Consider the following 43,931-nt stretch of genomic DNA (forward strand, 5'->3'; position numbering starts at 1 on the left):
AGCAACGTAAGTTGATCCAAGAACAGATCATGCTGCTCAGTAATCAAATAGCGGTGTTAATGGATAAAAAAATGCGCGATGCCCAAGAGTCGGCGGGATAGTGCCATAGCCATTCCTTGAAATTGATCCTTAGCTTCGCTGGAGCAGATGACTGGATGGGGTATGCTAAATGCTAAATAGGAAAACTAAACACCAATCGCCAGATATTTAACCCGTCACCAGTACGATAACTGAGCCCTATACGGTCAACCCCGAGTAAATCGCCACCCAAGGGTTTTGAGAACGCGAGCGTAGCACCCACTTCATAGCTGCCAGAGACTAAAGTATCTTCCTCGGCATTACTGCTAAAGTTCAGCTCATTAAAATACCAATAACCTATGGCAAAAATCCTCGGTTGGACCTGTATATTCCACCATTGCCAGCGCGGTGAGAGTCCAATATCGACGCCACTTTGCAACACCGCAAATTGATCCGTTAATGTACCAATCCGCTCACTGTAGCCCGCAAAGTGTAAGCGAGACACCCAAACACTCTCTTCACCCGCAAACGTAAAATCGTACAGACTACTCACGCCAGAGGCGAAGATCGCCACATTATCATTGGTATCGAAGTTAGTGCCGAACCCGAGGTCAAAATAGGCTTCCATGCGGGTATTCTCACTCCCCTGCCAATGATGCTCCACACCGGGTGTCACCGTCATAGTGCCCACCGAAGAAGGTAATTCTCCTTCGGTTAAGTCCCTGGCTAAGTAGTCAAAAAAACCGAAGGATAAAGGAATACGCAGCCAAGTCCGGCTGTCTTTCTCTTTTTGTAAATCAAAGGTTAAAGGGATACTGACAACGGTCGCATTCTGTTCTGCGGCGCGATAAACCCCAGTGCCGAGGTAGCTGCCAAAGGCATAAGCGGAATTGGGATTGTTCTTAGCATCGATGGGAGAATCAACGGATATTACTGCCAAAGGATCCGTCGATGATTGGCTCGATGTGAGGGGGGCAGCAGAAACATCCTGTGCCCACGTAACCATAGAAGCAATACCGCCGATACACAGCGTAGGCACAGATAAAACCGTGAATAATAGTCGACTGAAAAAATAGCTCAATTTGTTCTAACAGTCCTGATGTGCAGCACTTAAACGGTAGACTTTTCAGCTTAGAGGCGACTCATCTTCGTCCATAAAATGGTGTTCAGACATCATATGCCCAAGCTCGGTAGACTTAGTTTTTAAATAAGCTTCATTATAGCGATTTTTACCGACCTGTAATGGAACTCGCTCAACCACTTCAATGCCAAGATCCTTCATCGCTTTGACTTTACGAGGATTATTAGTCATCAAACGCACATGCTTCACACCGATCTGTTCAAGCATAGGCTTAATCATATCGTATTTGCGCATGTCCGCAGGGAAACCTAACTGTTCGTTGGCTTCGACCGTATTAGCCCCTTTATCCTGCAACTCGTAGGCGCGGATCTTATTTAATAAACCAATACCTCGCCCCTCTTGGCGCAGATACAGAATAAAACCACTGCCCGTTTCGGCAATATTTTGCATCGCGGTCTGTAACTGAAAACCACAGTCACAACGCAGGCTAAATAGGGCATCACCGGTTAAACATTCTGAATGGATACGGCCTAATACCGGCTCATCCGCACTGAGAGTTCCAAACGTGAGTGCAACATGCTCTTTGCCAGTTTCTGTATCTTCAAAACCATGCATGGCAAACACACCCCAAGGAGTGGGTAACTTTGACGTCGCGACATATTTTATCGACATGACTTAACCTTAACGACAACTCTCATTCCATGAGACGAGGGAACATCCATAAAAACAAAACCGTAATTAGGCACTTAGCCAATAAAGCGCCCTATTCTAAAGCGTTTTACACCATCAAGAAAACTGTTGTGATTGAATCAACTCCAACTAGAATGCTTGGTACTCAATCGCAATATTGACGCATCCCAGCGGCTTTTAGTCTATTTGGGGCCGCAAACACAGCATCGATATACGAAGCTATGCTGCCAAGCCCTTAATGCTCAGCTGCGCCGAGTAAACCTTGATTCAGGTTAAAACTTTGCAGGTGCGTAACCTGTCACTTCAGTCAGTCCCATTTCACGCCCCAAAGCCGTCATGGGGTGAACCACGACTAAACCTTTAACTGACTTTTTCAGTTGGCCCATATCGGCTTGCTCGGCTTTCGTCAACGCACGGTGAAAGGGCAAATGTTGGATATCGGCCCCCTGCTTATTTAACAGGCGCGTCTGCTGACCCTTCACACTGCTAATTTGCTTAGTGACCGCGGCGATTTCGCGTTTAAACTGGGCAACAATTGCATCATCGCCCCTTTGCTCTGCCGCAGCAAGTTTACGACGAAATTTATCTAATTTATCGTTTAGCTGCTGCAGCTCTTGCTTTAAATTCATTCTCTTACCTTAATTTACCTAAGTTAGCCACAGTAATATCTTTGCCTGTTAGTGCTAGCATCTGTGTCAAGGTTTGGGATTATAACAGCAAGTTGTCGATCCTCGTTACCGCTTTTATAACAAACGTATTTTCTGATTACTGCTACCACGGAAAGCCAAACTTGGGTCCGCTAAGCTTTGCTCGAATTTTCCATCCACCAGCACATCGATATATTCAAGTACGGCTTTTTGTAACTCGGTCAGCTCATCAAGTACGTAACCCGTCCACAGCCAGATATCTTTATCGGGGCAGGCTATTTTTACTCGCTTAACCAGCGCTAAAATGGTCTCGACATTTGCTGGCAGTAGAGGATCGCCGCCAGAGAGTGACAAACCACGGCGCACAATGCGTGTATCCTTAAGATCGGCAATAATTCTATCTTCCATTGCTTGATCAAACAGATGCCCAGAGCGCACATCCCAAGTGCTTTGATTATAGCAACCACGGCACTGGTGCTCACAACCCGAGACAAACAAGGTTGCACGAGTTCCGGGGCCGTTGACCACATCGATGGGATAATATTGGTGATAATTCATAATGTCAGTTCCCGATGAACCGCCCGATCCTAAGTCGGCTAAAACATGCGGCGCAGCAAGGTGTACCCGCTGCGCCTCAAGCTCAGTGTACTAGATGAAATGAGCCAAAAGTGTTACAAATGCTTGATCCTGCGCTTCACTTCCTCTTGCTTACCCTGGTTAAAGGGTCTTGCATCGGGACTGCCTAAATAACCGCAGACGCGACGGGTCACCGACACTCGACTCGGTTCGTGGTTACCACATTTAGGACAGGTAAAGCCTTTACTCGTACAACTAAACTCCCCCGTAAAACCACAATCATAGCATTCATCTATCGGCGTATTTGTGCCGTAATAAGGCACGCGGCTATAGCTGTAATCCCAGACGTTTTCCAGCGCTTCGAGGTTATGCTGCATATTGGGATATTCGCCATAGCAAATAAAGCCGCCGTTAGCGATGGCGGGATAAGGTTGTTCAAAATCAATCTTATCAAAGGGGTTTACATGCTTTTCGACGTCCAAATGGAAGCTGTTGGTGTAATATCCCTTATCCGTGACGCCGGCGACGACACCAAATTGTTTCGCATCGAGTTTACAGAAACGACTACACAGGCTCTCACTTGGCGTGCTGTATAAGCTAAACCCATATCCTGTTTCGGCCTTCCACTCCTCTGTTGCCGCTTTTAAATGGGCCACGATTGCCACGGCTTTGTCACGTAGTGCTGCATTATCAAATACGTGGTGTTCTGTGCCATAGAGTGCATTCATGGTTTCATGCAATCCTATATAGCCTAATGAGATAGACGCGCGGCCATTTTTAAAGATTTGAGAGACATCATCATCGGCGCGCAAGCGCACACCACAGGCGCCTTCCATATAGAGGATTGGTGCCACACGGGCTTTAACGCCGTTCAAACGTTCAATACGGGTATCCAGAGCCCTGCGGGCAAGGGCTAAACGATCATCGAGGATGCGGTAAAATTCGACTTCACTCCCCTCGGCCTCTAGGGCAATGCGTGGCAGGTTAAGGCTCACCACCCCGAGGTTATTGCGCCCTTCATGCACGAGTTCGCCATTTTCCTCATAGGTGCCTAAAAAGCTACGGCATCCCATGGGCGTTTTAAATGAGCCAGTGACCTTTTCAACCTGCTCGTAGTTTAAAATGTCGGGATACATCCGCATGCTCGCGCATTTCAAGGCCATTTGTTTGACATCGTAGTTGCAATCGCCCGCCTTATGGTTAATGCCATCTCGAATGGCAAACACCAATTTGGGGAAGACCGCGGTTTTACGATTTTTTCCTAGGCCGGCCATGCGCACCTTGAGCATGGATTGCTGGATCAGGCGTGACTCCCACGAAGTACCTAAACCAAAACCAAAGGTGACGAAGGGTGTTTGACCATTGGCAGTGTGTAAGGTATTGACCTCATACTCGAGTGACTGGAAGGCATCGTGGCATTCTTTCTCGGTTTGCGCCGTGGCAAAGGCTTTGGCATCTTTAATCTGCCAGTTCAATGCAACTTGATAGTGTTTGTCATAGCTCTTTGCCACGAAGGGCGCTAATACTTCATCGATTCGATTGATGGTTGTTCCGCCATAGATATGGCTGGCCACTTGGGCGATGATCTGTGCGGTGACAGCGGTTGCCGTTGAGATCGACTTGGGTGTTTCTATCTCGGCATTACCCATTTTAAAACCGTGGGTTAGCATACCAGCCAGATCAATCAGCATGCAGTTAAACATAGGGAAGAATGGCGAATAATCTAAATCGTGGTAGTGGATTTCCCCTGCTTCATGGGCGGCCACGACATCCTTTGGCAAAATATGGCTCTTGGCATAATGTTTAGCCACAATCCCCGCGAGTAAATCCCGCTGGGTCGGGATAACTTTCGAGTCTTTATTGGCATTTTCATTTAACAGCGCGGCATTGCTCTGCTCAACCAGACCACGAATTTCTAAATTCAGTTTACTGGTGGCTTCGCGGCAAATATCCCTATCATGGCGATACTCAATATACACCCGAGCCAATGACTTATAGGGTCCCTCCATCAGCAGATTTTCAACGGCATCTTGCAAATGGTGAATATCGACTTCGGCTAAAGATGCCACCCGTTGACTGACGCAAGCGGCCACTGTGGCGGCATAGTCGGCATCCTCTATCCCAACTGAGTTTGCAGCGGCGATAACCGCATCTCTTATCCTTGTCTCATCAAAAGGCGTGCGGCAACCATCCCGCTTAATCACGACTGGCATTGTTCAGTTCCTCTCCATCTCGACTAAAATTAACACTATATATAGTGATTAAATAATCAGTAAGCACAATATATAGAGCATTAGGCGATATCGGTATTGAAACTTCCATGATCCAGATCATGATTTAGAAAATGGAATAAAAGAACAAAGAAGAACTGCAGCAAAGCCCTATGATCTGCAAGTAGAGCCTTGACCTGAGTGAAAAAGCAGGCTAGTTAACGCTTTGCCAAGGCTAAATAACTACTCAACTGCCCAAGGGCCGACTGCTGAGATCCCATAGACGAGGCCACTTGCATGGTGGATTTAAGTCCCTGCCACTGCTGCTTTTGCGTGTCAGTCATGGGAGGATTTGAGTTGATATAATCCGTTAATTGCCCAAACACTTTGGCCGCTTTTTGGGCTAAAAGAGGGGACTGAGCATCACCCATATTCGTTAGTACATGCTTAGCATCGACTAAGGTGTTGATCAATGGGTTGTTAGGAGACGTTTCACTCAGTGACTTAAGCTCATCATCTATGAAGTTTTGCAGAGATTGAGTGCTCGTCTTATCTGTAGTAAGTGGGTTAATCCCATTTTGCGATAAACGTTCGACCTGCCTCTCCGAGAGGATACCATCCTTCTGTAAACGAGAGACTAACGCAGGAATATCCGCGACACTGAATTGACCGTTGGCAAAAAAATCCTTCGACATCGCTTGGATTTTTTGTGCCCGCTGCGCCCGTGATGACAGTGCAATCGCATCGGTCCCAGTAGATTCCGTCTGAGTCGAGCCTTTCTGGGATGACGTCTTCTCGGTGCTAGGATCCGCCTTGGCCATGCTCGCTTTTTGGCTATTGAGGCCGTAGGCATCGGCAATGCTGCTGTTGCTGCGATTAAGATTTGAGGTATTTAAAATAGAACTCATGTCAAATATTCGGCGTCTAAAACTGCGTGACGTTTTAAAGCAAAAAATAAGCCAATTATTTGAAAACTCAAATCCTTGAGTTCAAGCAACACAGTTCCAGCCCATCCACATACATCAGTCCTTCCATATCGCAGCCTCAATCAAATGAGCCACTTTCGCAACGGCGGCTTCACCTGCAGCAATCGCCTCATCGGCACGGTGAAACTCCATAGTGCCAATATTAGCCACCTCAGGCACAATACAAATATCCGGTGGATCGCCCATTAAACGGGCCCGTTTATGCCTTTGCTCTAAAATGCCCATGGACTGGGACATCACGGCGATCATGCCTGGATTGGATTTAGTCCCTAGGGAAAATTTATCGGTCAAACTGCTGACATATTCACGGCCACGGGCAAATAAATCCATAAAACCCGTTTCTTGTCTAGGGGATAAATCAGATTCTTCAGTTACCTTTTGGCTGATCATATTGACAGGCAATACTTGCAATCGCCCCGAATGATATCCGTTTAAATCGACAGCAATAACGATATCCACTCCCATAGCACGGCTAACAGACACAGGAACAGGATTCACTACTGCGCCATCAACTAACCAGCGATCTCCCTGACGCACTGGCGCTAAAATTCCCGGCATAGAACAAGACGCCCTGACAGCTTGACGCAAATCACCGTGGCGGAACCAAATCTCTTGGCCAGAATACAAATCCGTAGCGACCGCCGCAAAAGGTCGATTAAGTTGTTCGATCATCACGTCTCCGATGCGAGACTGCAGCACATCAAACACTTTCTCGCCGCCAATCAATCCCCCCTTACGCCAACGAATGTCCATTAAACCAAGAACATCCCAGCTAGAAAAACTACGTACCCACTCTTCAAGTTCAGGCAAATGATCGTGGGCATAGGCCGCCCCGACTAGAGCACCAACGGAACAACCCGCCACTTTATCGGGCTTAATGCCCATCGCAGCCAACCCATTTAACACCCCTATATGTGCCCAACCCTTTGCAGCGCCACTGCCTAAGGCGATACCAATCGTTGGTGCAGCTCCCTTGACCATAAAATGTTCCCCCTTAATAGACTCGGTCACAGAATAACCTAAAATCTCAACATTTCGACTATAGAGAGTGAAATAGATGGAATTAAGTGGTTGTAACATCAATGTAAATAAATACTGAAACCTAACATTATCTGTCCTATTTTTGACAGCAACTTGGCACTAATGCCGAGATAATTACCGATGTGGATAGCTGAGAACAGCCGTTTAAGGCTATAATCTGCCCTTACTAAGATTTAGGGGATATACCTTTGCAATTTACCGATTTTTCTCTGGACCAGCGTCTGTTACAAAGCTTAAAGCATATGGGGATCACTGCCCCCACCGCCATCCAGGAACAAGCACTGCCTATCGCATTGGCAGGTAAAGATTTAATGGCGTCATCAAAAACAGGCTCGGGTAAAACCCTCGCGTTTTTGTTGCCAGCATTGCAAAGAGTCATATCTACCCGTGCACTGACCAAACGCGATCCTAGAGTATTGATTTTATTACCAACCCGCGAGCTAGCCCACCAGGTTTATAGCCAACTTCGTTTGCTCGTTGCCAATACTCAATACAAAGCCATTAGCGTTCTGGGGGGGGAAAACTTTAACGATCAAGCTAAAGCGCTCGCCAAAGAACCACACTTTATCGTGGCAACACCGGGCCGGATTGCAGATCATTTAGAACAAAAGCATTTATTCCTCAATGGACTAGAACTGCTCATCCTCGATGAAGCCGACCGTATGCTGGATTTAGGTTTTGCCCCGCAACTGAAAGCCATCAACGAAGCTGCGGATCATAAACGCCGTCAAACCTTAATGTTCTCGGCAACGTTAGATCACAGTGAAATCAATGATATCGCTGCAACTTTGTTGAAAAATCCTGCCCATATAGCCATAGGCGCCGCCCATAGTGAGCATAACGATATTCATCAGCGTATTTTCCTCTGTGATCACTTAGATCATAAAGAAGCCCTATTAACGCGTTTGCTGCAAGATGAGCAGCATAAACAAGTCATTATCTTTACTGCGACGCGTCCTGATACCGAGCGATTAGCGGCAAAGCTCTCGGCTCAAGGGTTTGCAACGGCTGCGCTCAGTGGCGAGTTAAAGCAAACAGCCCGCAATCAGATCATGGATCAATTTGCCCGTGGGCTGCAGCAAGTTTTAGTCACTACCGATGTGGCATCCCGAGGATTGGACTTGCTTAACGTGTCATTAGTCATTAACTTCGACATGCCAAAGTTTGCTGAAGAATACGTTCATCGTATTGGTCGCACCGGTCGTGCTGGAGCCAAAGGCGATGCGATATCACTCGTAGGGCCAAAGGATTGGGATAACTTCAAGAAAGTCCAAGTTTTTCTCAGAAAAACATTTGAAATCAGTGTTATTCCTGGATTAGAAGCAAAATTTAGCGGCCTTAAAGATAAGTCCAAACAGGCACCCGCGAAGCGAATCGCTAAAGCAACCCCAGCAAAAGGCAACGTCAAGGTTAAAGCGGCTAAAGCCGCACCATCACGTGATAAACGCTTTATTACTGGCGTCGATGTAGGCGATGCGCCAATGCGTAGAAAGCCCGCGGCCCCCTTGCTACAAGACAATGATACTGAAGAAGTTTAATTTTTAAATTGGCGTTGATGGTAACTGAGTACTAAGGCTTATTACCATCAACTTGAAACTGGCTGGGATCCATGTCGTAAGCTCTCTGAGCCGCATTCCAGCTACAATAGCGCAGTTATTGATATTTTGAAGGTGTAACATGAGAGTTTGTGGTGTTGAGTTAAAAGGTGGCGAAGCCATTATCAGTTTATTAAGTTATGAGGGCGAAACCTTCAATGTGCCTGAGTGCCGTAAGGTGTCCTTCAGTGTTTCGCAATCGGCAACCGCAGAGGCGATCCGTGACTTTCATTTTGCTTTCCATAAGTTAATGCAAGACTACAAAGTCGATGAGATAGTGATTATTGAGCGTGAACAGAAAGGTAAGTTAGCAGGTTCTGCGACGAGTTTTAAATTAGAAGCCGCCATTCAGTTAGGTGACCTACCTGTGACTTTGCTATCACCAGTGACGATCAAAGAACAAAATAAACGCAACCCGCCCCAAGTCGATTTTGACAGCTTAGATCTTAAGCGTGTGCAACAGGGTGCCTTTGAGGCGGCTTTCGCACAGCAAAATCGTCGTATTTTTGGTAAAGCCTAATACCCAGACTATTGGCTCCGAAGCGATTCGGAGCCAAATTCCTATGCCATTATTAAAATATTTAAGCGGCTATAGCCCCGATATCCAGCAACAGGTACGACAGCATCTAGATGCAGGAACCTTGCCCGCACTCCTCCTACGCCGTCATCCTGAAATCCATGATATTCGCAGTGATAAAGCACTTTATGACTATACCCAAGGGATAAAAAACCGCTTCTTGCGTCAATCCTCACCTTTGTCAAAAGTGATCTTCGACGACAAAATTAGCATTAGTCATCATGCACTTGGCTTACATTCCTATGTATCACGGGTACAAGGGAACAAAATTAAAGCTAAGAATGAAATTCGTATATCTTCCAGATTAAAACGCGTCCCCGAGCCTTTACTTCGAATGGTCGTAGTACATGAATTAGCCCATCTTAAAGAAAAAGATCATAATAAGGCTTTCTATAATCTGTGTACTTATATGGAGCCAGATTACCATCAGTTCGAATTTGATTTGCGCTTATTACTCACCTGCATAGATACAAATACATCACCTTACACAACCTAATCATAGTTTTTTCCTCTGCATCTCATTTTTATACCATCCGATATTGACTGATAATAATTTTCATTTAGAATAAATTCGTGTTATCAGCCATTGTCAGGTCGTATGAAAAAGCCGAATATTGATAAAAAGCTTGAAAAGTGGTGTAAAAAACAAGCAAAAAAACTGCAAAAGCAACAGGCTAAATCGACTGAAATATCGACTTCGATGAAATTCATGTCACCCGTGTCTAACGCCACGGCGAATTTAAATCCAAATACTCGATTGCAAAGTAAAAAAGCTCAACGTAAATATTTAAGTCAACTATTATCCGACCACCTCACTAAACAGCACATTAAGCATCTCGACAAGCCTGCACTTAAAAAGCAATTAAAACTCGCTAAAGCCCAGTTTATTGCCGCTAATGATGCAAGTTTCCTGTCATCGGCCGTCATTAAACGTTTATCCCCCTCACCGACGGGCCGCAGTTTTGCACTGCGTCCCTATAAAAAATCCCCCTGTAGTGGCTGTCCAGCTTTAAAAGGACGACTATGCAAATGTGCCTTAAAGGCAATGCAAAAGCGCCAAGCGAGTTAAAACAGCGTATCGCATAACTGCCTTTAGTTTTAACAAAAAATAAACAAAGCAATAAAAAATGCCGATGAAAATAAATTTCATCGGCATTTTTTAATTCATCTAATCGGTTTTGAAAAATCGCCGATTGAGTAAATTAATTAACCCAAATTCATTAAAGCTTGGCGACTTTTAACCGTATTAGCAAAGCTATTCAATTCTTGATTTGCTAATTGACTCGACATCGGAATATCGGCCTTCATCGGATCGACAGGCTTGCCATTAACATGGAATTCATAATGTAGATGGGGACCCGTCGAACGCCCAGTATTACCTGATAAAGCAATGACTTGACCGCGAGTTACCCGTTGTCCTTTACGCACCAAAGCCTTAGAAAGGTGCAGGTATCGGGTGCGATACTTACCACCGTGTTCTATGACTATATATTTACCCGCAAACTGATGGTCTGTGACTAAACTCACGACACCATCACCTGGCGCAATGACCTTAGTGCCAATAGGCACCGAAAAGTCAGCACCATTATGGGGAGAAATACGGCCAGTAATCGGATGCTTGCGATGGGAGTTAAAACGAGAGCTCATTCGTGGCTGTTTAGTCAATGGAATACGCTGGAATGCACGCACTAAACTTCGGCCTTTGGCATCATAATAACTACCATCGGTATGTTGGAATGCGCTAATTTCAGAACGACCCGTTTTAATACTCACGCCTAATATTTGGCTGCTACCCGTCGCTTCACCTTCAACATATTGATCATTTACCAAAACAGAGAATTTGTCTCCTGCATGTAGATCCCGTGCAAAATTCACTTTCTCTTTGAGTAAATCTTCAATACGCTGAATATCGGCGGCTGCTAATCCCATTTTTTGAGCAGAAACGTAAAATGAACCTTTAATATCTCCAGTCACAATACGATTTTGCCAAACACCTTCCACATTCACTTCTTCAACGTTAAAGCTGCCGTCTTCATAACGAGTAAATACCACTTGGCGTGCTGCGTTGAAGTAAAGTTCTAATTTTTGCAGTTGGCCTTCATTATCCAGCCAAAACTGCATACGGTTACCGGGTAATAAGGTATCGAGGGCGAGTACGTTTAAGTCTGCCTCCAATACTTTATACATAGTCTGCTGATCGACGCCCGCCTTAGAAAATAAACTACTTAAAGTATCACCTGAAGCAATAATACGCTCGAAATCAGGGCTGTTGTCTATTATGGGATCTTGCTCAAGGGGTGCTGATACCGGAGGTAAAATATTGTCAAGATCGAGGGTAACGGGAATTCGCTGTGCGGTCGGCACAACGTGATTAGCATTGGGCATTAGCATGGCTGCGCCAATCAACAAACCACCCACTAAAAGAATATTCTTGTGGGTGGGCGATAAATTCTGCAAACGGGTTTGCGAAAAATAGTTAAATGTGGGTTTGCCTGTCTGCAACGCTTTCACCTTTTGTTATCGTTATGGCGTTATATTTTTGAATCAGTCCCTTTGGGGGAAGCCCTAATTTTGTCAACTTATCTCAAAAAATCGATTATGACAAACGCTATTTCACAGTTTTGCGGCACTATTTACTAAAAATATGCGCCAGTTTGCATTTTAAACCTGTTACATGATCTATATCTCTATATATAAATACTGAAACGAACTTAAATTTATCTTTTAAAACATATTGTTATGAAATTATTTTCACAATAAACCCTGACTAAGGCAAAACGATTGCAATTTCACTCCCATGGGAGGTTTTTAGGATATCAATACGGGTATTTATCTGCTCTTTCATCTCAGAAACGTGGGAGATCAGCCCTATCATGCGGCCAGAGGATTGCAGATCCATCAAGGTCCGAATGGCAAGTTCTAATGAGTCCTGATCAAGGCTGCCAAAACCTTCATCGATAAACAGGGTATCGAGCTTAATTCCTCCCGCATAGGCTTGCACTACATCGGATAACCCTAGCGCCATAGATAATGCCGCCATAAAGCTTTCGCCGCCGCTTAGGGTCGCCACCGGACGCACTTTTGAGGTGTAGGCATCTTCCACTTCTAACTCGAGCCCAGACGCTTTGTTGCCCTTTGCCCTATCTTCCTTGCGGAGCAAACGATAACGCCCTTTACTCATCAGATGTAACCTATGGCTCGCTTCGAGCAACACATCGTCTAGCAGTACGCTCAATACAAAACGTTGCAGACTGATTTTATTGCCGGTTTTTCCATTAGCCACATCGGCAAGTGTGCCGATAACCGCATATTCATCCTCTAAGGCCTTAGCCTTCGTATCTGCGATACTCAATTGGGTTTGGGTTTGCGTCAGTAATACTGTGCGAGTGTGAAGTAGCTGCCATGCCTGCTCTGCCACTTGCAATGCTTGCTGCGCAGACTCAAGCTCGGCAGCAAGCTTAATGCTATCGGGCGGCACTTTATCTTTAAGCTTAAGAGCTAACTGTTCGCACTGGGCCTTAGTCAACGCACTCTGTTGCTGATAAGTTTCAATCTCGTTTGCCAATGCATGCAGTTGCGTTTCATCTAGCATGGCCTCAAATAGGGCCTGTTGATCGACAAAACCAGCATCGACAAGTTGCTGATTGAGTTGCTGCTGGGCGCGGGTTTGTTGGGCTAATGCCACCTCTGCGGCATTTTCGGCCCCATTAAGCGCCGCTTTTGCCGCAACAAAGGTTTGCCCGGCCTGTTGCTGATGCTCTCTCACGCTCGCAATCTGTTGTTTTATTTGGCTAAGAGTTTGCTGGTTTTGCACTATTGCAGCGGTTAATGCTTCAAGTGTTGCAAGCGCAGATGGCACGCTTTGCTGCATTTGCGCTAACTGCCCCTGCAATAAATCCACTTTAGATTGCAGTACATTGTATTGTGTTTGTCCTTGCTCCAGTGTTTGTTGCAACTGGGTTTCCTGCGCGTGCAACAAGACAATTTCTTGCTGTAGCTGCTGCAAATCTTGATGAGCTTGCTCGGCTTGTCTGAGTGCGAAAGTGTATTGCGACAAGCTATGCGCATGTTCATCTAGTGACATATCAACCGCGGTGCCCAAGTGGGCCGCGAGATCCTGCGCTTGCTGCTGCAAGGTTTCTAACTGAGTCTGTAATCCGCGATATTCCGCTCTGGCTTTGCTCAGGACTTCTTGGGCCGTCGTTTCAGCGTCTTGGGCCAATTGCAGCGCTTCATCACTTGGGAGCGGTTCTTGGCTCTGTGCTGGCTGTGGATGGGTTTGGCTGCCACAGACAGGACAAGGTTCATCTTGCTGTAATTGCCGCGCTAAAATGGCTGCCTGTCCTTGGTGCCAAGTCATTAATAGGGCTTTATGCGCAACCTGCGCTTGCTGATGCTGGGCATTGAGTTGTTGCCCCTGCACTTTCGCCTCGGCAAGTTTTGCCTGTGTCGACGATACTCTTGCCGCCACTTGATGCCATTGCTGATAAGTCAGCAATAACTGTTGTTGCTGCTGGTGCGCCTGTTGCAATGAGAGGCGAGTGTCGCTGTGGGCTTGCAATGGTGGTAAAGCCGATTCCAGTTCACGCCGTTTTTGAATGACTGCGGTTAACTCATTTTTACTGTTCTGAAGCTGTGCTTTAGCCCTAACTAACTGCGCTTGCTCTTGCTCTAGGGTTTTATTGAGTCTATCCAGTTCCCTAAGTTGTGGCCCCAGCGCATTCAATTGCTGTTTGGTTTGTTCCTGTTCCAGTAGCGACGCTTCCAACACAGGCAAATCTTGCGCTTTGAACTCGACATCATCAAAGGCTTGCTTGGCCTGAGTCAGTGCCGTTTGCGCATGACTAAAGGCGAGACTAGCGGCTTTTGCTTCTTGTTCACGGGCTAAAAACACCTCAACCATAGGCGCTAAGCGCTGCGCTTGTTTGGCTAAGTTCAGCTTTTGGGTTTGCGCGACTATGCTTTCTTGCTGCGCCTCAAGTGCTGCAGCGGTTTGAGTTAAGGTATCAAACTGCACAAATTCAGCCAGTAGATGCTGGGCGGCATCGCTGGCTTTAATCACTAATTGTTGCTGCTGTAATGCCTGTTCCTTGGCACTCTTAGCGAGCGCCAGTTCAGGCGTGAGCTTGGCTAATTCACTGCTAAGCTCGTCATCGGATGCTAGGCCCGCACTCTGCAAAATGCCATCGCGGCGACTGCGTTGGTCTTTCACTAGGGCGCTGATGTCGGCAGCCTTATTTTTTAGGGTATCTTCAATCCGGCGGTAAATATGCGTTTGAAATAACTGACTAAATATCAGTTCACGTGCCTTAGAATCCGCCATTAACAATTCACGAAACTTGCCCTGGGGTAACACCATCACCTGCCGAAATTGTTCCACATCGAGCCCAGTTAGGGCTTCAATCTCAGCGGTGGCCTCGGACACTTTACTGGCGACTAATAAGCTTTCATTGCCATCGGCGTCAATTTTATAGAGCTGCGCTTCGCTCTTTTGCACCGTCGAGCCATCACCGCTTTTTTTGACTCTGTCCTGCTCCGGCACTCGGCGGATGCGATAGCTATCACTGCCCAGTTGAAAACTGAAAGTGACTTCTGTAAGCAAGCTATTGTCCGCCATATCGCAGCGCATTTGGCTGCCTTCACGCTCGTTACCCGTGGTTTTACCATAGAGCGCAAAGCAAATGCCGTCGAGCAAGGTTGTTTTACCCGCGCCCGTTGGGCCATTGATCAGAAATAACGGATTATTACCTAATGCAGTGAAATCAATCGTCTGAGTCGTAGCAAAGGGACCAAAGGCAGACATGGAAAGATGTAGCGGTCTCATGCTTGACGCTCCTCATTGTGTAGCTTAGTCAGCAGCTCATCCATCACAGCTTGCTGCGCCTGCGTTAATGACTCGCCAGACACTTGAGTGAAAAAGTCACAAAACATGTCCATCTCGCCTTTTTTGATATGGTCACGGCTTAAAGCGACTTGCTGTTGCCCCGCCATTAGCCCAGTGCGTTCTAAATGCAGCACATTGGGGTAAACGGCTCTGAGTTTACCCATTGCATCCAAAATAGCGTGTTTATCGAGGAGCCTAACCATAAGATAATCATCACGCTTTGTATCGGTTTTACCTTGCTCAATGAGGCTAGCTAGCTCCCCTTCTAAAACCCGAACATCACGCAGCGACGTTAACGGCAATAAATGAATATCCATCGGCGTTTGTGCGCCAAGCTCAACTAAAGTCACCGACTTGTGTTGATGCTGTTCGCTAAAGGAATACTTCAAAATCGATCCTGAGTAGCGCACATGCTCGGCGCCCTTGTATTGCGGTCCGTGCAGATGCCCAAGGGCGACATAATCAAACTCAGTAAAGAGCGTTGGCGATATCTTGTCGGCGCCGCCAATACTCAGTGGTCGCTCAGATTCCGACTCACTTCCACCATCCAAAAAGCAATGGCTGATCACCACTTTTGGCAAACCTTGGCTATCGTGCTGACGCACTTGTTCAAGTAATAGTGCCATGGCGGCCTCATGGCTTGGTGCCTCACACTCAAAAACTTGCCGCACTGTGGCAGGTTCGGCGTAGGGTAACGGATAAAAATAGGCTGCACCCGTTGGGCTTTCTAGCCTAATAGGCGAAAGTGCTGCGCTAAGCGGCCCTATAATATGTAATCCACTTGCCGCCATTTGTTTGGCCGCAAAACCTAAGCGCTCGTGACCATCATGGTTACCGGCAATCATAATCACTTGCAGTTTAAGATCCTGCACTAGCCGATTGAGTACATTATCTAATAGCGCTACCGCATTGGCTGGCGGAATCGACCTATCATAAATATCCCCCGCCACAATCACGGCATCGACATTATGTTCCGTTGCCAAAGCCACAATTTGGTCGAGCACAAAGGCCTGATCATCCAGTAATGACTGATTGTGTAACTGACGGCCTATGTGCCAATCTGAGGTGTGGATAAATTTCATAATCGCTCTTAAACCCTATTGCAGCCAAACCGAGGGCTGATATTCATATTGGCTGTAATTTGGCCAAACGCAGATAATGTAACGCACTGAGTAATACAAGAAAAACAATGGGAACAAACTCAAAAAGTGCATGAGAAATGACAGGTTATACTATGCAAAAAACCTAACAGTGTATAGCCAAAGCAAAAGGAGAGAATGAATTAGAAACACGCGCAGGAATTTCCATCCACGCAGGATGGAAATTCCCTAAATTGACTCAATCGATCAAAACAGCTGATATTGATTCACCAGCAGTTTAAAACTCATGGCAAGGGACATAGTCACGACTAACGGCTTAATGATCTTAGTGCCTTTAGTGACAACCAGACGCGAGCCTAAGGTTGCGCCAATCGCTTGCCCTGCCAACATCACTAAGCCCAATAACCAAATCACTTTACCGCCCAAGGCAAAAAAGATCAGCGAAGCGATGTTAGTCGAGAAATTAAGTACTTTGGCATGGGCCGTGGCTTTTGCTAGACCAAAGCCCGCAAGGGACACAAAGGCTAGCGCAAAAAAGCTGCCCGTGCCTGGGCCAAAAAAGCCATCGTATAAGCCCACACCTAAAGCCGCGGTGAACGCAAACGCAGTCGGTGTCAGCACTTGATGTTTATCGTCTTCAGAAATCTTTTTCGAAAATAAGAAATAACAACCAATGGCTAAAATCAAAAAGGGCAAGACCAGCTCCAGCACTTTAGTATCAACCAACTGAACGAGAATAGTGCCCAATGCCGCGCCGATAAACGCGCAAAAGAGCGACAATTTCACAGATTTAAGATCAACGAGTCCTTTACGCACAAAATACAGGCTCGCAAAAAAACTGCCACCACAGGCTTGGAGTTTATTTGTACCTAAGGCAACCGCTGGCGGTAAACCCGCCCACATCAAGGCAGGTATTGTCAGTAAACCGCCACCACCGGCGATGGAGTCGATAAATCCGGCCACCATAGCAACGGCAAAAAGTAACGCAGCAATTTGTAGAGTGAGTTCAAACTCGAGCATGATTTATGATTCTTTTTAGGTAAATGGGTGTGATTGCAGTGCATTAGACTGCGTTTGCCTTATAAACGCAAAGGAGTTATTGTCGCCATAGCGTGAGATAAAGTCACACTAAACCGTTATTTTTGGCCCATGTCAGTATGCTTGGATATCGCTATGTTTCCCGATTTACCACCACTCAATGCCCTTCGCGCCTTCGAGGCTGCCGCGAGATTGCAAAGTATGACACTCGCCAGCAAGGAGTTGCATGTCACCCATGGCGCGATCAGCAAACAGATCAAAATATTAGAGGATTATCTTGGCTTTGCGCTCTTTGTACGCTTACACAAAAGAGTCGGACTAACCGATGAAGCCAAACGCTATTTACCCCATGTGCAAGCTGCGCTGCAAACTCTCTCCAGTGCCACAGGGGATTTACGCCGCCAAAGTGCGGTGCCACAAAGCTTAGCGATAAACGTATTGCCCAGTTTAACCATCAACTGGTTAATCCCAAGAATGGAGCAGTTTAAATCCCGCCATCCACACTTGTATGTGGATCTCTCTATTGGGGATTTTGCCGTCGATTTTAGCCAGGGCCGTTACGATATCGCCATTCGTAGCAGCACTGTCATACCCAAAGGGGTCAACTATATAAAACTGATGGATGAGGATTTATGCCTTGTGTGTGCTCCCTCGCTAGCACCTAAGCTTCAGTGTATTGAAGATATTAATAGTGTCACTCTCCTTAAGCACACCACCAGACCTGAGCTATGGGAATATTGGGCAGAAAAAGTCGGACTGAAGCTCACCCAGGAACAAACCTTTGGGGTTGAACATTTTTATATGTTGAGTCAAGCTGCGGCTAGTGGCATGGGCGCGGCACTCATCCCACGATTTTTTATTGAAGATCAACTCGCAAACGGCAGTCTAGTGATCCCCTTCGATGCTAACTTTATCAGCCCATATGCCTACTATTTGCTCACTCCAAAATCCCCGAGTATGCCACTCAAAGTACAAGCCTTTATCGACTGGTTGTTGGAGATCTTTGCGCCCTATCGTCATTGATCTATTTGCGATTAATTTATTGGGCTAACTGCTGCGATAAAAGTGTATTCAAAGAGTGAACAACTCATATCCACACACTACATCCAACAGTCACTGCATAAGGAAGTAATTAGACATTAAAAAACCACCTTGCGGTGGTTTTTTATTATCTAACCGTGACCCTATTGGATCAGTGCTGACAATGCTCATCGTGGACATGGTCATCATCGTCCATAAACTCATCGTCACCGTCTTGGTGTTGCATGACACCCCAACCATCGGTCATGCCGCCAAACTCTGCGGCGAATTCGTTGAGCATAGTCTCTTGCTCAACTAAATCATCGTAGTCAGGCACCATATTGATGCAGGCAATAATTTCCCACTTACCCAGCTCATCGTTCAGATTGAGCTCAAGTTCACCGTCTAAATCAGAATTAGCCAGTTCTTCTAATGCGGATTCAGCATCACGTTGGTCATCAAAAACCAAAAAGAAATCAACATCTAAAGCTTTGGTTAAGTCGATGCCTGCATCAGCCATTGCGGCCAGCATTTTGCCATTATCATCATCAGGAAATTGCATATCTTTCTCCACTGGATAGGCTTATTCAGCCGCAATGATTTGAACTGATTCACCGTTAAAACTGACGATATCGCCCGCTACGATCTTTTTACGTTTACGCGTTTCCACTTCGCCATTGACAGTGACTAGGCCTTCGTCGATAAAATGCTTGGCTTCACCGCCCGCATTTGTCATGCCCTGCACTTTTAATACTTTGTACAATTCAATGAAATCATCACCGGAATGCAAAGCTAACTGATTAATTTGCGCCACTTAAACACGCCTCTAAAAATAAACCTGCGGCATTATAGCAGCATGTCCTCTGCGATGCAGAAATTTCAATTATCTTTGCCTTTCGGTGCTCAGTAACCCATAGGCGCAATCGTCAAACCATTGTTCGCCTATCTTAAATTCCTGCCTGAGTATCCCTTCAAGCTTGAAACCACATTTCTCAAGTACACGTGCCGAGGCATGATTATCTTGGGCACAATGGGCAACAAATTTATGCACATCAAAACTCAAGCAGGCCCAGTCAATCACAGCTTGCAGGCTTTCGGTCGCATACCCTTTCCCATGGGCTTCTTTCGCGAGCAAATAACCCACTTCTGCACGTTGGTCCTCCATACTCTGGCAATAGAGCCCCGTCAGCCCAACAAACATGCCAGTATCAAGCGTCTCAATGGCTAAGGTGAGCCATTCACCTGAGCCATAAAACCAAGTATCTGAACGCTGCTGAAACTTAGCGCGGATCACCTCTTCTGACTCGGGAATACGGACATATTGATTAATTTGTGGATCGCGATGCAGCATATAAAAATGCTCCCAATCACTCTCGTGTAAGCTTCTGAGTTTTAGTCTATCTGTATAGAGTTCTAACATAGCGACTCCGTGATAAGGGCTTATAAAAGAAAACGGCAGCATAAGCTGCCGTTTTATCTACTGCTCAACAATTAACCGCGACTGGTCACTTCCAGCAAATGATAGCCAAATTGGGTTTTCACTGGACCTTGGACTTGGTTCAATGGCGCACTGAAGACCACTTCATCAAACTCACGCACCATCATACCTGGGCCAAATGAGCCCAGTTCACCACCTTGAGCCCCCGATGGACAAGAAGAATGTGCACGGGCAAGGTGCGCAAAATCCGCACCGTCTATAATTTGTTGTTTGAGCGCTTGGCACTGTTCTTCGCTGCTGACTAACAAATGTCTTGCTGTTGCCTGGACCATAATAAAACTCCGTTGAAGATCATGAGACATTTGCCCCAAATATCATATGGTTCCCATTCAGTTAACTGTTCCAAACGGGGTGAGAATGCCCAGTATAAAAACATTCTCTTTAATTAAAAAGAACTAAAAATACCGTCTCTCACTTTTAATATAAATAACTGTTGTGTGAACAGCTTACGCTTGGTTCAACGCTATCCAGCGGTCAATTTTCTGCTCCATAACCGCCATAGGTAATGAGCCAGAGGTTAAGATTTGATCGTGAAATGCCTTTAAATCAAACTTATCACCTAAAGCCTTTTCCGCGCGGGCACGCAGTGCCAGAATTTTCAACTGACCCACTTTATAGGAAAGCGCTTGACCAGGGATCGCCATATAACGTTCAACTTCAGCCACAATATCAGATTCGGCCATGGGCGAGTTGTCCTTCATATATTGAATCGCCTGCTCACGGCTCCACCCTTTAGCGTGCAGCCCTGTATCCACAACCAAACGCATTGCCCGCAGCATTTCATCGGAGAGCTTACCAAAATATTGATAAGGATCGCTAAATAAGCCCATCTCGATACCAAGGTATTCCGCATATAGCGCCCAGCCTTCTTCAAAGGCGGTATAACCACTAAAACGCTGGAACTCAGGTACGCCTGTTAACTCTTGTTTAATCGCAATTTGGAAATGATGTCCCGGTGCGGCCTCGTGCAAAGATAAGGTCGTCATGCCCCATTTAGGCTGCGCTTTTAGGTTATAGGTATTGATATAAAACACCCCTGGGCGACTACCATCCACGGCTGGCGATTCATAGGATGCGCCGGCTGCCGATTGTTCCCTGAAGCTTTCTACGGGTTTGACCACATAATCGGCCTTAGGCATAACATTAAAATACTGCGGCAGTACTTGGTTAATCTTATCTTTAAGCACCATATAGCCATCGATTAAACCTTGGCGATCGGTATAGAAGTACTGTGGTTCGGAAGATAAAGACGCGAAGAATGCCTTCAAATCCCCCTTAAAACCAACCTGCTCACGCACCTTATCCATCTCAGATAAGATTCGGGCCACTTCACTTAAGCCAATTTGATGAATTTCATCCACTGGCATAGCAGTCGTAGTATGTGAATTTGCGAGGTGTTGATACCAAGCTTTGCCATTGGGTAAACCAGACCAGCCATCGGTCGCACGGGCCTTAGGTAAATAGGTTTGTTTGAAATAATCCCGCAGCCCCATCAACGCAGGCACCAGACGCTCGCTAATCATCACTTGGTAGGCCGCACTTAATGTGGATTTATCCTGTTCAGAAAAGCTTTCAGGAAAATGCAGTATTGGTGAGTAAAAAATGCTTTGAGTCGCATCCGTTGTTAGCATAGCGTCTAACTGGGGAATAATACGCTCCACTAGCACTCTTGGTAACACCACTTTGCTCTCAATCCCTTCATTCATGCGATTTTGTGCCAGTTGGATCCAGTTGATAAACCCCTCGACTCTCTGTTCCCAATTACGATAATCTTGAACTGTATTAAAAGGCTGCGCACTTTCACCGCTGCCAAGTTGCACCATAGTAATCACAGTGCTGTAGAACTGGCTAATTGGCATAAAGCGTGACGGGAAAGTTTCATCTACAAGCGCCATATCGCGATCGTAGACAAACAGTGCATAGCTTAATTGCAAGTCTGCAGGCAATTGCGCAACATCAATCGCTTTGACTTGAGCTAAGTAGCGAGTATTCAGCTCGTGACGCGCCTTAAGATACTCTTCCGTCAAATCGCCACCAAACTGGGCGTTATAGTCGTTAACACCAACAAAAGTCGCGTAAATAGGTTCGAGTCTTAGATAATCTTTAAAATAGGCATCGACGAGGGCGACATAACGCTGCTCAGCCGTCTGCTCATCACCCTGTTGGGAAATGGCATTCGGTGAGCTAGTTTGTTCAGCTAATACCACCTCTGGTTTCGAGCAACCTTGCACCGTCAACATTAACGCTATCGATCCCGCCAATAAACTCAATTTCATTTTTATATTTCTCCTTTTGGATCCGTGATAGCGGAACAGTTCCTATACTTAGTAAAAAGTCTGCTAACGGAGTTAATCTATGATCTACTCATTTCGCAACTCGGGATTTAGGGATCCAGAAACCGGGGTCTATAATCAAACCTATTTCATGGAAGTGTTTAACCGAGAATGGCATCGGCATATGAGGGAACACCAAAGCTTAGCACTATTGTATCTGTGCCCCCACATTCATGAAACAGTCAAACAACCCCATTTACTCGAATTCTTCACTAAGCAAGTACAAGAAGCCTTACTGAGGGCAACGGATATGATTGCAAGGTTAGATCATAACCATTTTGCCTTAGGTTTGTTTAACATTGATGAAGAAGGTACTGAGGTCGTACTGGAGAGAATTGAGCAACATATACAGGCGTTTAATCAGGATTTTGGTAAAAACCACAAGCTAAAAATTGACTATAAACTCGCCGCTTGTATTTGCTTGCCAACACAAGAGCAGAAAATTGAAACCCTATTTACCAACGTATCGAAATTATCCTTGGAGTTAGAGAAAAATCTGCAGCAGTCCCAAGCATTGATAAGGCTACAATAAAAAAGCCCCTATTCAGGGGCTTTTTCGAACGCTGTTAATACAGGTATGGGCTACAGTGTGACATTATGCATACGTGCTTTCTCTTTAATATAAGAGATATAGCTGTTTGCACTCTTCTCTGTCTTCTTATCTTTGGCTGCTAGCATTGCCCGGTTATAAGCAGACTTGTACTGTTTCAAACTTAAATGGGCTAATGCCAACTCAAAGTTTGCCTCACCTGGATGTTCAATACCTAGCGATATTGCCTTTTCAAGCACAGGGATCGCTGCCGCGTATTTTTCATCTAAGCTCAATAAACGGCCTTGTTTCAGATAAAGCTTGCCATCATTACTGATCGCGGCGGCTTTGCCATAAAACTCAGCGGCATCTTTAAACTCTTTCGCGTTTTGGTAGAAACCCGCTAGAATTTCGAATGTTTTTGCATCTTCAGCGATCAAACCTGACTTCATGTGTTTCTGATAGATTTTAGCGGCTTTATATGGTGCGCCTTTCTGCGCCATCAGCTGTGCTAAACGAGTAATGTTACCCGCACTCTCAAGGAAACCATTTCTGTAAGCTAAATCATAGGTTGCAAGAGACTTATCGTAGTCTTCTACCATCAGATAAAATTGTGCTAACTGAACCCATAATCTGCCATCATCTGGGAATAAAGGCACCATGACTTCTAACACACCAACGGCCTTTTTATACTTCTTCTGATTGAAGTAAGACGTTAGTTTCATCTGATACAGACCTTTATCAGGAGTTTCAGCAAGAGAAAGACCCTTATCGGCCACTTCAATCACTTTATCCCACTGCTTCAGCTCTGAATATGCAATACCTATACGGCGATACATTTGAGAATCAGCCTTACAAGTGAAGTCCATCCACTTGTAATAGTAAGGAATGGCTTCCTTAAACTTCTTCTCTTGTAACAGCAAATCGGCATAAAGACGCATAGTCGCAGCGTGATCTGTCCCACCTAAAATATCCGCCTCAACGGCTTGTTTTAGATATTTGATCGCGGTATCCATTTTGCCTTTTTCGGCATAAAAGTTACCTAACATACGTGCAACATAGGCTTTATCGAAATCGTTCTTGGCATTTGCTTCTAGCAAAATAGCAATGGCTTCATCGAGTTGACCATTAGTATAAGCTTCGAAAGATTTCTGAACTTTCTTCGCGGCACCCTCACCAACAGCTTTAGATTGGCGTTTATCAATTTCACACTTTTCAGCCGCTACTGCAGATGAAACAGAAAAACCGCCACAAAGAGAAAGCAATAATAAAGCTGCGATTTTATTAGCATTACGCATCGTTAGTTGCCTCCCTTATCTAAAGTGAAGTCAAGTTGCACTGTCATACCGGGTTGTTTAAGTGGTTTGCCGTCAACAATCTTTGGCTTATATTTCCACTTTTTCAGTGCACGAATTGCTTCTTTATCAAATAAACGCTTAGGCTCGGCTTGGATAACTTCAACATCATCAACCCCCCCTAATTCGTTAATTGTAAAGCGCAATTGTACCCAACCTTCTTTACCGTCACGAGCTGCTGCAATTGGATATTGAGGCTCGATACGGACGATTGGTGTTGCATCACCGTCGCGAGTCATCATATTACCCAATTTGAAACCTGTGCTCGGACCACCCGCTTCAACACCACCCATATTGAACGACATAGACGTATCAATATTAGACGATGTGTCCGGTGGCGTAGCTTCAGGCTTCTGAGGCTGCTCTGGTGGTGGCGGCGGTTTAGGTACTACCCTTGGCTTATTCTGTGCTTTTGAATCCTGTCTATCCATAGTGATTTCAATTACAGGGGTCTCGGCCGATGTGTCTGCGCGCTGCGCACCTCCACCGACCAAGAACGCCATAAAAGCGAACAGACCAAAAGTCACAGCAGCACCAATAATGATTGATACTAGTGCTCTTAGCATATTAATCGTTCCCCGCAGATACCGAAATTTTATCTATACCAGCCGCTTTGACTTGGTCTAGTACTTTAACCACTAAGCCGTGTTGCGTATCTTTATCAGCCTGAATAAGCACAGCGGCTTCTGGGGCCTCAGCTAACATACGCTCAACGTTTGCAGTTACACGCTCGATATCAACCTGACGGTTTTCCATCATGATCACGCCCGTTTTACTGACGCCGATAAAGATGTTAGCCGAAGGCTTTGAAGTCGCTTGTGAAGCTTTTGGTTTGTTATAGTCCAAACCAGATGGTTTCACGAATGACGTTGTTACAATGAAGAAGATCAACATAATAAACACGATGTCTAGCATCGGGGTCATGTCAATTTGCGCTTCCTCATCTACACTGGAATGCTTTTTACGTGCCATGTTCAATCTCTCTCTAGTGGTGCGGCATGCTGTCTTTTAGCTTTTCTAAACTGATTTTCATTTTTGCATCAAGGCGAGTACTGAAAAATACTCCCGATAATGCGGCAACCATACCCGCCATTGTGGGCATTGTTGCCATTGAAATACCAGCCGCCATCAAACGAGCATTACTCGTCCCCTGAACTGCCATCACATCGAACACTGAAATCATACCGGTTACAGTACCTAACAAACCTATCATAGGACAAATCGCTACTAAGGTTTTAATAATCAGCATACGTGCATTCAAATCTTGTTTAGCTTGGGACAGCCAAGCTTCACGGATACGGTGTGCGTACCAAGAGGTTGTTTCCTCCCTTGCATCCCATGCAGTTACGATTGCTTGATGTTGCTTTGGAGATATCCAATTCAGATACCAGTAGCGTTCAAGCATTAATACCCACATTAAGAACAGTACGGCCGCAACTAACCAGAGGACGTCGCCTCCGGAGGCCATGAAGCCCCTGACGGAATCCCAAATGTCCATCAGGTATAGCATCATTAGTCAGCCCTCTTCTCAGCATGCGCTGCGATGATACCAGCACTTTGCTCTTCCAGCACTTGTACAATTGACTTGCTACGAGCAACAACAACTGCATGCATTAGCATCAGAGGCAGTGCGGCAACCAGACCTTGAACAGTCGTGATTAGCGCCATAGAGATACCGCCAGCCATTAGTTTTGGATCGCCAGTACCGAACAATTGAATACTTTGGAAGGTTGCAATCATACCCGTTACTGTACCTAACAGACCCATCATAGGTGCGATAGCAGCCAAAACCTTGATGATTGAAATGCGAGACTCTAATGCTGGCGTTTCTTTCAGAATCGCTTCGTCCAGTTTCAGTTCTAATGTCTCGACATCAACGTCTTTATTCTCTTGATATACTTTCAGGATACGACCTAATGCGTTGTTACCTGGGTTATCAATATTCTTACGTTGGCTATTAACACGAGCACCAATGATAGTCATAGTGACTAGACGTTCAATAGAGATCAACAGACCTAATACTAACAGAGCGATAATGATATAACCGATAGAACCACCCGCTTCTAAACGATCTTCAAAGCTCGCTTTGTTAGTGAAGATGTTTAACAATACGCCACGTGCAGGGTCAATATAGAAAGGTGCTGCACCTGAAGTCGTTTGTTCCCACTTACCAACAGCGCTAACTTGGTAGCCTTCTGGTTGTTGTGATAACTCTTGGATTAGACCTAACTCAGGATTGAAAACAACATATTTGCCATCGGCAGTTAAGTTGTAAGCACCGATACGGTGAATCGTCGTTGTCTTAACACTACCATCGATACCAGTGACAGAACCTTCGAATTTAACAACTTTGCCAGATTGCGCCATTTCAAATAGCTGCTCTTGCCAGAATTGTTCTAATTCTTCAATTTTAGGTAATTGCTTACGCGCACCTAAATCAGCAACAAACTTGTCGCGATTTGGATATTGAGCACTGATGTTTGAACTTGCCAGTTTGCCCGCGAAATCACCGGCTTCACCTTTAACCACACCAAACATCTCACCCAAGTCACCTTGAGCGGTTTTCAGATCTTCTTCTAACTGAGCAATTTTACGCTCGTTGTCTAAGAATGCTTGGTTCAGATCTTTACCACGTTGTTTTTCAGCAGCTAGAGCGTCTTTCTCGCGTTTTAACAGTGCAGCTTTATCGCCACGTTCCGCTTGGAATTCTTGCTCACGCTTGCTGTTGATTTTGCCTTCAGCGGCACGATCAACTTTAACTTGCTGCAATAGTTGGTCAATGGTCTTAGGTGCATCAGCAGCACTTACCATACCAGCAGTTAAAGAGAAACTTGCAGCTAATACAGCTGTAGTAATTAACTTCTTCATTATTGTGCAGTCTCCGCAGCAGGAATTGGTAACGCGAATAGATCTAGAGCGCCTTGTTTACGGGCAATGCGGATACCTTTTGTCAGTTCACGCAGATAGCTGTCATCTAACTTATTCCAAGCCTTAGTTTGAGCGTTATACATCCAGCCAGTCTTTTGATCTAAGCTCTGTGCATAAAGAGCAACACGGCCTAAATTGAAGAAGTCAACTAATACTTCTTTACCATCTAGGCTTAATTTGCCTTGGTTTACTGCAACAGCACTACCATATTCACGCTCAATGCTATAGGCATCAAGGATCAAACGGTATTTTTCAGCTAGAGTCACTTCAGCCGTGTTTAAAAGATTCTTCAATTCTTTAACTCGGTTTGCACGGACTTCAGAGTTGAACGGTAAGTCTAGTTGAACGAATTGCTCTAAAGACTCAACCATTTTAAACATTAAAGGCACTACGCCCTGACGTAATTTATCAACGCCGTTAATATCACCTTGAACAGAGTCCATTGTCTTTTGTTGATCAGCAACTAAGCTAGCAACATAATCGTTATACGACTTCAGTGACTCACGTTCATCAGCCACAGAGCCATACTCAAAAAGCATGTCCTGTGCTTGATCGAAATACTTATCAACATTCTTTTGCGACGCAGCGGCATCAGCGTGGATCATACTATCCGCTTTTTGCGCGTCGGTAAGAGGATCTGCAACCACTAAGTTGCTGCTCGCTAATGCCAGCACGCCAACAAGTGCAGTAGCGATTTTTGTTCTATTGCTTACCTTGGACATAGTTCCCAACCAATTTGAAGTGAATAAAAAGGTTTAACTTACCAGCAACATTTCCCTCAGCAACAAATGCTTTAGGACATAAATACTGTAAGTTTGTCTTTCTCTTGTGATTCTTAGTTTTTTCTTCCCTTTCCTACGCCTCTACAGGCATAGACCCGCTGGCATCATTTCACAAAATGTTGACCTGTGTCAATATTCGGGACATGTAAAAAATAGTGGGAAGAAGTCTTAGTTATGAATTTTTTTACGAGAGGTGTTTTTTTGCACAAATGAGCTTTTCCGAAGATTTTGGGTAGATAATAAGCTCAAAATTATACATAGCTAATAAATTGTTCTGACAAAAAATTATATAAGTATATTTCATTTATTTTTTCCAATGCTTCACCAGCTTATTGTCACCCGTTCTTTCAGCTTCCCAAGGTTGGGCTGGATATCATAGAGTATCAACTGTTTCACGGCCAGAGCCAATGTTGTAAGCATGTACTAAAGGCAGATTTGCCTGATGATGTCCATTCTGGCCTGATGGGCTCAAGGCTTCCCAGTCAAGTTTCTGTGCAGGTCAGGTTGTATCACCTGAGTATCGGTAAGATACAGCGGCTACACCGAAATCAGTACTGTATCCACTTTTTCTACTGGAACCATCTGTGAGGCTCAGGACTGAGTCAGTAGTTTGCTGACACACCACCATCACGTAAAACAATGCTGTTATCCATATTGATGAAACTATGCGCCGCCGCACTGGGATAAAGCGCTTTTAGTGAAAATTGGCGACTATAAAGGGATAGGCCTAAAAACACTCCCCTCAGGTGCGAACTCGCCAGTACCAACAGAGCTGATCTATTTTTCGAAACCAAAGGTTACGAAAGCTGACATCAGTGATAATCAGCGGGGTGATGTTGATGGATAACATTTCACTGAGTTAATTAAGAAACTAATTAAGAGCCGTTTGAGTGTCTTGCAGAACTAACCTCATAAGGTGTGATAGAGCGACCTTTTGCATTATTTACAATTACTGATTTCACGTTTTTATTTACTTATGTTGCCATCTTGATGACTAGTCAAGAGACTAGTTCATGATAACACCTATTAGTTCGCTAATTATACCATTTACATTAATTATGTGATCTAATTGATTGTCACTTTTTAATCATACGAAATATGAATAATCCCAACATCGCAGCCTTAGTGAAATCGGAGAAAAGCGCACGCAAACGTATGCGTTATCTTGCTTTACTTCAATTCACTGAAGGTCATTCTCGTACCGCTATCGCAAGTATGCTCAAGGTCAGTAGAACCAGTGTTAATCGGTGGATCACCGCCTATTTAACTCAAGGTTTGAGTGGTCTAGACGAGACGCCTAATCCAGGCCGTCCTGCGACATTGTCCATTGCACAACAAGCCAAACTTAAAGCGTTTGTACAGAACAAAAGTCTATCTAAACAAGGTGGCAGGTTGATGGCCAAGGACGTCGGTTATTATATCCAGACAGAATTTGGCGTGACGTTCAAGCAAGCGAATATCTACCGCTTGCTACATCAACTCGGCTTCTCATGGATGGCTACTCACTCTCGCCACCCGAAACAATCTGAGGCCACACAAGAGGCTTTAAAAAAACTTCAGGATGGCAACGATCCTTAACACGCCTGGGCATGTGGCGCTCGATCGCATTGACGTTTGGTTTCAAGATGAAGCCCGATTTGGCCAACAGAATACGACCACCCGCATTTGGGCCAAAAAAGGCACTCGTTCACGGGCGGTCAGGCAACAACAATTTGAATCTGCTTATTTATATGGCGCTTTGTGCCCAACAACTGGCGCGACACAAGCCATTATTGCCCCACATGCCAATAGCGAATATATGTACGAACATTTAAAGCTGATCTCAACCGCAACACCATTCGGACGCCACGCACTGGTTATTATGGACGGAGCAGGCTGGCATCAACAGGATTTGGCTGATGACTTTGATAATCTCACCCTTCTCAAGTTGCCTCCTTATTCACCTGAGTTGAATCCAATAGAGCAGGTATGGCAATGGTTGCGTCAAAATGTGTTAGCCAATCGTTGTTTTAGTGGCTATGACGACATTGTCGAGCAGTGTTCTATCACATGGAATACCTTTATTGAGAAGAAAGTAAGAGTGATAGAGTTGTGTACTTAATTAATATGACTGGTATTAGTTCAATAACGCCTTTTTAGGACAACGCTTAATAAAAAAGCGCTCAATGAAATTCATAGAGCGCTTTAAATCGGATAGTTACTAATCTATATACATGTAATATTTAGAATTTTTGATTTAGATTTAAGAACCAGCTACGTCCAAATAATCGATACGTACTTTCATCGGTATTACCGTTGAATGCCGTTTCAATATATGGAGGTTTCTCATCAAACAAGTTTGTTACACCAAGAGTAACTGTTGTATTTGATTTAAATACATAACTTGCAGTTAAATCATGATACATAACACTAGGTATTTCATACGTTGGTAAGTATCCAACCTCAGCAAGGATGTCTGATTTAGTAAAATATGTTAGATCTTGGTACGTCATACCAGAAACATAATTAGTACGATATGTTAATGTCAAATCATCTAGCTTATAAACCGCTGTAAAATTCCATTTATCTTCAGCATATGCGGTATCATTAATAAATGTGCCAGCCACATCTCCAAATCCATAGGTATATTCAACAGAACCGTCGGCCAACTCCGTAGTTTCGAAAGAATTTTCGCCACGTTCTAAGAAGTGTGTCCAAACAAAGTTTAAATTGAAATCACCAATGCTAGTATCGAATGCATAATTAGCTTCAAAATCAATACCTTTGGCAGTCATTCGAGCTAAGTTGGTATTTCTAGCTTCAATATAATCGATAGAACCATCAGATTTACGATTGACATTACTACAAAGTGTATCAAGCCCACCTATATAACATGCATCCAGAGAATCAATTGGATCTATTGTTGTAATAACATTATCAATATCAACAGCCCAATAATCTAAAGTAATACCTAATCCTTCAACAAAATCAGGAGAATAAGCAACACCAATAGTCATGGTATCCCCTTCTTCTGGTTCTAGCTCAGGATTTCCGCCCACTTTAGCCAATTGCTGTTGGTCATCGTTATTTAACCCACCTGCAGGAACACCATCAGCCATACAACGAGCTTGAGCATCAGCAGTCAGGCTTGCCCAATTGCTGATACGGCAAGGATCTGTACCTTGTGGGAATGAATCCCCACCGGGGGCATAAAGATTGTCAATTGTAGGTGCACGGAATACTGTACCATAAGTACTGCGAGCTAATAAACCATCAAAAATAGCCCACTCGAGTCCAGCTTGGTAGGTTGTAGCCCCACCGAAAGTATTGAAATTATCGTAACGAATACCGACAGGCATTTCTAAACGCTCAACCCCAGGTAAACCTTCTAACAAGGGAATACGGAATTCAGCAAATAGTGAGTTAACATAGAATGAACCAGAAGTGCCAGCTCCTTTATTGCCAGAAACTTGCCCCATGAATTTACCAGAATCAACTTGAGATGTTAATTTCTCGGCACGGTATTCATAGCCAAAACCACCACTTACAGAGCCCGCGGGCAAATCAAATACATCCCCGCCAACAAATGCGGTAAAGGTTTCAAGTGTATACTTTGAATGGTCAACTAATGGCGATGTGATATAATCCAACATCTCCTGTGTAATAGTACCTGCGCCACCAAATAAATCCAAAGATACGCAATCAGCAATAGGATCTGCAGCAGTACCGCAAACTACTTTCCCATTTGCATCTTTAAACGAAGGACCTAGTGCTTTGGCAAGGTTAGGACCATATAATTGACCGAAATCAGTAAACTGAGTTTGGTCAATACCATAGTTATAGTTTACATCTAGTGACCATGTATCGTTTAGGGCAATTTCAGCCCCTACAACTTGCTGAGCACGTAAAACATCTTGCTCAAAAGAACGACCACCTTCAAGCATACGACGACGAGCCTGTTTTACATCCTCGCCAAATGGATTGTAGTAGTTATCCTTAGATACACCGTTATAAGAAATACCAGTTGCAGGATCTACGACGGTAAAACCAGGATCTGTACCAGTATTATATGGAACCGCTGCTAACTCTTGACGAGAATCACGCTTATTAATGCGTGTTTCAGAATAAACCGTCACTGAATCATTTAAATCTATACTACCATCAACATAAAAATTTAACTTTTCATATGGAGTTTGAAGATAGTTTACAGGGTTATAGTTATAAGTATCCGTTGCACTAGTATATCTTCTCATATCGTCTAGAGTGGCAGTACCGGAACCTGTATCGCCATTATCACGGCAAGTACCATTTGTGTATGATCCAGGCTTACCAAATAAGAAGAAATTACCGCATGGAATGATGGAGCTACCAGCGTCAAAGGCATTTTCGCCCTCTTGACCAGGTGGGATTAAACCATTTTTAGCAAAACTCTCAGGATCGAAAACGTTCCAAGGATGCTGGAAGAAATCAACATCCTTAACATCACCTTGATATACTTCTTTTTGCTTCACATAATCAACGTTTACAACGAAATGACCTGAATCAAATTTTTTGCCCGCTAAAAAGCTAAAACTTGTTTGCTCTCCAGCATCTACATCAAAATTCTGTTTAGTTTGAGCATTAAACTCAAGGCCATCAAAATCACGTTTTGTGATAATGTTTACTACACCTGCAACAGCATCCGCACCATAGGTAGCAGAAGCACCGTCTTTTAAGATTTCTATACGTTCAATCATTGACGCAGGAATACCCTGCATATCAGAAGAAACTGGACGGCGACCGTTAATCAAAACTAATGTACGAGATGCGCCTAAACCACGCAACTCAACATACGCATCACCATTACCACCATTATTTGTTGTAGTTGCGATTGGTGAACCAGACATTACCGAAGTTGACTGAAGGAATTCACCTATATCCTGAATACCTAGGCTAGAAATTTGTTCTGCAGTGACTGTAGTTATTGGTGTTGCAGTTTCTAAATCGGTACGTTTTAAACGAGAACCTGTCACTTGAATTCGTTCAACTTTGTCAACGCCCTCTTCTGCTGCTTGCACAAAAGGTACGTTTAACATAGTTGCCGTCATACCACCAATCAATGCGAAACGCACCGATTTGGCTAAAAAGTTATTCTTATGCATTGTCGATCTCCCTGGACATATTATGTCTTTATTATAATCCGCTTATTATTTGATAAACGGTTTCAATCTAGGGTGTTCCTGAACACCACCGGAAACAATAAAATCACATATAAAACCTTTAATCAACAATAAATACACAAATAAAACCTCCCAATGACAAATCGCTCATTCTGTGAACAATAACTATGGGAATGGGCCCTAAAATAGAAACAAAAATGCCAGTCACTGGTGACTGGCATTTTTGTTTCTATTGATTGGGGGTTTTAGTTGCTAACTTTGAAATCTAGTTTAGAGCGAGTAGCGGATACCGATTGCGATGCCATCATCTTCTGAAAGCGACATTCTGGCTTCTTGTTCTTTATTGGCACTGGTGAAATCACTGAAGTCTTTACGTGCTTCTACGTAGAGAACAGTGCTCGGATCCCAGACAAAATGTAATCCTGCAACCACAAATTGACGTTTGAATACATCATTAGGATCGGCGTTAAAGTTTGGCTGAATCACGTAATCCTTACCTGCATCTAACAGGTTATAGGAGATAAATGGACGTAACCCATTGTCAAACTTGTAAGATACTAAGGTTTCAACACCATAAGCGTCTTTGATTAATCGGCCAATATTATCGGTATCGTGATTTTCTTGCTTGTTGACGTTAGCAGCAGCATAGAAACCGTTACTGTCAAAATTACCCCAAGTAATACCCGCGCCATAAATTAAGTCGACTGCGGTCTTTTGAGCACCGTTACCGTAATCGATATCAAATTCACCACGGTTAATACCCGCCATTAGGCTTAACATATCCGTTGCATTGTAGGTAACGGCGCCACCATAGGTATAGTTGTAAGTCACTTGCTGCGCGTCAGCTTCACCTTGGTTCCAGCGAGCCTCACATGCTTCTTCGGTAATATCTTCAATATCACAGGTGTAGAAACTGCTATTTTTCAGTTGGGCTTGAACCGCAAAACTCACATCACCAAATGCATTGCGGTATTGAACCAATTTATCACCACGGCCTACGCCATTGACCGCACCGTCATCTTTGTTAAATGTGTAAACACCGGCGGCGTTACCATCCCATACAAAGCCATAGTTAGTGTTATATACCACATCGTACCAAGCACCCCATTGCTTACCAATGCTAATAGTTCCGTATTCGTCATTGGATATGCCGGCATAACCGAGGCGGTTGTAAAAAAACTCATCTTGAACGGATTCAAAACGATTGTTGTAAACGATGTCGCTACTACCAACAGGGTTAACACCCCATTCTAATTTTGCAAATGCATTCCAGCCGTGGGTGAGTTCACGACTAAAACCAAAATTAATGCGAGAAGCACCATTAACAACTTCAGTTTCCCCTTGCGTATTGATTACGCGCACATCAATAAAACCACCGATTTCAACGGCATTTTTATCGTCTTTATAGATCTCAATTGCCGAGACTGTTGGAGCGAGGAATATTGCTGCTAACGCAGTTGCTACTAACGTTTTGTTCATTTGGTGCTTAACCTTTTTCGTTTATGTTCTATCAACGTCATTCCGTTGTTATATTTCCTTACAATTTCCCCTTGAGAGTAGCAAACTTTCAACGAGCTCTCAAAGCGAAACCTAAAGAATATGTCGATTAACATCACAAAAATAAACCAGTTAACCTCGATAAAACAGGTTAAAACGCTACAACAACCAGTAAAGTCAACAGATGAAAAACAATAGAAACACTATATTAACACGAGTTGTTTTGATGCAATACTCATGTAGTTTAGTTTCATTATTGAAAATACAGGCTCGGCGATGGGACCAATCTGCTTATCAATATAATATTGATAGTCAATTATCGACATTCTGTACAGCGCAGGTTCCGGACCATTGACAGTGATCACATAATCAATCTGCGCCCCTCTCTTGCCAAATGAAGCCTTTCCTGTTAGTTCACATAACTGTTTCGCCACTTTGACATGTGGAGAGGCTTTGGCGGTATATTCCTCCAAATTACGCCGCATCCGCTTGCGAAATATCAGCTCGTCATCTCGCCTTCCAGCTAAGAGTTCATCAATCACCGACGCGAGATAATCACTAATATCCCGCTGATTAAACATGCGTTCATACAATTCAGCCTGAACGTTGCGCGCGAGAGGACTCCAATCACTTCGAACTTGTTCCATGCCTTTGAAGGTAATTTCAAGCTCATTTTGGCCGTTTCGCCAAGCGCCAACATAGCGTTTCTTACTGCCCTCCAGTGAACCTCGCAGAGTCGGCATAAAAAATTGCTCATAATGCCGCTCAAACTGCAATTCAAGGAAGCTTTCTAGTTGGAACTCCTGTTGAATTTTAACCTGCCATTTAGCGTTAATTTGTGCAGCCAGTGTCTTACCTAATAGGGCAACATCCATAAGCTTAGGATCAGAACCTAACCACACAAAGGTCGAGTCGGTATCACCATAAATCACCTGATATCCCATTTCCTCGATCCAAGCCCGTGTTTGCTTCATGATTTGATGACCGCGCATAGTGATCGAGCTTGCCAATTTGGCATCATGGAATACACACCCTTGGGAGCCTAAAACACCGTAAAGCGAATTCATAATAATTTTAATCGCTTGGGATAAGGGCGCATTTGATTCACGCTTGGCTTTTTCACGCTGCTCGGAAAGATTGTGGATGAGTTTAGGTAAAATGGGTTGCTGGCGACTAAATCGCCCCCCAAGAAACCCAGGGACGCTCTCTGATTCGGGCAACTGTAACCCTTCGATCAACCCTTTAGGATCAATCAGAAAAGTGCGAATGATCGAGGGATATAAGCTTTTAAAATCAAAAACTAAAATATGCTGATATAGTCCGGGGACAGAGTCCATCACATAACCGCCGGGACTCTCAATCCCCTGACTCGCTGGCGTATCGGGTGCAACATAGCCCGCTCTATGCAAATGAGGTAAGTACAAATGATTAAATGCAGCGACCGAAGCACCAACGCGCCCAAGCTCTAACCCCGTCAGCTCAGCCCTTGCAAGGGCAAAATCCCATAACTGTGTATGGTGAAAAATATCCCAAACGAGGCGGCTATCGGTCAGATTATAGTGTGCCAGCCCCTGCTTATCACTGGCAAAGAGTGCATCAATTTCTTGCACACGATTATCGACGTTATGAATCGCTTTGCCTTCACCTAAAAGCGCCTGAGCGACAAACTCCAGGGAAAATCGCTCAAAATGATAAAACGCCGCCTTAAGCCAATCTATACCATCGAGCACCACCCGCCCCGGTAAGCTCAAGGTTTCTGGGCGAAATTTATTGTCAACTTTCCACTCGAGTAAAGTACCGCCGCGTCCAATTCGAAGGGGAATGTGGTGCAATTGTGCTCGGCGAAATAACAAGGCCAAGTCAAAAGTCACCACCGACCAACCTATGATGAAATCGGGATCATAGGCCGCAAACCAAGCAATTAAGCGATGAATAAGCTCGGGCTCATCCTTTACCCATTCGATATAGTTAGATCCGATATGGCCAGGCGCGTTTGGCTCAGGCTCGCCCACCATAATCACCTTTTCATAGACTTGATCATTATGCTCTTTACCATACAAAGCCACCGAATAGAGTAGGCCCTCGAAGCTGCACTCAAAATCCAGCGATACCGTGCGTAAGCGGATCGATGTTTGCGGCGGAATGCTCCTAGCCCGCTTTGCGACAAACACAGGAATAGTGCTATCAACCGGCGTCTGACTGTCATCCGATGGGCGATAATGCCCTAAAAAAGCCACATCAAGGGCGACAAAGCGCTCAATTAAAAATCGCTGTTCGGGGCGAATATCCGCCTCAAATAAGGGAATGTCAGCGTCCTTCGCAATCCGCTGTACTGTACGTATTGCGCTACTTGATTTGGCATAAATCCCTGCCACGACCGCACCTTTGAAGCTTTTTAGGGCAAGAGGGACAAATCGTAGGGCTTGGCCCGGCGTCTGCAACTGCAATGCGGCCACATCCACTTGATGACAAAAACAGAGGTATTCCGTATCGTGCACTTCCACCAGCACAGGGCCTTGCTCGGTTGCCAAGTAATATTGCAACACTAAATGCCCATCACGTTGGCTCGCATGGCGGGTTAAGACTCGACCTTGTACACTCATTGGTGCCATAGTCTCAGGCTTCATCTGCGTGGGTTTCCAATTTAAATACCGTTAAATGGCAGAAAAGTTTCTTAGGCTATGCAATCACTGTTATTATGTACAGCATTAATTCGATAAAGTAGTGACGCATGTTACCTGACAATGTAAAAACCCAGATCCGCGCCATCTATAAAGATATCGCCAGCGCCTTGCCTAATTTTAGGCCGCGCCGCGAACAAAATTATATGGTGGCCGAAATTTCTAAGACCCTCGCCGGTGATTACGATAAAGACAGGCGCATTATTGTGGTCGAAGCGGGTACGGGCATTGGCAAATCATTGTCTTACATTTTGGGGACTATTCCGCTCGCCCTCGCAAGCAAAAAAAAGGTCTGTATTGCCACCGCAACGGTCGCCCTTCAAGAGCAGTTACTGCACAAAGATCTGCCCTTCTTCCTTGAGCAATCTGGGTTAAATTTTCGCTTCGGCCTAGTAAAAGGTCGCCAGCGGTATGTTTGCCTTTCAAAATTAGCCATGTTGATTGGCGATGATAACAGTACCCAAATGGCCATGTGGCAAACTAAACCCGACAATAGCCAGATTGCCATGTTGCATGAATTGCTAAAGGACTATACCGAAGGACGCTGGAATGGCGAACTCGATACGCTATCGACACCCATCCCCGATCATCTGTGGCAGCAAATCGCCTGCGATAAACACAGCTGCCATCGGCAAGTGGCGAGTCACAGAAATTGCCCATTCCATAAGGCCCGTGAAGACGTCGATACCTGGGATGTGCTGATCGCTAACCACAGCTTGTTATTTGCCGATTTAGAATTAGGTGGCGGCGTGATCCTGCCCGATCCCGAAGAAGTGTTTTATGTTATCGATGAAGCCCATCACCTACCTATTGTGGCGCGGGACTTTTCCAGTGCACAGGCAACGCTTCGGGGCGCAGCCGACTGGCTTGAGAAGGTCGGTAAGACCAGTGCTAAATTACAAAATCAGATAAAAAGCAATAATATCATCGCCCCAGCACAGGCAATGCAGGATCATATTGGCGATCTTATCGGCCAGCTTAATCAAGTCGCCCAGTATTGCGATACCCAAACTAAACAATTTGCCAACCCAGAAAATCGCTATCGCTTCGAGCATGGCAAGCTACCAGACGCCCTTAGGATCCCCGCCGAAAACTTAGCCACTACAGCCAATCTTGCCCTAAAGCAATTTAACAAGATGCAATTGTTGCTCACCGAGGCCATTAAAGACGGTGATATCCCCAAACATCAGTCCGAAGCGTTGCAAGCCGAAATGGGCTTTATGTTACAGCGCCTCGAGAATCTGCAAAAGCTATGGCGCATGATGGCCAAGGAAGACACCCATAAAGGTGCGCCAATGGCACGCTGGATTGAACTTATCACGGGTAAACAAGTGGATTACCTGTTTAGTGCATCCCCTATCGAAGTTGGCTTTATGCTCGAATCTATGTTGTGGCAAAAGGCTGCAGGGGTCGTGCTATGCAGTGCCACCCTACGTGCGCTCAATAACTTCGACCATTTCGTGCATCAAGTAGGTTTGTCACTCAACGATGGTAGTCGCTATTTGGCACTGCAATCTCCCTTCGATTACCCCAATAATGCCACACTCTATTTACCCAAAATGAAGACTGAGCCTACGGATGATGCCTATACCGAGGAGTTAGCCGAGCAAATTATTGAATTGATAGAGGGAGAAATGGCAACTTTAGTGCTGTTTGCATCTTACTGGCAAATGGAAAAAGTGGTTGAATTACTCGAAGGTAAACTGACCACAGAGCTACTTATTCAGGGTAATGCTCCACGGCAACAGTTGCTCGAAAATCATAAAGCCAAGTGTGATAAAGGTGAACCGAGCATTTTGTTTGGTACCGGCAGTTTTTCAGAAGGGCTCGACTTACCGGGGGATTATCTGACCAATCTGATTGTCACTAAGTTACCCTTTGCGGTACCCACCTCCCCCGTTGAGCAAGCCCATGCGGAATATGTCAAAGTCAAAGGTGGCAACCCCTTCTTACAACTGACCATTCCAGATGCCTCGCGCAAGCTCATCCAAAGTTGTGGTAGATTACTGCGTAAAGAACAGGATTATGGCCGCGTCACTATTTTAGATAGGCGCTTAGTGACTAAACGTTACGGTAAATCCCTGTTAGATGCCTTGCCTCCCTTTAGACGTGTCATAGAGTAGGATTGAAATTTGGAGTTGTTACTCGAGCCCAGCAACTGGGCCCTGTTGGCAGTCATAGGTCTTATCGCTGGTTTTATCGATGCTGTAGTCGGCGGCGGTGGTCTATTGTCAATTCCGGCACTGTTAACCCTTGGCATTGCCCCACACACTGTTCTTGGCACAAATAAACTCGCAGCAAGTTTTGGCTCATCTATGGCGGCATGGACCTACTACCGCCAACATCTGTTTAAACCCGCATTCTGGTACATGGCTTTTATTGCCACTTTTGTGGGGGCTATCCTTGGTAGCCTATTAGTTTATTTGCTAGATACACAGTGGCTGGAAAAAATCTTACCCTTACTCATTATCGGTATAGCTGTTTATAGCTTAGTCAGCCCCAATGCGATATCCGATACCGATTGCCAAGCATTGGCTCAATCACCGCCTAAACAAAAACAAGGGCTACAAGGGCTGATCCTCGGCGCCTATGACGGCTTTGCAGGTCCAGGGATTGGCGCATTTGGGACCGTCAGTGCAGGTTCACTCTATAAATTACCCTTGCTTCACAGCTGCGGCCTTGCCCGTGCGATGACGTTTACCAGCAACCTCACCGCCTTAGGGATTTTTGCGTGGCTAGGGCAAGTACAATGGCAAATAGGGCTTTGGATGGGCTTGTGTATGATGTTAGGCTCGTTTATCGGCGCCCGCTGTGCGATTAAATTGGGCTTACCCTTTATTCGGCCCTTATTTGTGTTAATTGTACTCGCGATTGCGGCAAATTTAGTTTGGAGTGCATGGTTTTGAATACAAAGCAGCTACTCAGCATCCTGAAAAATCAACTCAAAGCGCTCGAGCAGGAAGTCATTCTGCACGATAACCACCTCGCACCGCAGCAACGTAAACTCTTGCTAGATACCGAGCGTTTTAACCAATCGTTATTTATTCAGCATGGTGCCCAGTTAATGCCCTGCATCGAGCAGATCCGCAGTAGTATCAGTCAGTTGGAAAAACAAATTAACCTCAAACTCGCGCCTCACACTATCGCGTTGAGTTGTGAACGCATTCAAGATAGATTCACAGCGGTAAAGCGCGCACTCCTGACCACATCCATTGATTTAAAATCAAAAAACCAGCAACGCGCCAGTAGCCGTGCTCGTTTTGCCAAGCGTCAAGCCCTATCCCATCAAGAAAGCGGATTTGGCTGGATCGCCAGCAATGTGTTACAAAATAGCCATGAAATTTACGAAGAACTGAACAAGCACTTAAACTGGGCGAAAAAATTTGAGCAAAAAATTGCAGAAATGGAATCAAAACTTGAAAACTGTCATAGTGCTGACAAAATCAGTTTGCAAAATGACATCCTTTTGATGCATCGTCGTCTAGGGAAATGCAGACAAGCTATCAGTTATATAGAAGATCGCATTCAAGCATTCGAACGTCCGCATCAGAGCCATAATCGTTAAGGAACAATAATGAAATCACTTTTGCCAATCAGTAGTCTGCTCGTGTTACTCGGCTCTGCCTCAGCCTTTGCTGCAGATCTGAATATTCCCATGTCCTTCGAATACCTTGCCCTCGATGGTAAAAAAGTCGAGTCCAGCGTATTTAATCACAAGAGCAGCTTAGCCTTGGCGTCTGGTACCCATAAAATTGCCATTCGTTACCATGAGATGGTTGAAGACGACTTTAGTGATAGCCAAACCTTTGTTAAATCAGCCCCTTTTATTGTGACCTTAGAAGTCGATGGTGATCATCAATACTACCTCCAAGCCGCCGAAGGTAAAGTGGTCAAAAAACCTAAGTCCTATGCTCAAAATCCACAGGTAGTGTTAACCCGCAGTGACAAGGGCCAAGTCAACTACCAAGTTGCCAATACCGATATTGAAGAAGAAAGTTTTGTTTCTCGCCTGTTCAGTGGTAACCAAGCCGTTGATGTATCCGGTACGGCTGCGGCAGCGACGGGAGCAGCGGGTGCCACGGCCGCCGTTATCACTGCGGCGCCAACCTCGACCCAAGCCGCGATAAATGCAACGTCATTAACGGCGCCAGTCGATGCTTCTAAGGCGGCGGCAGCGAGTCCCCAGCAAATGTTGCAGTATTGGTGGCTACAAGCCGATGAGAAAACACGTAAAGAATTTATGAGTTGGGCAATTTCACAGCTATAACACCTTGCGATAACAAGGTTTAGTCGATATTGGCTATGATCCCATTGGTTTATCACGCCAGCTATTCCAAGCTGGCGCTTCCCTCTCACCACAGATTTCCCACCACTAAATACGCAAACCTTCGGCAATACTTATTCGATAATCAGCTTGCTACACCAGCACAGTTTCACGCCCCCATCGCGATGACGGCGCAGGATGTCATGCAAGTACATCAAAAAGAGTATGTTGAGCAGTTTATCACAGGCACTTTACCAATGATGGCGTTCAGACGAATTGGTTTTCCCTGGAGTGAAGCCTTAGTCGAGCGTACTTTACATTCAGTGGCGGGCACCACACTCACAGCCTCATTAGCTATCGAGCACGGCATTAGCCTGCATTTAACCGGTGGTTATCACCATGCCCACTACGATTTTGGCAGTGGTTACTGTATTTTCAACGATCTTATCCTAGCGGCTAGAAATGCCATTGCTAACCAGCAAGTACACAAGGTACTGATTTTTGATTGTGATGTGCATCAAGGTGACGGTAGTGCAACACTCAGCCACCGACATCAAGGAATAGTCAGTTGCTCTATTCACTGTAAAGAGAATTTCCCGAGTCGTAAGCAATATTCCCACTATGATATCGAACTGAGCAAAGGCAGCGATGATAGCGTCTACCTCGAAACCATGGAGCAGACACTCGCCCTCCTTATTCGGATCCATCAGCCGGATCTTATCCTCTATGATGCAGGGGTCGATATTCATCAAGATGACGATCTCGGTTTGCTGAATATCAGCCAAGAAGGGGTGTTCAGACGGGATTTGACTGTGTTGTCAATGGCAAAATCGGCAAATATTCCAATTGCAGCCGTGATAGGCGGCGGCTATAGCAGAGACGCACTACAATTAAGCCAAAGACACAGCCAACTTTTTATTGCGGCAAACCATTTGTGGTAGCACACTCAATAAAAACCATCATGGAGCACAGCGATGCAACTCGAAATCCGTAACTATTACGAAGTTCTCTTAATGGAAATGTTATCCGATGAAGGACTTATGGATGAACTGCCAGAGGATTATTTAGCCGACCTCTGTTGTGTAACACTCAACCAACTGCCCGTGCGTTATATACGCCACCTCGTCGACACTTACTTTTTTGAAGACTACAACGAGTTGCAGGAGTTGAAGCGGGAAATTCAAGCCGCATTAGAAAAATCCCGAGCCTTTCTCAAACAGAATCTACAAAAAAAGCTGCAGGAAGAAACAGAATATTGATTTTTGCCAACAACATTTGCCAGTAAAATGATTAAGCGTAAAACTAAATGAGGTTGGAGTTTGAGTAAAACTAGAGAAAACAGAAAGGAATTTGGAGGTTCCCCTAGAGCCGACACCCCGGCACACGAGTCGCTTGCTGCGGTTGCTCCCTTCCGGGCCTGGCCGAGTTCACAAGTTATCATTGCGGGGGGACCCTAGGGTCACCATAACTTCAAATAACAATCCACAATGAAGTGAGGACATTAGTTGAACGACGCGGATTATCCCCTATGGCACCTAAGGGATCAAGTGCTAATCCACCCATTTGGCAAATATCCCGCTTAACTGGACAATCTATAGGCAAACCATGGTATTTAAATGATAAAAGCCTACATTCGTAGGCTTTTTCGGCGTTGTTGCGCTCAAATAATCATTATTTGGCGTGGATGAATGGTTCAGATCTTCATCAAATGTCGATTCTGTTCAATCAGTTTTGCACCGATACCCGATACATTCGCTAAATCATCGACCGCCTTAAACTTACCGTTCTGGGCACGGTAATCTATGATAGCCTGGGCCTTAGCGGCACCGATCCCTTTCAGCATTTGCAACTGTTCAGAGGAGGCGGTATTAATATTGACTTGAGTGGTATCAGGTACCGCCTTTTTCGCTTCCGATGCCGCATCCTTCACATCCATGTTTGCTTGAGTCTGTACTTTAGTGGCTTCTTTGACGGGATCCGCTGCGATTGCAGGGATGGCTACTAATGCAGTCAGCGCAATTGCACTCACAATAGCCGTTATATTGCGTGTGGTTTTCATAATAGTTCCTCTTTCCATAATATTCGGCCTTTCGTCCTACTTCCGTGGCCTCAAATCAAAAATAGACTAAGGTCTTCTGAATTACCAAATCGCCACAACAAATATTATCCATCACTCAACTTAAGGCCTATTCAGGCATGCTTAATCATAAAATAGCGTGCATGTTTGAGCATAAAAATAGGGCGCTTACTCGCGCCCCATTTTTACCGCTGTTAAATGCGCGACTTTACCATCATGCCAATCTCCCTAAGGCTTGGCTTAGGTCGGCGATAATGTCATCACAATCTTCTAGGCCGATGGAGATCCGCAACAGATTGTCACCAATCCCAGCCGCCGCCCTCGCCTCTGGCGTATAGGGAGAGTGCGTCATCGACGCTGGATGTTGGATCAGGGATTCAGCATCG

General features: G+C 45.0%; 41 protein-coding genes, 1 other RNA gene and 1 pseudogene (1 of these 43 only partly in view). 14 read left to right on the forward strand and 29 right to left on the reverse strand.

Annotated elements, in window-relative coordinates:
- Positions 1-101, forward strand: the end of a protein-coding gene (locus COW15_RS09240; protein ID WP_293632105.1) for a FlxA-like family protein. It extends 352 nt beyond the left edge of the window; only the last 101 of its 453 coding nucleotides appear in the window; its start codon lies beyond the left edge, outside the window; it ends in the stop codon at positions 99-101.
- 71 nt (positions 102-172) lie between these two features.
- On the opposite strand, the gene COW15_RS09245 is transcribed toward COW15_RS09240, so the two are convergent.
- From COW15_RS09245 to rssA, 7 genes are all read right to left on the reverse strand, one after another.
- A complete protein-coding gene (locus tag COW15_RS09245; RefSeq protein ID WP_293632155.1) occupies positions 173-949 on the reverse strand; it encodes a hypothetical protein in 777 nt (258 codons plus the stop codon).
- A 195-nt stretch (positions 950-1,144) separates the two neighbouring features.
- Positions 1,145-1,771: a GTP cyclohydrolase II gene (gene ribA, locus COW15_RS09250; protein WP_253988301.1), complete on the reverse strand. Its 627-nt coding sequence runs from the start codon at positions 1,769-1,771 to the stop codon at positions 1,145-1,147.
- 290 nt (positions 1,772-2,061) lie between these two features.
- Positions 2,062-2,418 carry a YibL family ribosome-associated protein gene (locus tag COW15_RS09255; RefSeq protein WP_293632107.1) on the reverse strand — a complete coding sequence of 119 codons (357 nt, stop codon included), beginning with the start codon at positions 2,416-2,418 and terminating at the stop codon, positions 2,062-2,064.
- A gap of 114 nt (positions 2,419-2,532) precedes the next feature.
- Positions 2,533-2,994, reverse strand: a complete 462-nt coding sequence (gene nrdG / locus COW15_RS09260) for an anaerobic ribonucleoside-triphosphate reductase-activating protein (RefSeq protein WP_293632109.1) — start codon at positions 2,992-2,994, stop codon at positions 2,533-2,535.
- A 113-nt stretch (positions 2,995-3,107) separates the two neighbouring features.
- On the reverse strand, positions 3,108-5,225 hold the full coding sequence (nrdD, locus tag COW15_RS09265) for an anaerobic ribonucleoside-triphosphate reductase (RefSeq protein ID WP_293632111.1): 2,118 nt from the start codon (positions 5,223-5,225) through the stop codon (positions 3,108-3,110).
- Between the two features lie 215 nt (positions 5,226-5,440).
- A complete protein-coding gene (locus COW15_RS09270; RefSeq protein WP_293632113.1) occupies positions 5,441-6,130 on the reverse strand; it encodes a hypothetical protein in 690 nt (229 codons plus the stop codon).
- A gap of 114 nt (positions 6,131-6,244) precedes the next feature.
- The gene (gene rssA / locus COW15_RS09275; protein WP_293632156.1) at positions 6,245-7,189 is read right to left on the reverse strand and encodes a patatin-like phospholipase RssA; all 945 of its coding nucleotides are present in this window, start codon (positions 7,187-7,189) and stop codon (positions 6,245-6,247) included.
- 248 nt (positions 7,190-7,437) lie between these two features.
- Here rssA and COW15_RS09280 point away from each other — a divergent pair, with 248 nt between their 5' ends.
- The 4 genes from COW15_RS09280 (at position 7,438) to COW15_RS09295 (ending at position 10,490) form a co-directional block, all read left to right on the forward strand.
- Positions 7,438-8,787, forward strand: coding sequence for a DEAD/DEAH box helicase (locus COW15_RS09280; RefSeq protein WP_293632114.1), 1,350 nt, complete (start codon positions 7,438-7,440; stop codon positions 8,785-8,787).
- 139 nt (positions 8,788-8,926) lie between these two features.
- Positions 8,927-9,364 carry a DUF3010 family protein gene (locus COW15_RS09285; RefSeq protein ID WP_293632115.1) on the forward strand — a complete coding sequence of 146 codons (438 nt, stop codon included), beginning with the start codon at positions 8,927-8,929 and terminating at the stop codon, positions 9,362-9,364.
- A 43-nt stretch (positions 9,365-9,407) separates the two neighbouring features.
- A complete protein-coding gene (locus COW15_RS09290) occupies positions 9,408-9,917 on the forward strand; it encodes a M48 family metallopeptidase (protein WP_198783032.1) in 510 nt (169 codons plus the stop codon).
- 102 nt (positions 9,918-10,019) lie between these two features.
- The gene (locus tag COW15_RS09295; protein ID WP_293632117.1) at positions 10,020-10,490 is read left to right on the forward strand and encodes a hypothetical protein; all 471 of its coding nucleotides are present in this window, start codon (positions 10,020-10,022) and stop codon (positions 10,488-10,490) included.
- A gap of 137 nt (positions 10,491-10,627) precedes the next feature.
- Here COW15_RS09295 and COW15_RS09300 read toward each other — a convergent pair whose 3' ends face one another.
- The 4 genes from COW15_RS09300 to COW15_RS09315 form a co-directional block, all read right to left on the reverse strand.
- Positions 10,628-11,923 (reverse strand): peptidoglycan DD-metalloendopeptidase family protein, encoded by a 1,296-nt coding sequence (locus COW15_RS09300; RefSeq protein ID WP_293632119.1) that lies wholly within the window; start codon positions 11,921-11,923, stop codon positions 10,628-10,630.
- 265 nt (positions 11,924-12,188) lie between these two features.
- Positions 12,189-15,245 (reverse strand): SMC family ATPase, encoded by a 3,057-nt coding sequence (locus tag COW15_RS09305; RefSeq protein WP_293632120.1) that lies wholly within the window; start codon positions 15,243-15,245, stop codon positions 12,189-12,191.
- A complete protein-coding gene (locus COW15_RS09310; RefSeq protein ID WP_293632121.1) occupies positions 15,242-16,387 on the reverse strand; it encodes an exonuclease SbcCD subunit D in 1,146 nt (381 codons plus the stop codon). The genes COW15_RS09305 and COW15_RS09310 overlap by 4 nt, the downstream gene beginning before the upstream one ends.
- A 264-nt stretch (positions 16,388-16,651) precedes the next feature.
- The gene (locus COW15_RS09315; protein WP_293632122.1) at positions 16,652-17,425 is read right to left on the reverse strand and encodes a TSUP family transporter; all 774 of its coding nucleotides are present in this window, start codon (positions 17,423-17,425) and stop codon (positions 16,652-16,654) included.
- Between the two features lie 153 nt (positions 17,426-17,578).
- Between COW15_RS09315 and COW15_RS09320 the strand changes: the two genes are divergently transcribed.
- A complete protein-coding gene (locus COW15_RS09320; protein WP_293632124.1) occupies positions 17,579-18,466 on the forward strand; it encodes a LysR substrate-binding domain-containing protein in 888 nt (295 codons plus the stop codon).
- 169 nt (positions 18,467-18,635) lie between these two features.
- On the opposite strand, the gene COW15_RS09325 is transcribed toward COW15_RS09320, so the two are convergent.
- From COW15_RS09325 to COW15_RS09345, 5 genes are all read right to left on the reverse strand, one after another.
- Positions 18,636-19,025, reverse strand: coding sequence for a ribonuclease E inhibitor RraB (locus tag COW15_RS09325; RefSeq protein WP_198783026.1), 390 nt, complete (start codon positions 19,023-19,025; stop codon positions 18,636-18,638).
- A gap of 21 nt (positions 19,026-19,046) precedes the next feature.
- Positions 19,047-19,277 carry an RNA-binding S4 domain-containing protein gene (locus COW15_RS09330; RefSeq protein WP_253988315.1) on the reverse strand — a complete coding sequence of 77 codons (231 nt, stop codon included), beginning with the start codon at positions 19,275-19,277 and terminating at the stop codon, positions 19,047-19,049.
- Between the two features lie 69 nt (positions 19,278-19,346).
- On the reverse strand, positions 19,347-19,883 hold the full coding sequence (locus COW15_RS09335; protein WP_293632126.1) for a GNAT family N-acetyltransferase: 537 nt from the start codon (positions 19,881-19,883) through the stop codon (positions 19,347-19,349).
- 71 nt (positions 19,884-19,954) lie between these two features.
- Positions 19,955-20,233, reverse strand: coding sequence for a peptidylprolyl isomerase (locus COW15_RS09340; protein WP_198783023.1), 279 nt, complete (start codon positions 20,231-20,233; stop codon positions 19,955-19,957).
- 174 nt (positions 20,234-20,407) lie between these two features.
- On the reverse strand, positions 20,408-22,237 hold the full coding sequence (locus tag COW15_RS09345; protein ID WP_293632127.1) for a DUF885 domain-containing protein: 1,830 nt from the start codon (positions 22,235-22,237) through the stop codon (positions 20,408-20,410).
- Positions 22,238-22,316: 79 nt separating this feature from the next.
- Between COW15_RS09345 and COW15_RS09350 the strand changes: the two genes are divergently transcribed.
- Positions 22,317-22,826, forward strand: coding sequence for a diguanylate cyclase (locus COW15_RS09350; RefSeq protein WP_293632128.1), 510 nt, complete (start codon positions 22,317-22,319; stop codon positions 22,824-22,826).
- Positions 22,827-22,876: 50 nt separating this feature from the next.
- Here the strand turns inward: COW15_RS09350 and COW15_RS09355 are convergent, their stop codons facing one another.
- From COW15_RS09355 to COW15_RS09385, 7 genes and pseudogenes are all read right to left on the reverse strand, one after another.
- Positions 22,877-24,121, reverse strand: coding sequence for a tetratricopeptide repeat protein (locus tag COW15_RS09355; RefSeq protein ID WP_293632129.1), 1,245 nt, complete (start codon positions 24,119-24,121; stop codon positions 22,877-22,879).
- Positions 24,122-24,123: 2 nt separating this feature from the next.
- Positions 24,124-24,744 carry an energy transducer TonB gene (locus tag COW15_RS09360; protein ID WP_198783020.1) on the reverse strand — a complete coding sequence of 207 codons (621 nt, stop codon included), beginning with the start codon at positions 24,742-24,744 and terminating at the stop codon, positions 24,124-24,126.
- Between the two features lies 1 nt (position 24,745).
- Positions 24,746-25,150 (reverse strand): biopolymer transporter ExbD, encoded by a 405-nt coding sequence (locus COW15_RS09365; RefSeq protein ID WP_011623215.1) that lies wholly within the window; start codon positions 25,148-25,150, stop codon positions 24,746-24,748.
- Positions 25,151-25,163: 13 nt separating this feature from the next.
- Positions 25,164-25,691 (reverse strand): MotA/TolQ/ExbB proton channel family protein, encoded by a 528-nt coding sequence (locus COW15_RS09370; protein WP_293632137.1) that lies wholly within the window; start codon positions 25,689-25,691, stop codon positions 25,164-25,166.
- A complete protein-coding gene (locus COW15_RS09375; RefSeq protein WP_293632138.1) occupies positions 25,691-27,046 on the reverse strand; it encodes a MotA/TolQ/ExbB proton channel family protein in 1,356 nt (451 codons plus the stop codon). Before COW15_RS09375 ends, COW15_RS09370 begins: the two co-directional genes overlap by 1 nt.
- Positions 27,046-27,828, reverse strand: a complete 783-nt coding sequence (locus COW15_RS09380; protein WP_293632140.1) for a DUF3450 domain-containing protein — start codon at positions 27,826-27,828, stop codon at positions 27,046-27,048. The genes COW15_RS09375 and COW15_RS09380 overlap by 1 nt, the downstream gene beginning before the upstream one ends.
- A gap of 731 nt (positions 27,829-28,559) precedes the next feature.
- Positions 28,560-28,823, reverse strand: a pseudogene (locus tag COW15_RS09385) (IS4 family transposase); the annotation flags it as partial.
- Positions 28,824-28,986: 163 nt separating this feature from the next.
- Here COW15_RS09385 and COW15_RS09390 point away from each other — a divergent pair.
- Positions 28,987-29,989 (forward strand): IS630 family transposase gene (locus tag COW15_RS09390; RefSeq protein ID WP_293632142.1). Its coding sequence is split into 2 segments (ribosomal slippage): positions 28,987-29,436 and positions 29,438-29,989, totalling 1,002 coding nucleotides; the frame shifts between segments, so codons are not numbered across the junction.
- 121 nt (positions 29,990-30,110) lie between these two features.
- On the opposite strand, the gene COW15_RS09395 is transcribed toward COW15_RS09390, so the two are convergent.
- From COW15_RS09395 to COW15_RS09405, 3 genes are all read right to left on the reverse strand, one after another.
- A complete protein-coding gene (locus COW15_RS09395; RefSeq protein WP_293632144.1) occupies positions 30,111-33,008 on the reverse strand; it encodes a TonB-dependent receptor in 2,898 nt (965 codons plus the stop codon).
- Between the two features lie 288 nt (positions 33,009-33,296).
- Complete coding sequence (locus tag COW15_RS09400) at positions 33,297-34,505, reverse strand: porin (protein WP_293632145.1); 1,209 nt, start codon at positions 34,503-34,505, stop codon at positions 33,297-33,299.
- Positions 34,506-34,726: 221 nt separating this feature from the next.
- Entirely contained in the window at positions 34,727-37,150 is a 2,424-nt protein-coding gene (locus tag COW15_RS09405) for a DNA polymerase II (RefSeq protein WP_293632146.1), read from the reverse strand.
- A 104-nt stretch (positions 37,151-37,254) separates the two neighbouring features.
- On the opposite strand from COW15_RS09405, the gene dinG reads away from it, so the two are divergent.
- Genes dinG through COW15_RS09435 form a run of 6 tightly spaced genes read left to right on the forward strand, consistent with a single transcriptional unit; the run spans position 37,255 to position 42,727 of the window.
- Entirely contained in the window at positions 37,255-39,327 is a 2,073-nt protein-coding gene (gene dinG, locus COW15_RS09410; protein WP_293632147.1) for an ATP-dependent DNA helicase DinG, read from the forward strand.
- Between the two features lie 9 nt (positions 39,328-39,336).
- Entirely contained in the window at positions 39,337-40,110 is a 774-nt protein-coding gene (locus COW15_RS09415) for a TSUP family transporter (RefSeq protein WP_293632148.1), read from the forward strand.
- A complete protein-coding gene (locus COW15_RS09420) occupies positions 40,107-40,769 on the forward strand; it encodes a primosomal replication protein (RefSeq protein ID WP_293632149.1) in 663 nt (220 codons plus the stop codon). The genes COW15_RS09415 and COW15_RS09420 overlap by 4 nt, the downstream gene beginning before the upstream one ends.
- 9 nt (positions 40,770-40,778) lie before the next feature.
- Complete coding sequence (locus tag COW15_RS09425; RefSeq protein WP_293632150.1) at positions 40,779-41,471, forward strand: DUF2057 domain-containing protein; 693 nt, start codon at positions 40,779-40,781, stop codon at positions 41,469-41,471.
- Positions 41,472-41,500: 29 nt separating this feature from the next.
- Positions 41,501-42,409, forward strand: a complete 909-nt coding sequence (locus tag COW15_RS09430) for a histone deacetylase (RefSeq protein ID WP_293632151.1) — start codon at positions 41,501-41,503, stop codon at positions 42,407-42,409.
- Positions 42,410-42,442: 33 nt separating this feature from the next.
- Positions 42,443-42,727, forward strand: a complete 285-nt coding sequence (locus COW15_RS09435) for a late competence development ComFB family protein (protein WP_293632152.1) — start codon at positions 42,443-42,445, stop codon at positions 42,725-42,727.
- A gap of 100 nt (positions 42,728-42,827) precedes the next feature.
- Here the strand turns inward: COW15_RS09435 and ffs are convergent.
- The 3 genes from ffs to COW15_RS09450 form a co-directional block, all read right to left on the reverse strand.
- An RNA gene (gene ffs / locus COW15_RS09440) (signal recognition particle sRNA small type) lies at positions 42,828-42,925 on the reverse strand.
- Between the two features lie 236 nt (positions 42,926-43,161).
- The gene (locus COW15_RS09445) at positions 43,162-43,527 is read right to left on the reverse strand and encodes a ComEA family DNA-binding protein (protein WP_293632153.1); all 366 of its coding nucleotides are present in this window, start codon (positions 43,525-43,527) and stop codon (positions 43,162-43,164) included.
- 232 nt (positions 43,528-43,759) lie between these two features.
- The coding region (locus COW15_RS09450) for a PLP-dependent transferase (RefSeq protein WP_293632157.1) at positions 43,760-43,931 on the reverse strand (172 nt) is incomplete at its 5' end.

The organism is Shewanella sp. CG12_big_fil_rev_8_21_14_0_65_47_15 (assembly GCF_002783505.1).
Taxonomy (GTDB): Bacteria; Pseudomonadota; Gammaproteobacteria; order Enterobacterales; family Shewanellaceae; genus Shewanella.

Excerpts from the sequence above, each read along its gene's own strand:
- ribA (WP_253988301.1), bottom strand. The coding sequence starts at position 1,771 with ATGTCGATAAAATATGTCGCGACGTCAAAGTTACCCACTCCTTGGGGT.
- COW15_RS09255 (WP_293632107.1), bottom strand. The coding sequence starts at position 2,418 with ATGAATTTAAAGCAAGAGCTGCAGCAGCTAAACGATAAATTAGATAAA.
- nrdG (WP_293632109.1), bottom strand. The coding sequence starts at position 2,994 with ATGAATTATCACCAATATTATCCCATCGATGTGGTCAACGGCCCCGGA.
- nrdD (WP_293632111.1), bottom strand. The coding sequence starts at position 5,225 with ATGCCAGTCGTGATTAAGCGGGATGGTTGCCGCACGCCTTTTGATGAG.
- COW15_RS09270 (WP_293632113.1), bottom strand. The coding sequence starts at position 6,130 with ATGAGTTCTATTTTAAATACCTCAAATCTTAATCGCAGCAACAGCAGC.
- rssA (WP_293632156.1), bottom strand. The coding sequence starts at position 7,189 with ATGGTCAAGGGAGCTGCACCAACGATTGGTATCGCCTTAGGCAGTGGC.
- COW15_RS09285 (WP_293632115.1), top strand. The coding sequence starts at position 8,927 with ATGAGAGTTTGTGGTGTTGAGTTAAAAGGTGGCGAAGCCATTATCAGT.
- COW15_RS09290 (WP_198783032.1), top strand. The coding sequence starts at position 9,408 with ATGCCATTATTAAAATATTTAAGCGGCTATAGCCCCGATATCCAGCAA.
- COW15_RS09295 (WP_293632117.1), top strand. The coding sequence starts at position 10,020 with ATGAAAAAGCCGAATATTGATAAAAAGCTTGAAAAGTGGTGTAAAAAA.
- COW15_RS09305 (WP_293632120.1), bottom strand. The coding sequence starts at position 15,245 with ATGAGACCGCTACATCTTTCCATGTCTGCCTTTGGTCCCTTTGCTACG.
- COW15_RS09310 (WP_293632121.1), bottom strand. The coding sequence starts at position 16,387 with ATGAAATTTATCCACACCTCAGATTGGCACATAGGCCGTCAGTTACAC.
- COW15_RS09315 (WP_293632122.1), bottom strand. The coding sequence starts at position 17,425 with ATGCTCGAGTTTGAACTCACTCTACAAATTGCTGCGTTACTTTTTGCC.
- COW15_RS09320 (WP_293632124.1), top strand. The coding sequence starts at position 17,579 with ATGTTTCCCGATTTACCACCACTCAATGCCCTTCGCGCCTTCGAGGCT.
- COW15_RS09325 (WP_198783026.1), bottom strand. The coding sequence starts at position 19,025 with ATGCAATTTCCTGATGATGATAATGGCAAAATGCTGGCCGCAATGGCT.
- COW15_RS09335 (WP_293632126.1), bottom strand. The coding sequence starts at position 19,883 with ATGTTAGAACTCTATACAGATAGACTAAAACTCAGAAGCTTACACGAG.
- COW15_RS09340 (WP_198783023.1), bottom strand. The coding sequence starts at position 20,233 with ATGGTCCAGGCAACAGCAAGACATTTGTTAGTCAGCAGCGAAGAACAG.
- COW15_RS09345 (WP_293632127.1), bottom strand. The coding sequence starts at position 22,237 with ATGAAATTGAGTTTATTGGCGGGATCGATAGCGTTAATGTTGACGGTG.
- COW15_RS09350 (WP_293632128.1), top strand. The coding sequence starts at position 22,317 with ATGATCTACTCATTTCGCAACTCGGGATTTAGGGATCCAGAAACCGGG.
- COW15_RS09355 (WP_293632129.1), bottom strand. The coding sequence starts at position 24,121 with ATGCGTAATGCTAATAAAATCGCAGCTTTATTATTGCTTTCTCTTTGT.
- COW15_RS09360 (WP_198783020.1), bottom strand. The coding sequence starts at position 24,744 with ATGCTAAGAGCACTAGTATCAATCATTATTGGTGCTGCTGTGACTTTT.
- COW15_RS09365 (WP_011623215.1), bottom strand. The coding sequence starts at position 25,150 with ATGGCACGTAAAAAGCATTCCAGTGTAGATGAGGAAGCGCAAATTGAC.
- COW15_RS09370 (WP_293632137.1), bottom strand. The coding sequence starts at position 25,691 with ATGATGCTATACCTGATGGACATTTGGGATTCCGTCAGGGGCTTCATG.
- COW15_RS09375 (WP_293632138.1), bottom strand. The coding sequence starts at position 27,046 with ATGAAGAAGTTAATTACTACAGCTGTATTAGCTGCAAGTTTCTCTTTA.
- COW15_RS09380 (WP_293632140.1), bottom strand. The coding sequence starts at position 27,828 with ATGTCCAAGGTAAGCAATAGAACAAAAATCGCTACTGCACTTGTTGGC.
- COW15_RS09395 (WP_293632144.1), bottom strand. The coding sequence starts at position 33,008 with ATGCATAAGAATAACTTTTTAGCCAAATCGGTGCGTTTCGCATTGATT.
- COW15_RS09400 (WP_293632145.1), bottom strand. The coding sequence starts at position 34,505 with ATGAACAAAACGTTAGTAGCAACTGCGTTAGCAGCAATATTCCTCGCT.
- COW15_RS09405 (WP_293632146.1), bottom strand. The coding sequence starts at position 37,150 with ATGAAGCCTGAGACTATGGCACCAATGAGTGTACAAGGTCGAGTCTTA.
- dinG (WP_293632147.1), top strand. The coding sequence starts at position 37,255 with ATGTTACCTGACAATGTAAAAACCCAGATCCGCGCCATCTATAAAGAT.
- COW15_RS09425 (WP_293632150.1), top strand. The coding sequence starts at position 40,779 with ATGAAATCACTTTTGCCAATCAGTAGTCTGCTCGTGTTACTCGGCTCT.
- COW15_RS09435 (WP_293632152.1), top strand. The coding sequence starts at position 42,443 with ATGCAACTCGAAATCCGTAACTATTACGAAGTTCTCTTAATGGAAATG.
- COW15_RS09445 (WP_293632153.1), bottom strand. The coding sequence starts at position 43,527 with ATGAAAACCACACGCAATATAACGGCTATTGTGAGTGCAATTGCGCTG.